The sequence below is a fragment of the Azospirillum mesophilum genome, assembly GCF_053470405.2.
Genome location: NZ_JBPXMQ020000009.1, coordinates 55,834 through 113,504, shown reverse-complemented (window position 1 = coordinate 113,504; position 57,671 = coordinate 55,834). Strand labels below are relative to the sequence as shown.

Below are 57,671 nucleotides of genomic sequence, written 5' to 3'. Positions count from 1 at the left end.
GCAGCGTCTTTTCCCAGGCTGCGATGTCCGCGTCACTGATGTTCAGCGCGAAGCGGGTGCCCTCCGGAATGCCGGCGGGGTTGTCCGGGTGCTCCAGCTTCGTGGCGGGCGCCACGTAGCGGTCGCCGTCGGTGTTGTCGATCGACATCGCCAGCGCGTGCTCGATCTTGCCGGCCTTGATTTCCTCCGGCCGCACCAGCATGGCGAGGTATTCGATGCCGATGCCGCGCGACGACGGGTTCCCACCCTCGTAGGTGAAGTAGTTGCCGGGCACCAGGCTGCCGTTGGTCGCGTGCACGGTGCTGCCGTCGAACGAGGTCTGCCACAGATCCCATTCATGCCCGGTATCGGGATCGAGGACGATGACCTTCCGGTCGGAGCCTTCCCCCGGAATCTGCCAGGCGGGGTTCCACGGAATCTTGGTGTTGTCGATGTTGGTGTTCCAAGTGGTGTCCACCGTGTACCAGCCGGAAGCCTCCTTGGACGAATAGACGGCGTAGGTCTCGCCGAAGTTCAGGTTGAAGTTGCCGGGCCGGTCCGAGGCGTGGTTCCACAGCATGTCGGACAAGTTGGCGCTGTTCGGGTCGTGCGCGATGCCGTCGATCTTCACGTTCCACGGCGCGTTCGGCCCGAACGGCCGGACGTAGCCCGTGTCCGTGGTCGGCGTCGGAGTGGGCGTGGGGGCCGGGGGCGGAGCCGTCGCCGTGATGGTCGGCGCGATGACGTTGATGCCCAGCTTGAGGTTGCTGGTCCCGATGTTCTCGACCGTCATCACGGTCTGGCCGGCGCCCGATCCGCTGGCACCGTCAACGTCGACGACGATGTTGCTGCCCGTGCCGTTGGCGACGAACTTGACGTAGTCGGAGGCCAGCTTCACGCCCGAGGCCTGGAGGGCCTGAACCATGGGCGTCAGGTCGATCTTGTCGTTGCTGACCGAGAAGTCGGTCAGGCGGTCGACCCCGGCGCCGGGCTTGTTCACCACGATGACGTCGGCGCCGGAGCCGGTGGTCAGCACGTCGTTGCCGTCGCCGCCGATCAGCGTGTCGGCACCCGCGCCACCGATTAGCGTGTCCGCCCCGGCGCCGCCGTCGAGCAGGTTGTTGCCGGCACCGCCGTTCAGCTTGTTGGCCCCGGCGTTGCCGTAGAGCTGGTCGTTGTAGGCCGAGCCCTGGATGTTCTCGATGTTGAGAAGCGTGTCCACATGGGTGCTGCTGTACTGCGCCTTGCCGGCGGCGAGGTCAGCCTTCACACCGGCGGTCGCCGTCGAAAGGTCGAGCGTGTCGATGCCGCCCAGACCGTCGATGGTGTCATTGCCGGCCGTGCCCTTCAGCAGGTCGTTGCCGGTGGTGCCGGTGATCAGGCTGCCGCCGGTGGCCAGGCTGCCGCCGGACTTCGGGAAATAGGTCGACGCGAGGTCGAAGTTCAGCGCGCCGTTCCAGTACATGCCCTCCTGGCCGGAGACCACGTCCTTGCCGTCGAGCGCTCCCTTGTCATAGGTGACGTTGGAAGCCGTCGAGGCGACGGTGGTGCCGTTGATCACCAGCGACTTGACGAACAGGTTCCGGTCCTGGCCGTTGGACCAGCCGTCGTTGTCATAGACGATCTGGACCTTGTGGGCCTGGTCGGCGGCCAGCTTGGCCGTGAAGTTGTAACCCGTCGAGCTGGTGTTGGTGGCGTAGGCCTGTCCGACGTCGACACCGTCCACGCGCAGGGTGAACCGCGGCCAGACATTGCCGGCCGCTTGTCCCCAAGCGTTGACGGTGAATTGGACGTCGGTGAGGCTGGAACTGGTGGTTGCCATTGTCTCGCACCTGTTGCGTATGGATCGCCGACAGAAATGCCGCGCTATCGGTTAAAACTTCTTAAGGGAAGGCCCGGCCTTGCGAGGACCAAAACGAGACAAAAAAGAAGCATAAATGCGCTCTATCCAATGAATCCTTTGGATTTCCTGTGCAGGAGGAAAGGAAGGTGGGGAACGGGTGCTGTAGACCGTTGAGATGGTTTGCGGTCTTTGTGGGCTTTACTGCCTTGGCTCTTGGGTGCGCGGAATTGCTTCTGGCCGAAACTGGTGCGCACGCCGGTGCCCGATGGAAACGGCGCCTTGGAAGGGTGGGCGTCCGGGGCGCGGGATCGTGGTGTCGGGCGGGGGTTGCGCCACCCCTTTCGGCGAGCGAACCAATGAATTATGGCGAGGCCGCGCCGGACGTTCGCATTCGACGTACTCCCAAAATCAATGGAAATTACGGAAGCCCACTCTTTTTAAGACGATTTTCTGGAGGAAGAAGCGGCTGAAATTTGGTGTGACTGCTTACGCCCTTTGAACGCTTGCTTCGGCTCGTATGCTGGGACCTAGTATCAGTGGACGATCCAATGAAATTCAGGGGAGCGCCATACTGGTGGTAGGAAAACCAAACGGCGTCCACACCCAAGATAACTAATTCGAGACGGGCGAATGATATTGGTACGGTTCAGCACAAGCCTTCTCTTGGACTGATGCGAAGGCCGTAGCAAAAAAGGACCTTCCGTTCCTCGGCGGCCGAATGCCGGGGTACCGCAATCCCATTGCTGGTGAGCGCACGGCGCGGACGACGAATCTGGGGCGATGACCCCGGCGCGTCGTGCTGCGAGACCGTGGCAACACCACCGCGACAGCACTCCGCGACGGCGGTCCGCCGTCCGGTCAGCCGACCATCAGGAGAATGACGGGCGGCCCGACGCGTCGGGCGCGCCACGAGCACGAATTCGTCACGAAGGCGGCGCACGCAGGATGTCTCACGAGGGGGAGATGTCTCACGAAAAAGGCGTGTCGCGGCCGGCTCGATCGTGGGAGGGCGATCATGAACCATGACCTGTCTTACACGGGCGCTGTGACCTCTTATACGAGTGTCTCGTCCGTTTCCGGTTCCTTAGCCGAGACGCCGGCTCCGCAGAGTTGGTTCGCCGTGCTGATGCATGGCGGCGACGCGGAGAACGAGCGGACGCTGCGCGCGCTGCGGATCAAGAAACGGGCCTTCGATCTCGTCTGTCTGCTGCTGACCGCACCGTTCTGGCTGCCGCTTCTGCTTGTCCTGGCCTGTCTGGTCAAGCTGGAGCATCCGAGCGTCCCGGCCCTGTTCCGGCAGAAGCGCACCGGGTACCTCGGGCAAAGCTTCACCATGTACAAATTCCGCACGATGGTGCCGAACGCCGAGGCGATGAAGGCCTCGCTCATGGCCCAGAACGAGCTGAAGTGGCCCGACTTCAAGATCAAGGACGATCCGCGCATCACGCCGCTCGGATCCTTCCTGCGCAAGGTGTCGCTGGATGAGCTTCCGCAGTTGCTGAACGTGCTGAAGGGCGACATGTCGCTGGTGGGGCCGCGCCCGACCTCCTTTCAGGCCTCGACGTACGAGAGCTGGCAGAAGGAACGGCTCGTGGTGCATCCGGGCATCACCGGTCTGGCGCAGGTCATCGACCGGGACGGCATGGAGTTCGGGGACCGGGTCCGCTACGACCTCACCTACATCCGCAACCGGTGCATGGTGCTCGACCTCATCATCCTCTACCGGACCTTCGCGGCGGCCGTTCGCGGGCACTGAAAAACAACAAAGAACAACAACAAAGAACAACAACAGCGGGCGATCGGGCATGGCGGAACAGGCGACACACTTCTCACAGACGCGATTTCCGTCGACGCGCCCCGGACCGTGGCCGGACGGACGCCATGGTGGCCTGGGAGGCCGCCGGGGGAACCGGTTCTTCGCCGGTCCCCTCGGCGCGTCGGTGTGGATCTGGGCGGCCCTGGCGGCGGTCGCGATGCTGGGGCTGACCCTGATCGCCACGCCCTTCGGCCCGGTGAAGGCGGCGGCCCTCGCGGTGGGTGCCGGCACCGCCGTCGCCGTCGCCATCCAGCCGCTGCTCGGCCTGCCGCTCCTCCTGTTCCTGGTGCAGGGCAACCTGCCGACCGTGGCCGAGGTGAACCACGGAATCCCGGACGTCGGCAAGCTGCTGCCGCTCTACGTGTTCGGAGTCCTGTTGCTGCGCTTCGCCGTGCTGGGGACATGGCCGCGCTTCCGGGTGGGCGTGCTGCTGCCGCCGCTGGTCTATGGCCTCGTCTGTTCCTTCTCGCTGTTCCACGCCGCCCGGCCGGAGATCGTCGGCAAGGAGCTGATAGACTTCGGCAAGGACTTCCTTCTGATGGCCCTGGTCGTGGTGCTGCTGACCGATCGCCGGCTGATCCGTCCGTCGGCCTGGGCCTGGATCGCGGCGGGCACCCTGTCGGGGACGCTGGTCGTCTTCCAATCCCTGACCGGGAATTTCGAACAGACCTTCGGCGGGCTGGCCAACAGCATGGTCCAGCACATCGCCGGCGAGTCCAACGCCCCGCGCCCGTCCGGCCCCTTGCCGGACCCGAACTATTTCGCGCAGATCATGCTGTTCGTCGTCCCGATCGCGTTCGACCGCTGTCTGAACGATCCGAACCGGCACGGGCGGCTGCTGGCGGGGTGGGCGACGCTGGTCAGCGTTCTGGCGATCATCTTCACCTATTCGCGCGGCGGTCTTCTCTGCCTCAGCGTCTTCCTGCTGGTGATCGCCTGGAGGCACCGGCGTTCGCGTCTGTTGTGGATCGGCACCGCCGTCGTCACGGTGATCCTCGCCTCGACGCTGTCGGCCGACTTCTTCGACCGCATCCTGCACCTCGCCAGTTCCCTCCAGGGCGGGGCGTCGGGCAGCTCTGAGGACGCCGCCGTAAGGGGCCGGTCCGGTGAGATGATGGCCGCCTGGGCGATGTTCCTCGACCACCCCTGGGTCGGCATCGGGGTCGGCCATTACGAATCCATGTACCAGAAATACTCGCTGGAGCTTGGAAACGTCATTCGCGGCGTGGACCGCAACGCCCACAGCCTTTATTTGCAGGTCGCGGCGGAGCAGGGCGTGCTCGGCCTCGCGGCGCTGGGTCTGGTGATCTGGGCGTCGCTGTCCACGCTGCTGCGGGCGCGCCGCGCCCTGATCCTGCAAAAGGACGCCGACACGGCGCGGATCGTCGGCGCCGTCGGGTTCGGTTTCGTCCTTTATCTCCTCGCCGCCACCTTCCTGCACGATGCGTTCGCGCGGTTCTTCTGGCTGTACGTCGCCTTTGCCCTCGCCTTGTCGCAAGTCGTGGCGCAGCCTTCGGGAACCTTTCCCCGACCGCGCTCGACCCCCGGAAGGATCAACCGGTAAAGCCAAAAGGAAAGCGTCATGGAGCACCACGCCTTTCCCCTGCGCGCTGCGTTCGCCGCGATCTGGCAGCGCAAATTCATGGTGATGGCAATCGGCCTGGTGTCGGTGTTGCTGTGCGCGTTCTTCACGTCCTTCTATCCGCGGCCGTACCAGGCCGAGACCAGCCTGCTGATGGTCTACCACGAGGAGTACGCCGACCGTTCGACCGACGGACGGCTGGATTCCCCGATCCGGGTCGGGCTGGCCGAGGCGCTGGGCACCGAGATGCAGATCCTGAACAGCCGCGCCCTGAAGATGGAGCTGGTCGAGCGGTTGGGACCCGCGCGCCTGTTCCCGGAGGCCGTGAAGCCGCCCAGCATGATCGCCACCCTGTTCGAACGGGCGTGGCTCTCCGTCACCGGGCAGCCCTTCGACCCGGCCGCCCTGCGCGCCCAGGCGGTAGCGACCGTTGACGACCTGCTGAAGCGGGCCGGCGTCAGCGCCTTCGCGCAGGACGCCGCGACGGACGGGGAGAGCCCGGAGGAGGGTCCGGCGAAGCCGGTCCTGACACCGGAGCAGGCGGCGCTGGAGCAGATCACCGCCAACATGAACATCCGCCGCATCGAAGGGTCGAACATCATCACGATCCAGTACACGCACGCGGATCCGGAGGTGGCGGCGCTGACCCTGAACAAGCTGGTCGAACTCTTCCGCGAGCGGCGGGAGCAGCTGTTCGCCGACGCCAAGGGCCGCGCGTTCGAGACCGAGGAGCAGGCCGCCGCCGAGCAACTGCGCAAGATCGAAGAAAAGCTGAACGGCTATGTGCGGTCGTCGCAGTCGGTCGGCATCAACGACCAGATCAGCTACCTGACCGAGGAGCGGGCCGGCTGGCTGCGCACGCTGGCCGATCCCGGCAAGCTGTTGACGCCCGAACGCCGCAGCGAAATCCGCGCGCGCATCGGGCAGATCGACGGCCAGCTCCAGGGGCTGATGCGCAACGCACAGGAAATCCAGCGCCTGCGCTTCGAATACGACATGGCCCAGAAGACCTACCAGACCTACCGTTCGACCCTGGAAGGCAGCCGGATCACCGATACGTTGCGTCAGGTCCGGCAGCCGACCATTCGGGTGATCGACCCGGCTGTCCCGCCGGCGCGGCCGATCGGGCTCAGCGCGAAGGTCATGATGGGGCTGGCGCTGCTCATCGGGCTGCTCGCCGCGTCGATCCTGGCCGCCATCCTGGGTCCGCGTCGCCGGGCGCTGCCGGGCATGCCGTCGGTCCGCGCCATCGAGAGCAAGCTGAAGATCCCGGTGCTCGCGACCTTCGACCACCGTCCGCTGCTCACCCATCGCCCAAGCGGTGCGGAGTGACCGCGCCATTCACGACACCACCATTCGTGCACGAGGTGCCTATGGCCAACGTCCACAATGCGTCCCGCAACGTGTCCTTCGTCGGAACGATCTTCGAGCCGTGGTTCCACGATGTCGCCCTTCCCCCGCCGTTCGAACGGGAGATGGCCACGCTGTGCCGCAAGCTCATCGCCGACCGCGAGGCGGACGAGTGCCGCACCTTCCAGTTCCTGGGCGTGCAGCCGGAGGACGGCGCCTCGTCGGTGTGCCTGGGGCTGGCGCATATGGCCGCCTTCCGCTTCGGCCTGCGCGTCCTGCTGGTCGAGGCGGACCCGCCGGGCCGCGACCGCGACCGGCTGATCGTCCGGCGCGCGCCGGCCGCCGACGGCGGGTTGCCGGGAGGCTTTCCGCCCGGCGGAATCCCGCCCGGTGGAATTTCGGATGAGCTGAGGCCGCGATCGGAGGACAGTCTGCTTGTGACCTCCCTCTGGAGCCGGGAAGGCCCGGAGGACTCGCCGATCAGCACCGGGCGGCTGCACCTGCTGCTGAGCCTGCAGAACCGGTTCGACCTGCTGCTGATCGACTCCAACAGCTCGGCCTTCTCGGCGGAGGGGCAGCTGATCGCCGGCCTGGTGCACGGGGTCGTCCTGGTGCTGAACGCGGCGGAGGGCTTCATGGGCATCGCCGACGCCGTCAACCGGCGGCTGAGCGCAAGCGGCGCGTCGGTGGCCGGGCTGGTGCTGAACCGCTTCGCGTGAGTCCGCGTCTTCAATCCTGAGTCCAATCCCGAAGCGCGAGGTGACGGTGGCTCTCCCATCCGTTCTGCTGGTCGATCTGTGCCGCCGCTTCGGCGGTGCGGACGTGCGGGTGCTCCAGACGGCGCAGGCGTTGCGGGACGCGGGGCGGCGCTACGCCGTCGCGGTGCTCGACGGGTCGGAGCTGCATCGGACCCTGCTGGAGCGGGGCCTGGAAGCCCGCCCCCTGAAGCACGCGCGCGGGGACCCGCGCATGCTTCGGGATCTCGGCCGGATCATCCGCGCGGAGAAGGTCGCCGTGGTCGACGCGCATAACCCTCAGTCGCAGTTGTGGGGCGCCCTGGCCGGGAGGCTGGCTGGCGAGCGGTCTGTCCTGTGCACGGTGCATTCCGTCTACCGGGCGGCACACGGCGGGGCCGGACGCGGGCGGCTGCACGAGACGGCGCTGCACCTGAACCGCGCCCTGGGCAGCCGGTTCGTCGCGGTGTCGGGGGTGGTGCGCGACTATCTGCTCTCGCTCGGCGTTCCCGGCGACCGGGTGGCGCTCAGCCCGAACGGCATCGACACCGCGCCGCAGCCCGCGACGCCCGCCGGCCTGCGCGCCGCGCTGGGGTGGGGCGGGGAGGCCTTCGTCATGGTGCTCGTCGGGCGGCTCGACCCCATCAAGGGCCACCGCGTGCTGTTCCAGGCCCTTCACAATCTGCGCGAGCGGCACCCGCGACTGCGCTGCCTCGTCGTCGGGGAGGGGCCGGAGCGGGCGGCGCTGGAGGCGGAGGTCGCCCGCCTGTCGCTTCAGGAGCGGGTGCATTTCACGGGCTTCCGCACCGACGTGCCGGCGATCCTCGCCGAGGCGGACCTGTTCTGCCTGCCCTCGCTGTCGGAGGGGCTGCCCTATGCCGCGCTGGAGGCGGCGCGGGTCGGCGTGCCGATGCTGCTGTCCAAGGTCGGCGGGCTGGCGGAGTCCTTCGCGGACGGGCGTGACGCCGTCATGGCCGCCCCCGGCCAGCCGGCCGCGCTGGCGGCGGCGCTGGACCGCTGCGTCTCGCGTCCCGAGCAACTCGCCCCCCTGGCGGAGGCGGCGCGGCGGACGGTGCGGGACCGCTTCGGCCTTGCCCGGATGACGGCGGATACGCTCGCCCGCTACGACGCCCTGGCCCCCCGACGCCCGATGCCGGCGGTGCTCGGCGCCGACGCCACTTTGTGATGCCCCCTGTATTGCAAGGACGCGCCATGGCCGACCTGCTGATCGTCGTTACGCTGCTCTGCCTCGCGTTGCAGGCCTACCATTACGTGGGCTATCCGGTCCTGCTGCGGCTCCTCCGCGCGGTGGCCGCCCGGCTGGTGCGCAAGGGGGCGGAGCAGCCAGCGGTGTCTCTGATCGTCTCCGCCTACAAGGAGGCGGCGATCATCGAGGCGAAGCTGGAGAACGCACTCGCCCTCGACTATCCGGATCTGGAGATCATCGTGGTGGCCGACGGTCCCGACGACGGGACGCGGGCCATCGTGGAGCGCTACGCCGGGCGCGGCGTGGTCGGCCTGTTCGATCCGGTGCGCCAGGGCAAATCGGCGGCGATGACCCGCGCGGCGGCGCGGGCGCGCGGCAGCATCCTGGTCTTTTCCGACGCGAACGCCTTCTACGAGCCGGACGCGGTGTCGCGGCTGGTGGAGAATTTCGCCGATCCGGAGGTCGGCTGCGTCAGCGGGCGCAAGATGGTGCGCGCGGTGGACGCGGCGGGAAATCCCTCCGCGCTTGGGCAGTCGGACGGCTTCTACTGGCGCTACGAGTCGATGATCCGGCGCTGGGAAAGCGACATCGGCTCCACCGTGTCGGTGGTGGGGGAGATGCTGGCCATCCGCGCCGACCTGTTTCCCGCCATTCCCGCGGCCATCATCAACGACGACGCCTTCCTCGGCCTGCACGCGCTGCGCACCGGCCAGCGGGTGATCTACGAGCCGGCCGCCGTCTGCGCGGAGCACCCCTCCAACAGCATGGGCGACGACCTTGTGCGCCGGCGCCGGATGACCGCCGGGCGCTACCAGCTGCTGATGGACCCCGCGAACTGGCCGTGGAGCCAGCCGTTCGCGGTGCTCTGCCTGTTCTCCCACAAGATGCTGCGGCTGCTTCTGCCCTTCCTGATGGCCGGCGCGCTGGCCGCCAACGCGGCGCAGGTGGCCCTCGGGCCGGCGCCGGCGGCCATGCAGGCTTTGCTGGCGCTCCAGCTCGCCTTCTACGGCATGGCCGTGGGCGGTTACGTCACAGAGCGGCTGGGGCGGCGGTCGCGGCTGCTGCACATCGCCTATTACCTGACGGCCACCAACATCGGCGCGCTCAGGGGCTTTTTCGCCTACGTGCTGAAGACGCAGACCGCGCTGTGGACACGGGTCGATCGCCTGGGTCCCACGGCGCGCACCTGAGAAACGCAAACCAAACGCGGGTGGGGCACATCATGGCGCACATCGTTCACATGATCGGCGGGCTCGGCATCGGCGGCGCGCAGAGCCTGCTGCTCACGCTGGCCGAAAGCATGAGAGGGCGGCCGCACCGGATTTCCGTGGTCAACCTGCACCGGACCGACTGGCTGGCCGACGACCTCCGCGCGCTGGGGGTGCCGGTGACCACCTTTCCCGGCAAGCTCTACGACATGCCGCGCATCGTCCGGATCTGCCGGCTGCTGCGCGAGACGGACGCCGCCGTCATCCACACCCATCTGGGCGACGCCCACCCCGTGGGGGCGCTGTGCGGCCGCCTGACCGGGCTGCCGACCGTCGCGACCATCCACACCCCGCAGGAGGACCCGCCGAACAATCTGCGGCAAAGTCTGCGCAACGGGGTTGAGCGCTGGGCGCTGCGCCACGCGCTCGACCGCATCGTCGCCGTCGGGCCGCGCGTCGGCGAGGTGTGCGCCGAACTCTACGGCGGGGCCAAGGTGACGGTCATCGAGAACGCCGTCCGCAGCCTTCCGTCCCTGTCCGCCGACGAGCGCGCGGCCGTCCGCGCGGAGATCATGGGCGATTCCGATGGTGGCAAATCCGATGGCGTGCTGTTCATCGCGGTCAGCCGGCTGTCGCCCGAGAAGGCCTTCCCGGATCTGCTGACCGCCTTCACCCGCCTGCTCGGAGACCGGCCGGAAGCGGTCCTCGCCATCGTCGGCGGGGGAGGGCTGATGACGGACCTTACCGAGCGGGCCGCCGCGCTGGGACTTGGCGAGCGGGTGCGCTTCCTGGGCGTGCGCAACGACGTCGCCCGTCTGCTCGGCGCCAGCGATGTCTATGTCCTGTCGTCGATCTGGGAAGGGTTGCCCGTCGCGATGCTGGAGGCGATGAGCGTCGGGATCCCCGTCGTCGTCACGTCCGTGGGCGACATTCCCACCGTCCTCACGCCGGGCAGCGGCGTGATGGTGGAGCCCGGAAATCCGGATGCCCTGGCCGGCGCCATGCGGCGGATGGCCGACGACCCGGCGTTGCGCGCGGCGATGGGGGCCGCGGGGCAGCGGCTTGTCCGCGAGCGCTTCGGGGAGCGTCGCTGGACCGACCAGCTCTGCGCCCTCTACGACGCCATGCTGGCGGAACGGCGGCCGTCCCGTCCCATCCTTCCGGCGAAGGCGCTGGAACGGCTGTTTCAACGGCACTCTTCCTGACGGAGATGGCGATGATGGGGGATCCGCAAAACTGGGCCACGCGTTCCGGAGGCCATGCGCAACGGCACATCCTGTTCTTCAAATACGGGTCGTTTTCGCACATCAACCATCAGGTGAAGACGCTGCTGGAGCGCGAATTCCCGCATCATCGGGTCGTGACTGTCGATCTGCTCGACGACGTGCGCCGGCCTCTCCGGATCGTGGCGCGCAACGGGCTCAGCGTCCTGCGCCATTTCCGGGGGCGCGTTCTGGGAGGCGAGCCGCCCTGGGCGTTCTATTATTACACCCCCTATGTCTTCAACAAGGTGCGGGAGACGGTCGCCCGCGTCGCCGGGGAGCTGAAGGGAAACATCGACTTCACCTTTCAGACGCAGTCCCTGTTCGATGCCGGGATTCCGGGAATTCCGCACTTCGTCTATACGGACCATGTGGCGCTGGCGAACCTCTACTACCCCACCTTCGACCGGCGGAAGCTGCCGCCGCGCCAATGGCTGGACCTGGAACCGACCGTCTACGACAACGCGTCCCGCGTTCTGGTGATGAGCCACCACGTCGAGCGCGCGCTGGTCGAGCAGTATCATGTGCCGCGTGAGCGCGTGCGCCTCGTCGGGGCGGGCTTCAACGCCCCGGTTCCCTCCAGCCCCGGCCGGGCGGAGCCGCAGACCATCCTGTTCGTCGGCCTGGAATGGGAACGCAAGGGCGGGCCGGAACTGCTGGAGGCGTTCCGCCGCCTTCAGCCGCGCTTCCCCCAAGCCAAACTGGTCATCGTCGGGTCCTCGCCCCCGGTCGATCTGCCCAACTGCGAGGTCGTCGGCCGCGTTCCCCTGGAGGAGGTCCAGCGCTATTACCAGCGCGCCGGCATCTTCTGCCTGCCGACCCGGATCGAGCCGTTCGGCGTCGTCTATCTGGAGGCGATGAGCCACGGGCTGCCGATCGTCGCGCCCGACATCGGTGCCCTGCCCGACATCGTGGAAGACGGTGTCACCGGCCTGCTGACGCCGCCCGGCGACGTCGATGCCCTGACGCGGACGCTTGCATGTCTTCTTGACGACGCCGCCCTCGCGCAGTCCTTCGGCGATGCGGGGCGCCAGCGGGTGTTGAGCGAATTCACCTGGGAGGCGGTCGGGCGACGCATCAAGTCGGCGGTGCTCGACGCGATGGCCTTGCCGGTTTCGTGAAGCACCTTCCGGATGTTGGGAGAAAATGGATCTCGTGGCTTAATCTGTTCGAGATTGGGTGTGTATAACAATACAACAAAAGATAAAGAATGGAATTCGGATGTTTTATGATTTAGAATTTTCACGATGTCGCCGTATGATGCCTTGTGAATATCCGGTAATATTTATCATCGTAGACGGCTCTGCGAATGCTGAAAAAGCTGCCGTGCAAGCGAAAGTCGCGTGCCGGAACATTGGCGCGATCTGGTCGCCTCACCAAGGCCACGGAGCTGAAAATGGAGGATGACGGATGACAGTTGAAGCACGCAAGCTATCCGCTACAGACGATCACGCAGCATCCGCCAAGACGCCGGAAAAATCAGAGTTTTTCGTGTGCCCTAGGGATAAGGAGGTTCTTGAGGTCCAAGACACCTGCCTGTTCTGTCCGAGATGTGCGACTGCCTATCCAATCGTGGAGGGCGTTCCCATATTGATCGATGAAGACGCTTCGGTGTTTTCAATATCGGATTATGTCGATAAAAAACATCATCATGAATTGCCGCGTCGGGAGAATTCTGACGCTGCGTACGGGATTCGGAGTTTTTATCGGAGATTCATAAGCCTTTTGGATTCTGGCGTACAGATCGCCAGCATGAATTCCAAACAAGCGGTGGAGCGTATGCGCGCCGCCATTCCGGACGCGCGCATTCTCGTTATCGGCGCCGGCGATACGGATTTCGGGGGGAGCAATGTATTCTATACGGATGTAAGTCTTCGCCGCAATAGGTTGTGTGTTTGCGACGCGCATTCGCTTCCGTTCAGCAGTGATTATTTTGATGGTATCGTCATAGACGCCGTTCTGGAGCATGTGGTCGACCCTTACCGCTGTGTTGAAGAAGCTTGGCGCGTCCTGAAGCCGGGGGGGATGATTTTTGCCGCCACGCCCTTTCTTCAGCCGGTCCATATGGGAGCGTATGACTTCACGCGGTTCACGCTTCTCGGACATCGCCGGTTGTTCCGATGGTTCGAGGATTTGGAAAGCGGCCCTGTTTTCGGCCCGGCGGCCTCGGCCGCGTTGGCTTTGCAGCACGTCTTCCTTAGCGGTTCCGATTCCCTCTGGTACCGCCGTGCGGCTTTGCCAATCGCCCTCATGGTCACGCTGCCGCTCAGGCAGGTCGACCGATTGCTTCGGCGACGCCTCGGTTCCTGCGATGCTGCCGCCGGTGTGTTCTTTTTTGGACGAAAGCAACAATTCCCGCTGTCCGATCGGGAGCTTATTTCCCTGTACAAGGGCGCCCAGGGGACGTGACATGCTTGCGTCAAGGTCGACATTCCCCGCTCGCTCGGAGCCCTTGACAGAGTCCTTGGACGTGGCCGTGTCCAGTACGGCTTTAGGCGGCTGGGACCGGCTGGCTGAGGAGTGGCGCGATTTGGAGGCGCGGGCCGGCGGATCCTTCTTCCTGTCGTCGGCTTGGATCGGCTGCTGGCTGGCGGGGCTGCCGGACGGCAGCGAGGCGCGGCTGCTGCGCGCGGTGCGCCATGGGCGGACGGTGGCGCTTGGCGTCCTCGTTCGGCGCCGACGTTCCGCCGGTCTGTCGCTGCGGCGCCTGTGGCTCCATGAAACCGGGGACCGGTCGTACGACCGACTGACGATCGAGTACAATGGCCTGTTGGTTGACCGCGATGGTGCGGACCAGCTGCTGCGCCGATGCTTCGACCACCTGCTCGCCGGCATGGAAGCGACGACCGAGCTGCGCCTGTCGGGGATCACGGAAACGGCGCTTCGTGCGCTGCGGGAGGCCGCAGCCGCCCAAGGGCGGGGATTGCTGGTGTCGGCGCCGGACCCGACCTACGGGGTGGACCTTGACGCGGTGCGCCGTTCCGGCGGCGATTACCTTGCCTCGCTTCGCACGAACACCCGCAGCGCGGTGCGCCGCGCCATCCGTCTGTACGAGGCGCAGGGGCCGCTGCGCATCCACCATGCGGCGACGGAGGAGGAGGGCCACGCGTATTTTGATGCGCTGGCACGCCTGCACCAGACGCGCTGGCAGGCGCGCGGCGAGCCCGGAGCCTTCGCCGACCCGCGCATCGTCGCCTTTCACCGGCGGCTCATCGGACCGGGCGTCCGTGACGGCGCCTTGCGGCTGTCCCGGATCACGGCGGGCGAGGAGGAGGTCGGATACCTGTACAATTTCGTCTGGCGGGGGCGGGTGCTCTATTACCAGGGGGGCTTCCATTACGTCGCCGACAACCGGAAAAAGCCCGGTCTGGTCAGCCATTGCCTTGCGATTTCGGACGCGCTCGCGCGCGGGGACGGGCTGTACGACTTCATGGCCGGGCACGCCCCCTACAAACTCCAGCTGGGCGTCGAGCGCGAGCCGATCCACACCGTGCGGGTGTTGCCGAGCGCGGCCATGGCCTGGGTGCTGGAGCGGCTGCGCACCGTCCGGACCCTGCTGCGCCGCCGGTCCAGCCCGGTCGCGACCGCTGATTGATGCGCCCGGTCAGTTCCGCCCGGTCAGCAGCCCGCGCGCGATCACCTGGGCCTGGATCTCGGCAGCCCCTTCGAAGATCGACAGGATGCGCGCGTCGCACAGCACGCGGCTGATCGGGTATTCCAGCGCGTAGCCGTTGCCGCCGTGGATCTGCAAGGCGCAGTCGGCGTTGCTCCAGGCCACGCGGGCGGCCAGCAGCTTCGCCATGCCCGCCTCCACGTCGCAGCGCCGGCCGGAATCCTTCTCGCGCGCCGCGAAGTAGGCGAGCTGGCGGGCCATCATCGTCTCCGCCGCCATCGCGGCGATCTTCGCGTGGACGCGCGGGAAGGCGAGGATCGGCTTGCCGAACTGCATCCGCTGGTGCGCGTAGGCGGTGCCAAGCTCCAGCGCGTTCTGCGCCACACCCAGCGCGCGGGCGGCGGTCTGGATGCGGGCGCTTTCGAAGGTTTCCATCAGCTGCTTGAAGCCCTGGCCCTCCACGCCGCCGAGCAGGGCTTCGGCTGGAACCTCGAACCCGTCGAAGGCGATCTCGTACTCCTTCATGCCGCGGTAGCCGAGCACGGGGATTTCCGTGCCGCTCATGCCCGGCGCCGGGAAGGGATCGTCCTCCGTCCCGCGCGGCTTTTCGGCCAGCAGCATGGACAGGCCGGCGTAGCCGTCGGTCGCCGGGTCGGTGCGCACCAGCAGCGTCATCAGGTCCGACCGCGCGCCGTGGGTGATCCAGGTCTTGGCCCCGAACACGCGGTAGCGGTTGCCCTCGCGCACCGCGCGGGTCCGCAAGGATCCGAGGTCGGAGCCGGTGTTGGGCTCGGTGAAGACGGCGGTCGGCAGGATGTCGCCGGACGCGATGCGCGGCAGCCAGCGCTCCTTCTGCGCCGCGGTGCCGCCCAGCCGGATCAGCTCCGCCGCGATCTCCGCCCGCGTGCCGAGCGAGCCGACGCCGAGGTAGGCGCGGCTCAGCACCTCCGACACCAGGCACATGGCGATCTTGCCGAGGCCGAGCCCGCCATGCTCCTCCGGCACCGTCAGGCCGAAGACGCCGAGGTCGGCCATTTTGCGGATCAACTCCAGCGGGATCAGGACGTCGCGCCGGTGGATGTCCTGGGCGAGCGGCGCCACCTCCGCCTCGGCGAAGCGGGTAAACTGGTCGTGCATCAGTTCCAGCGTCTCGTCGCCGAGCGCCAGCGCGCCGTAACGGCCCTGCTCCGCCGCTTGGCCGAGCAGCCGGCGCGCGTCCTCCAGCGCCGTGGGATCGGCCAGCGCCGCCATGCCGGAGTCCGCGACGAAGCGCGCGACGGCGTCGGGCGGGATGCCCAGGTCGGCGGGGCGGACGAACTCCGTCTGGCTCATCGGGATGCCGCCGGCGAGCTGGCCCAGATACTCGGCGAAGCCCAGCCGCAGGATGGCAGATTCCACGTCGCCGAGCCCGCCGGTGGCCGCCAGCCCCTCCGCCCAGGCGAGGGTCTGGCGCAGCGCCGCGACGTAGGTCGCCTGCCACGCGAGGCCGTGCGCGGCGAATTGGTGCGTTTCGAGCTTTTGGGAGTCCGGGCGCCCGCCGGTGGTCACCAGGGCGGCGACGGCGCGGCGGCCCTCGGCGGTCAGGGTTTCGGCGGCGGCCAGGGCGGCGCGGCAGGAGGGGAGAAGCTGCATGGGTCAGCCCTCCACCGGGCCGGCGACGATGCCGCCGTCGTGCAGGCGGCCGATCTCGGCCGAGGACAGACCCAGCAGGTCCGCCAGCACCGCGTCGGTGTGCTCGCCCAGCGTCGGGGCCGGGCGCACGTCGCCGCGCGGCACCGCGCCGAAGGCGAGCGGCGAGCCGGGCATCAGGTGCCGCCCGACGCCGGGCTGCTGCACCTCCTGGAACAGCGGGTTGGCGGTGGAGCAGCGCGGGTCCTCCGCCACCAGCTGGCCGAAGTCCTGATAGGGTCCCCACAGCACGCCGGTGCCCTCGAACGTCGCGCGGATCCGGTCGAGGCTGTGGGCGGCGAACCAGGGGGCGAGCACGGCGGCGATGGCGTCGCGCGCCTGGAAGCGCCCGCCCTCGTCGTCCATGTCCACGCCCATCAACGGCCCGACCATGGCGAGCCGGTCGGCCAACCCGGTCGCCTTGCCCAGCGCCCGCCATTGCCGGTTGGAGATGGCGACCACCATGACGCGCCGCCCGTCGGCGGTGGGGAAGTCGCGCCCGAAGGCGCCGTAGAGATCGTTGCCGAGCGGTTGCCGGACATTGCCGTTCACCTGCACCTCCGCGAGGTAGCCGAGGCTGCCGACCGTCGCCAGCATCACGTCGGCCAGCGACAGCGTCACCTCCTGCCCCCGCCCGGTCAGGCGCCGCTGCCGCTCCGCCGCCAGCAGGCCGGTGGCGAGGTAGAGGCCGGCGGCCACGTCCCAGGCCGGCAGGACGTGGTTCACCGGTTCCTCGCCCCGGCCCGTCACCATGGGAAAGCCGCTGGCGCAGTTGACCGTGTAGTCCACGGCGGAGGAGCCGTCCGGGTTGCCGGTCAGCCGCAGCATGATGAGGTCCGGGCGCGCCTCGGACAGAGCCCCGTAGCTCATCCAGCCGCTGGCCGGCAGGTTGGTCAGCAGGATGCCGGCGTTCTCACCCGACGCGGTGATGATCGCCCGCGCGATCTCCTTCCCCTCCGGCCTGTCGAGCGCCAGCGCGACCGAGCGCTTGGCCTTGTTCAGCCCCGTCCAATAGAGGCTGGCGCCCTGCTTGCTGAGCGGCCAGCGGCGGTAGTCGATGTTGCCGCCGATGGGGTCGATGCGGATCACGTCAGCGCCAAGCTGCGCCAGCGTCATCCCGCCGAGCGGGGCGGCGATGAAGGCGGTGACCTCGACAACGCGCAGACCGGAGAGTAGAGGAGTCATGGGCGGGGTCTTTGTTTTTGGCTTCATTGGGGAGGGCGCTCAATCCCCCTCTCCCCTCCGGGGAGAGGGTCGGGGTGAGGGGGATGTGCGTCGAGGAAGGTCCGGCAAAAGCGCAACCCCCTCACCCTAACCCTCTCCCCGGAGGGGAGAGGGGATTAAGGGCGGGAGAGGGGACGCGCGTCACTGCCCGGCGACGTTGGTCGCCTTGTAGATCGCCTGGATCAGGTCCTTGCCGACACGGGATTCCATCTCCTTGTGGACGGGCAGGAGGGCCGTGCGCATGGCCTTCTTTTCGTCCGGGGTCAGGGTGATGATCTCCGTCTTGCCGCTGGCCTTGATGGCGGCGAGCGCGTCGTCGTTTTCCTTCTGCGCGATGTCGTTGGCGAGCTGGGTCGCCTCCTTCATCGCGCGCTCAAGCTGCGGGCGGATGTCGGCGGGCAGGCCGTCCCAGAACTTCTTGTTGGTGATGACCGCGTAGCCGATGTAGCCGTGATTGGTCACGGTCAGGTACTTCTGCACCTCGTGCATTTTCTGGGTGTAGACGTTGGAGGGCGTGTTTTCGTTGCCGTCCACGACGCCGGTCTGCATGGCCTGATAGACCTCCGAGAAGGCCATGACCTGGGGCAGGGCGCCCAGCGCGCGCATCTGCGAATCCAGCACCTTCGACGACTGGATGCGCAGCTTCACGCCCTTGTAGTCGTCGGGCTTGCGCAGCGGCTTGTTGGCGGTCATCACCTTGAAGCCGTTGTCCCAGTAGGCCAAGCCCTTGATGCCCTTTGTTTCCAGCTTCTCGAAAAGCTGATGGCCGACCGGGCCGTCCTCGACGCGCTGAAGGGCGGCCTGGTCGGGGAAGATGTAGGGCAGGTCGAAGACCTCGAACTCCTTCACGCCCAGCGGCCCGAACTTGGCCAGCGACGGGGCGAGCATCTGGACGGCGCCGAGTTGAAGCGCCTCCAGCTCCTCCTTGTCCTTGTAGAGCTGGCTGTTGGGGTAGACCTCCACCTTCACCTTGCCGTCGGTGTATTTCTCGGCGAGTTCCTTGAACTTGTCGGCGCCCTTGCCCTTGGGTGTGTCGGGCGTCACCACATGGCTGAACTTGATGACGATCGGGTCGGCGGCGAAGGCCGTGGTGGCCGCGAAGGCCAGGGCGGCGCCCAGACCGAAAGCGAACAGCGTCCGCATCGTTTCCTCCTCCTTGTTTTATTTATTGGGATCATGCCGCCGTTGTCCCCGCTTCTTCGTGGTCGGTTGGAGCGATGGCGGATTTGGAGACGGTCCAGCGCAGCGTCGCCGCCTGGGCCTGGATGAAGGCGAGCACCTCGCGCTCCAGCGCTTCGGACGCCGGGGTCGGGATGCGGTCCGGCGGGCGGGCCAGCACCAGCGAGCGGCGGATGGTGGGGAAGACCGACGCCGCGCTCAGCCGCCCGTCGCCGACCAGCGCTTGCACGCAGGAGAAGGGCAGCAGCGTGCAGCCTTCCCCCATGCGCACCAGCTCGATCAGGGCGGGCAGGGCGTCCACCTCCAAGATTGGTTCGCAGGTCAGGTCACGCTCCGCGAAGACCTGATCGACCAGCAGGCGCAGCCGGTGCGGCCGGGCGGGCAGCAGCAGGTCCAGCGCCGCGACCTCCGTCAGGTCCAGTTCGGCCCCCGGCGCGAAGCGCCCGGCGGGGCCGAGCAGCACCATGGATTCCTCCAGCAGCGGCGTGGTCGCGAGGCTGCCCATGGTCTTGGTCTCGTACAGCACGGCCAGATCCAGCCGGCCCGACAGGACCCATTCGTGGATGGAGCCGCTGAACCCCTCCACCAGATGCAGCCGCACCTTGGGCGCCTGCCGGCGGAAGCGCGCCGCCAGCCCCGGCAGCATGACGGAGCCGAGCGAGGTCGGCGTGCCGAAGGTGACGCTGCCCGACGGTTCCGCCTGATAGGCCTGCACGGCGTCGCGGGCGGCCCCGACCTCCTTCAGCACGCGGCGGGCGTGCTCCATCAGCACACGGCCGGCGGGTGTGGGCGTGACGCCCCAGCCGTGCCGTTGCAGGAGCTGGACGCCCAACTCCTCCTCCAGCGATTTGATCTGGCGGGACAGGGCGGGCTGGGCCACCCGCAGGACGGACGCGGCGCGCGACAGGCTCTGCATCTCCGCCACATGCAGGAAGTTGCCGAGCTGCCGAAAATCCATGCCGCGAACCTTCCGCCGATGCTCATGTCATACGGGAATAACCATTATATGATTTATTCCGTTGACGCATAGCTTAGCCGATCCCTACCATCCTGAAAAGGCCGGAATCGGCGCAGCCCTTGGGAGGAGACAATGACCACGGTGGTTGCGGGCGACGAGACGTTCCCGGACATCCGCGAGGCGGTGCGCAAGCTGTGCGCGCGCTTTCCGGGCGAATACTGGCGCGCGCTGGACGCGGAGCGTGCCTACCCCACGGAGTTCGTGCGGGCGCTGACCGAGAGCGGATTCCTGTCCGTGCTGATTCCGGAGGAATACGGCGGCTCCGGCCTTGGGCTGGGGGCCGCGACGGCGATCCTGGAGGAGATCCACCGGTCCGGCTGCAACGGCGGCGCCTGCCACGCGCAGATGTACACGATGGGAACCATCCTGCGGCACGGCAGCCCCGAACAGAAGCAGGCCACTCTGCCGGGCATCGCGGAGGGCAGCTTGCGCCTCCAGGCCTTCGGCGTGACGGAGCCGACCAGCGGCACCGACACCACGCGCATCCGCACCTTCGCCCGGCGCGAGGGCGACACGTACATCGTGAACGGGCAGAAGGTCTGGATCTCGCGCGCCGAGCATTCCGACCTGATGGTCCTGCTGTGCCGCACCACCCCGCGCGAGCAGGCCGCCAAGCCGACGGAGGGGATGAGCGTTCTGCTGGTGGACCTGCGGCAGGCGGTGGGCAACGGCCTGACCATCCGGCCGATCCGCACCATGATCAATCACGCCACGACCGAGCTGTTCTTCGACAATCTGGAGGTCCCGGCGGCAAACCTGATCGGGGAGGAGGGCAAGGGCTTTCGCTACATCCTGGACGGTATGAACGCGGAGCGCATCCTGATCGCGTCGGAATGCATCGGCGACGCGCGATTCTTCATCGACCGCGCCTCGGCCTACGCGCGGGAGCGGGAGGTGTTCGGCCGCCCCATCGGCGTCAACCAGGGCATCCAGTTCCCCATCGCCCGCAATTACGTGGAGACGGAGGCTGCCAATCTGATGGTGCGCAAGGCGGCGGCGATGTTCGACGCCGGCCAACCCTGCGGGACGGAGGCCAACATGGCGAAGCTGCTGGCGTCGGAGGCGTCGTGGCACGCGGCCGACACCTGCCTGCAGACGCACGGCGGTTTCGGCTTCGCCGAGGAATACGACATCGAGCGCAAGTTCCGCGAAACGCGCCTTTATCAGGTGGCGCCCATCTCGACGAACCTGATCCTTTCCCACGTGGGCACGCATGTGCTCCAGATGCCGAAGTCCTTCTGAGCCATGAGCAATTTTCCCCTGGATGGTATTCTCGTCGTTGCGCTGGAGCAGGCGGTGGCGGCCCCCTATTGCTCCTCCCGGCTGGCCGACGCCGGGGCGCGGGTCATCAAGATCGAGCGGCCGGAGGGCGACTTCGCCCGCAACTACGACCACGTCGCCCACGGCGAGAGCGCCTATTTCGTGTGGCTCAACCGGGGCAAGGAATCGGTCGTCCTCGACATCAAGGAGGCCGGGGACGCGGCGCTGCTGCACCGGATGCTGGCGAAGGCGGACGTGTTCATCCAGAACCTCGCCCCCGGTGCGGCGGAGCGCGCGGGATTCGGATCGGCGGCGCTGCGGGAGCGCTACCCGCGCCTGATCACCGTGGACATCAGCGGCTATGGGGAGGACGGCCCCTACCGCGACATGAAGGCTTACGACCTGCTGGTGCAGAGCGAGACGGGGCTGGCCTCCATCACCGGCGCGCCGGAGGCGCCGGGGCGCGTCGGCGTGTCGGTCGCCGACATCGCCTGCGGCATGTACGCCCACACCGCCGTGCTCCAGGCGCTGTTCGAGCGGGAACGGACGGGCAGGGGACGCGGCGTGTCGGTGTCGCTGTTCGATTCCATCGCCGACTGGATGACCGTGCCGCTGCTGCATCAGGATTACGGAGGCAAGGCGCCGGACCGGGTCGGGCTGAACCACCCGTCCATCGCGCCCTATGGGGCCTTCGCCCTGTCGGACGGGCACAGGGTGGTCATCTCCATCCAGAACGAGCGGGAGTGGAAGACCTTCTGCGCGGAGGTGCTGGAGCAGCCGGAGCTTGCCACCGACCCGCGCTTCGACAGCAACACGCGGCGCGTCGCCAACCGGCCGGAACTGGATGCGACGGTTGGCGCCTTCTTCGCGACGCTGGATCGGGAGCAGGCGACGGAACGGCTGCGCCGGGCGCGCATCGCCTTCGGGTCGCTGAACAGCGTGGCCGACCTGTCGGTGCACAGCCAGCTTCGCCGCATCGATGTCGACACCCCCACCGGGCCGGTCCGCGCCGTCGCCCCGCCGCCGCGCTGGAGCGGCGAAACGTTCCAACCCCGCCCGGTGCCGGCCATCGGCCAGCACAGCGAGGCCCTGCGCAGGGAGTTCGCCATATGAGCTTTGAAAATCTCAAAGAGTGGATCGGGCGCGAGGAGGAGCATTTGGACGTGGCGACCGCGGCGCCTCTGGTGGGGCTCGCCGCGACTCTCGACCACATCGCTCCGCCCTGGCGCGCGGGGGAACTGCCGCCGCTCGGCCACTGGCTCTATTTCCTGCCCAAGGCGCCGCAGCGGGAGATCGCGGAGGACGGCCACCCGCAACGCGGCGGCTTCCTGCCGCCGGTGCCCCTGCCGCGCCGCATGTGGGCCGGCGGGCAACTGGAGTTCACGGCCCCCATCCGCACGGGCGAGGCTCTGCGCCGCCGCTCCCGGATCGAGGACGTGCAGCACAAGAGCGGCCGGTCCGGGGAGATGGTCTTCGTCAAGGTGGTGCATGAGGTGATGACCGAGGCCGGCCTCGCCGTGCGCGAGGTGCACGACATCGTCTACCGCGAGGCGCCCAAGCCGGGGGAGGCGCCGCCGCCCTCCGAACCGGCCCCCGCCGCTGTGTGGCAGCGCCCGATGGTGCCGGACCCGGTGCTGCTGTTCCGCTTCTCCGCCCTGACCTTCAACGGCCACCGCATCCACTACGACCGCAAGTATTGCGAGGAGGTGGAGGGCTATCCGGGCCTGATTGTGCACGGGCCGCTGACCGCGACCCTGCTGGTGGACCTGTTTCTGCGCGAGAATCCGGTGGCGCGGGTGACCGGCTTCCGCTTCCGCGCGCGGCGGCCCCTGTTCGACGTGCACCCCTTCACGCTGTGCGGCGCGCCGCGGGCGGGCGGGGCGTCGCTCTGGGCACTCGACCACACGGGCCAAGTCGCGATGACCGCCGAGATGGAGGCCGCCTGATGCGCCGCATGACCCTGAAGGAAGCCCTGGCCGAGGTGCTGGAGCCGAAAGGCCGGACGGTGGTGGACGTCGGCTGCGGCGACGGTTCGCTGGTCCGCCACTTCGCCGCGGAGGGCGCGCGGGCGGTGGGGATCGAGATCGACGAGGGGCAGCTCGCCCGCGCCCGCAAGGCCGAACCGGTGGGTGAGGAAAGCTACCGCGTCGGCCGGGGGGAGGCTCTGCCCTTCGAGGACGGGTCTGTGGATGCGGTGGTCTATTCCAACAGCTTTCACCACCTTCCGGTCGCCGTCATGTCCGACGCGCTGGCCGAGGCGGCGCGGGTGCTGTCGCCCGGTGGGCGGCTCGTCGTCGTGGAGCCCATCGCCGAGGGTCCCTACTTCGAGGCGGTGCGCCCTATCGAGGACGAGACGGAGGTCCGCGCCGCCGCCTTCGAGGCGCTGCGTCACCCGCCGCTGCCGCTGGAGCCGGTGGGCGAGACGGTCTATGTGACGGTCGTGCGCCAGCGCGATGCCGACCATTTCCTTTCCCATGTGGTGGCGGTGGACCCTGCCCGGCGGGAGCGTCTGCCGGCCGTGGAGGCGGAGATGCGCCGCCGCTTCACCGCCGGCGGACGGGTGGAGGGGGACGGCATGACCGCCTTCGACCAGCCCATGCGCCGCACCCTGTTCCGGAGGTTGCCATGACGACACCCACCCGCCGCCGAAGCTGGCTGTTCACCCCGGCCACCAAGTCTGAGCGCTTCGACCGCGCCGCCGACGCCGGGGCCGATGCGCTGATCGTCGATCTGGAGGACGCGGTTGCCCCCGCCGACAAGGCGTCGGCGCGGCAGACGGCGCTCGACTGGATGGCGAGGCCGGGGAATGGGAAAATCGTCCGGGTGCTGCGCGTCAACGCGCCCGGCACGCTGTTCGGGATCGAGGATTTGGCGGCGCTGCTGCGCTCCCCGGCGCAGCCGGATGCGATCCTGCTGCCGAAGACGGATTCCGCCGACACGCTGCGGCTGATCGACGGGCTGCTGACGCAGGCCGGCAAGAGCGCCCGCCTCGTCGCGCTGATCGAAAGCGCGCGTGGCGTCGCCAACGCGGAGGCCATCGCCCAGGCCACGCCCCGCCTGGAGGCGCTGTTCTTCGGCGCCGCCGATCTTGCCGCCGACCTCGGCGCGGTGGTGGCGTGGGAACCGCTGCTGGCCGCGCGGTCGCGGGTGGTGAACGCGGCGGCGCTGGCCGGCATCGCCGCCATCGACTCGCCCTTCTTCGCCCTCGACGACGAGGCGGGGCTGCGCGCCGAAGTGGCGGCGGCGGTGCGTCTGGGCTTCACCGCCAAGGCGGCCATCCACCCCCGCCAGATCGCCGCGATCAACGAGGCCCTGACGCCGACGCCCGAACAGGTGGCCGAGGCGCGCCTGATCCTGGAGGAAAACGCCAAGGGTGTCGGCGTGGTCGGCGGCCGCATGATCGACGAAGCCATGGCCCGCAAAGCCCGCCGCATCCTCGCTGCCTCGTCCCCTCTCCCATCCCCGATGGGAGAGGGTTGATTTCCCTACACCGCCTCTTCCAGTTGGGCCGGTTCCGGCGCCCGGTCGCCTTTGCGGCGGCCGGCGGGGTGGCCGGGTTGGGGGAAGAAGCGGCGGCGCTCCACGCGGGCGTGTTCGACCGACTCCTTCGCCTCGATCACATAGTCCAGCAGGCTGCGGCCGAAGTCGGAAGCCACCTGGATGTCGTCGCGGCGCACCGTCACGCCGTTGAGGTATTGCAGGCGCAGGGTGTCGCTGCCGTCCACTTCGAACAGCAGGCCGGCGAAGAAGAAGCCGAAGCTCTCGAAACCCTTGCACAGCACCGCCGTCATCGGGTCGGACAGGGGAAGCTCCAGATAGACGCAGGCATAGCCGCGCCGGCACAGCTCCCGCAGTTCCTCCAGTACCTGCTTCAGCACGTCGGCGCCGTAGGCGCGCACCGTCAGAAAGGCGCGGCCGACGTCCGGGCGGGCGGCCACGTCCATCTCCGTCGTCCGGCCCTGGAGGGAGCGCAGCGACAGGTCGGGCGAGGGCGCCTCCAGCCGGCGGTTCATCTCGCCGCGCCGGATGATGGCCTGCATCATGTCCCGGTGCCGTTCCGGGGCGTGGATGACGCGCGCCGGCTCGTCGTTGGTGCGCAGGTAGAACAGAACGGCGGAACGCCGGTCGGCCGCCTGCCCGTCGTTGATCTTGCGGAAGACCTGGGTTGCCGGGGTGAAGCCCAGCAGGAAGCCGGTCTCGAAGCCGCCCAGCGCCAGATTGCCCTTCTGCGTGAAGGTGTGGACGGCCACCGCCTCGCTGTAGAGGCCGAACAGGCCGCGCTCCCGCGCCAGCTCGCCCATGCCTTCCTTCATGCGCTCGAACAGGTGCCGCCCCCGGTATCGCGGGTCGACGGCGGCCATGGCGGTTTCGCCGGTGGTCGAGTCCGGCCCGTGCCGCAGCATCGCCAGATGCCCGACCACCTCCGCCGATTCGTTCACGGCGACGGTGGAGACGAGGCGCCCGCTGGCGAGCATCTCGACGATGCGTTCCGGGTAATAGACGAATTCCGACCCGTAGGTGTAGCCGTAGGACCGGTACATCAGCCGCGACAGGGCCGGCGCGTCGGCCGGTTCCAGCAGGCGCAGCACGACCTCGTCCTCCGCGCGCGGCGGCTCGCCGTCTCCGTCGGGTTCGGTGGTGTCCTCCATGGGCGGGGCGCTGAGGTTGCGCGCCACCTCCAGCCTTTTGCCGCCGCGCCCCAGGTTGCGGAACTCCACCGAATGGGCCAGCGCCGTGGGCAGGAAGGTGCTGACGCCGCCGGACGGCAGGCCCTTGTCCTCGATGGCGACGACGAGTTGGCCGCCGCGCTTCAGCAGCTCGGCGGTGTATTCGCCCTCCTCGCCGGGGTCGAAGGCGGTGCGGACGACGTGCAGCGCCACCTCCTCCACCAGCGCGCCGAGCGGCGGCAGCTCGTCGGGGGAGTCCACGCAGGGGCGCGCGGCGTCCATCATGAAATGCTGGAGGGCCGGCACGAACTCCGCGTTCGCCGGAACGGTGACGCGGGCGAGCAGGCGGCCCTGGAGTACAAGGTCTTGTGCGGCGTCTTGTGCGGTGTCGGCGGTCACGGCGTGCGCTCCCGAAAGGGTGACCGTCAGGCCGCCCGGATGTTGGCGATGAAGCGGACGACCTCGCTGCGGAGCTGGTCGGCCTGACCGAGCAGCCTCGTGGCCGTGTCCAGCGCCGTCTTGGCGATGCTGCCCGTCTCGGTGGCCGCCTGCGACACGTCGCCGATGGTCTGCGACACCGACTGGGTGCCCTCCGCCGCCTCCTGCGCGTGGCGGGCGATGTCCTGGGTCGCGGCGTGCTGCTGCTGCACCGCCGCCGCGATGGTGGAGGTGATCTCGCTCATCCGGCCGATGGTGCCGGCGATGCCCCGGATGGAGGCGACGGCGCGGTCCGTCACCGCCTGCATCTGGTTCACCTGCGACTGGATGTCCTCCGTCGCCTTGGCCGTCTGGTTGGCCAGCGCCTTGACCTCGTTCGCGACGACGGCGAAGCCTTTGCCGGCCTCGCCCGCGCGCGCCGCCTCGATGGTGGCGTTGAGCGCCAGCAGGTTGGTCTGGCTGGCGATGGAGTTGATCAGCTCCACCACCTGATCGATCCGGCTGGCCGCGTCGGTCAGGCCGGAGATGGCGTCGTTGGTGGCGTCGGCCTCCTCCACCGCCGTCCCGGCGATGTGCGACGACTCGGCGATGTTGCGGCTGATCTCCTCGATGGAGGCGGTCATCTCGTCGGCGGCGGAGGCGACGGAGGACACGCGGTCCGACGCGGAGGTGGAGGCCCCGGCGACGCTGACGGTCTGGCGCTGCGTCTGTTCGGCGTTGGCCGACAGGGTCTGCGCGTCCTGCCGCATGCGGCCGGCGGCGCTGAGCACCGATTCGATCACCGAATTGACGGTGGATTCCAGCTGGTTGGCGAGGTCGCGCTGCGCCTGCCGCTTGCTGTCCTCCGCCCGGCGGTTCGCGGCCTCCTGCTCCAGCTTCAGCCGTTCGACCTCCTGCGCGTTGGCGCGGAACACCTCCAGCGTGCGGGCCATGGCGCCGATCTCGTCGCCGCGGTTCAGCGCCGGGATCTGAAGCTGAAGTTTGCCGGCCGCCAGCTCCTCCATCGCGCCGCGCAGCCGGTCCAGCAGGCGGATGTTGCGGTTCACCAGGAACAGGCCGGAGACGATGCCCAGCGCCATGGCGATGGCAACCAGCGTGACGGTCAGGGTCAGGCCGGCGGAAATGCCGGCGTCCACCTGGGCGGCGGCGTTGGCGGCGTTCTGCTCGTTGGCGGCGGCCAGCGCGCCGGCCTGCCGGCCCAGCTTGTCGACCAGCGCGAACAGCGCCTGCTGCGCCTGTCCGGCGGCGGCGCGGGCGTCGATCTCGGCGGAGCGCAGGGCGAAGATGCCCTCGGGGCCGCGCCCGAAGGCGACGATGCTTTGGGCGGTCTTGCGCGGGGTCTCGTCCGACAGGATGTTGGACAGGAAGTCGGCGGAGAATTCGACCCGCTTGGCGGCGGCGGCGAACTGCTTCTCCTGCTCCGCCACCTGGGCGGCGGAGGTCGCGGCGTCGGCCTTGCCCAGCAGCGTCACGGCAAGGTTCACGTCGCTGATGATGTCCGACAAGGCCTGACGCACCGGCAGGTCCTTGGACACCAGCGTCAGGACCAGCATCGACAGCCCGTTGGCGTCGGTCGGCAGGTCCATGGTGACGCTCTGGATGCCCAGCGTCAGGTTGCGCACCATGGGCTGGAACTTGTTCAGGAAGGCGGTGTGGGCGGTGCCCAGCTCCTCCATGCGCTTGGACCGGCGGGCTGCGGTGTCCAGGCGGCGGCGCACCTCCGCGTCCAGCCTGGCGACCGCGCCGTCGGCGTCCTTCAGCGCGGCGGCCATGGTGGCGTCGGCCCCGCCGCCCAGCGCGTTCAGCTTCTCCAGCATGCCCTTCAGCGTCGCGCTGCGCCGGGCGAACAGGTCGACCGCCGCCGCGCGGGCCTTGTCGTCCGTCGCCGCCGCCAGGGAGCGGGCGACGTCGTCCAGCCCACCGCTCTCGTCGGCCAGCTTGAGGGCGCCGACGGCCAGCGGGAAGTCCCGCTGGTGGACCTGCGCGAAGAGTTCGGCGATCCGCAGCTGCGTCAGGCCGGCGCCGGCGCCGATGGCCGCCGCCGCGAGGAACATGGCGGTGAAGGCGCCGAACAGCTTGACCTTCAGGCTCAGCCCAGATGGCAGGCTCAGCCCCGATGGGGAGTGACGAACGGTGTCCATGGCGCGTGGTCCCCTAGAATGCGGCGGGCGGGATGCGTCGGAAGGCCCGTCGGCCGAGGCCGTCACGGTTTCTCATAGGTCACGACGGCCTTGCGCGCCGCCTCCAGCAGGCCCTTTCCGTCGAGGCCCTGTTCGGCCATGCCGGCGACCCAGTCGGCGTAGACCTCCTCCAGTTCCTCCCGGATGTCGCTCATCTGGGCGCCGTTGAAGCGGATCACCGCGTGCAGGCCGTCGGCGCCGAGCTTGCGCTTCGTCTCCTCCTCCACCTGATCGCGCTCCTCGGCGATGGCGATGGAGACCGCCTTGCCCAGATGCTTGTCGATGGCGGCCCGCACCGGCTCCGGCAGGGCGTCGAAGGTCGCGCGCTTCATCGCCAGCATGACCAGCGGGCCGGAGAAGTTGATATCCAGCAGGTTCTTCAGCTGGCTCATCAGCGGCTGCCCGTCGGAGCCGTTGGTGGTGGTGGACGAGTACCAGCCGTAGGAAATGCCGTCGATCAGCCCGTCCTTCATCCCGCTGCCCATGCCGTTGAGCGGCAGGGCGACCGGCACCATGCCCAGCTTCGCCATGGCGCGGCCGACGGTCTTGCTGGGGTTGCGCACGCGCAGGCCGCGCAGGTCGCGGGGGCCGTTCAGCGGGCGGGACGCCGTGAAGATGCCGTAGGCCGGCAGCGCCCACAGCCCGACCACCTTCAGCCCGGCGTAATCACGGTCGAGCTTCCCGGACTCGTACAGGTCCCAGGCCGCCCTGGTGCCGCCCACCGCGGTGCGGCGGATCAGCGGCAGCTCCATCACCGAACTGGCGGAAAAGCGCGCCGGGCTGTAGCCCTGGACGGTGTAGGCGATCTCGACGTCGCCGCTGTCCACCAGCTTCAGCAGTTCGGTGGGCTTGCCGAACTCGCCGGCGGTGCGGATGTCGATGGACACGGCGCCGTCCGTTTCGGCCTCGATCCGCCGGCAGGCGTCGACCAGCATCAGGTAGGTCGAGGTGGTCGGCGAAAAGACTGTGCCGAAGCGGAGCGTGGTCTGCGCCCCGGCGGACGGCGTGAATGAGAACAAAACGATGGCGGCGCATACCATAGCACTCAGGGCGCATACCGCAGTATTCGAAATCCGCCGCCAGGATCTCATCATGCCCTCCACTGGACGTTCTGTTCCGATGTATGGCACAGGATGAGGGCTATGCGCTACTGACAAGACTGTTACGCGTTTGTCGCTCGCCTCCTTCTGCGGCGATTCGCGTCTCGCTAAGTTTTGTTGTTGGGAGACTTTCCGTTCTTCAGAAGGCGCGCAGCGTGGTGAAGGACAGGGCGTGCCAGTTCGGGTCGGCCGCCGCCAGCAGGGCGCGGATGTGGCCAATGTGGACCTGCCCGTACAGGATCAGGATGTTGCGGCCGGGCTCCGCCAGGATGGCCTTGGCCACCTTGTCCTCGCGCAGCGTCGTCAGCGCCTCCGGCAGCATGTCGCGGGCGACGTTGCCGGAGGCGGTCGCCGCCAGCATGATTCGGACCACCGCCTGCACGCGCCGCTGCGCCCAGGCGGGCAGGGCGGCGAACTGCCGGCGGGCCTCCGCGAGGTCCACGGTCTCCCGCTCGGGCGCCCCGGCGGACAACTCCTCCGGCGGCAGGGCGGCCAGCAACTGCGAGAGGGTCACGTCGACGTTGCGGACCTCCGGCCCCGGCGGACCGAGCAGGGCGCGGTTGTCCTGCAGGACGAGTCCCTCCCCGATGACCCCGGCCATCATCTCGTAGGGGTGCTGCTTGCTCTCGGGGTTCCAGTCGGCGCCCAGCCGCCGCAGCACGTCGGCAACCCCGTTGGGGGAGGAACCGCTGTCCGGCCGCACCTCTTCATAGAAGACCAGCCAGCCCTCGCGGCGGCGTTCCGCCACATGGGCGGCGATCTCCTGGTAGAAGGCGGGCCGGGCGACGTGCACCATGCCCTGCATCTCCACCTGACGCTGCCCGTCGGTCACGACGATGCGCGACAGTTGCAGGGGCAGGTGGTCGGCGATCACCGGCAACGCGGCGACGAGACCGGCAACGGCGACGGCGAGGCCGCCGAGAGCCAGCATAAGAAATCGGAAAACGCGTTTCATGGCGCCGACGCTGGCACGAAACGCCTGCTCCGGGCAACCGGCGGATACCAGGACGATCGCATATTGAGAAGACCCTCATTTATGAGACACCCGTCATCCCCGCGAAGGCGGGGATCCAGAAAACTTCGCGTCTAAGCAGTTGATCGGTCTGGATCCCCGCCTTCGCGGGGATGACGAAAACCTTAAGAATGGGACAGCAACTCGAAATGCGATTGTCCTGAGGGCGGATCCCTCAGATCCCCACCTCCACGGCGGCGTTCACGATGTAGATCATCTCGTTCCTGTCGGCCTTGTCGGCCAGGAAGATGCCGCTGGGGGCGAGCATGCCGCCGGGCATGACCTCGATGGTGACCTGCCCGTAGGGGAAGACGGCGCGGACGGCCTCCTGGTCCAGCCGGTCGGCATCGGCCGGCACGGCGAGCCGGACATGCACCCGCATCTTGCTGGTGTCCCCGTTCACCAGCGTGCGCATTCCGGGCATGGAGTTGCGCTCGATGGCGTTGCGCACGGCGCGGATCGCCGCCTTGGTGACGTCCTGCCCGTGCAGGTCGGCACCCATCCCCAACTCGACGAACATGACCTGTTTCATAGCTTGCCCATCCAAAAACCGAAGCTCTGTCCCCTTCATGTAGGAAGCGGGGCGCCCGCGCATCCGGGACGCCACGCTTTTTCCGAAGTGCGGAAAGGCCGGCGGTCAGCCGAGCCGGAAGGCGAGATAGGTGTTGGTCCCGACCTGGCCGGGGGAGATCGCCAGGGCGCCGACGGACTTTCCGGTGAAGGTCACGCTCATGTCGATCGACCCGTTGCCGTCCAGGTCGATGTGGGCGGTGGCGCCTTCCCATCCCTTGGCGCCGGCCATCTCGGCCCAGGTGAGCTTGGATGTGCCCTCCCGCCAGCCCCAGGCGATCGTCCATTCGTTCCGTTCCAGGTCGGTGATCGTGGACCAGGTGATCTCCATGCCGCGCCCGTCGACGTAGAAGGTGTCGTTGCCGGACCCGCCGGTCAGGAAGTTGGACCCGGTGCCGCCGTCCAGCACGTCGTCGCCGTCCTGCCCGTCGGCGGCGTCGTCGCCGCCGAGCAGGTTCATGAAGTCGGCCCGGAAGCTGCCCTTGACCGCTTCGCCGTTCCTGCTCCCGAGAAACTGGTTCTGCAGCCAGGACACCGGGCCGGAGTAGGCGTCCATCCGCACCTCGTAGCTGCGCGTGCCGTCATGGACGAGCGCCCGCCGGCTGGCGTCCGTGGTGCTCAGGGCCGTCGTTGCCGCGGAGCGGGAGACGGTCCGGTCCAGGAAGACCAGCGTTTCGATGTTCTGCAGGCGGTCGACGCCATCCGGGCCGATGACGAGCAGGCTGGACGAGCCCTCCTCCTGGACCGACGCGCGCGTGGAATCGTAATTGAAGATGGCCCGGTCGTCGCCGGCGCCGCCGTCCAGCGTGTCGTCCCCGGCGTCGCCGACCAGATCGTCGTCGCCGTTCCCGCCCAGAAGCGTGTCGTTCCCGCCGCCGCCCATCAGCGTGTCGCCGCCGTCGCCGCCGTCGAGGCGGTTGGCCAGGGGCGATCCGGCCAGGACATCCGCGCCGCTACCGCCGGACGCGTTCTCGATCTGCGTTCCGTAGCCGATGAAGAACTGGTTCGTGGACAGGACGGAAGACTGCGGGGCGCCGATCCACCCCCAGCCGCCCTCGCGCAGGTCGATGTTGACCGGGGTGCTGCCCGTGGCCAGGATGGTGTCGGTTCCGCCGCCGTCCCAGATGTACTGGCTGGCCCCGCCCGGCGTCAGGAGGTAGACGTCGTCGCTGGATCGCGCATTCGGGTTCGGCCCGTAGAGATACTGGATCGCCGCGAGATCGTAGGTGCCGAGCGCTCCGGGCCATGTTCCGTGGTAGGACATGACCGTGTTGGTGCGGTTGTCCTCGGACGTGGGCAGGTAGGGCGGCGTGCCGGACCCGGAGATCACGTCGTAGTTTCCGGGATGCTTCAGGCCGAGCGCGTGGCCGATCTCATGCACGAACACCGAAAGGCTGGTGTAGTCCGGATCGATGTAGATGGTGGAGCCGCTGGTGAGCGGATAATTGGACTTGCCCGCCGTGCCGCTGGGATAGAGCTGGCACATCAGAAACTGCAGATTGGCGTTGTCGGGATTCGCCGATTCGACGAAGGAGATGTTGCTGACCGAACTCCACGCGGTCATCGCCTGCCGGGCGAGGTCCTTCTCCGCGTTGTTGAGCGGGCGGAAGCCGGGCGCGTAGCGGCTGCCCGGATTCTGGACCCAGCCGTAGGTCAGCGTGTAGCGGGTACCGTTCGACGGCGCCGCACCCCACCGGCTTCCGCTGTCGAGCGCGCGGATGAACAGCGGAAGCGCGGCGTCCGCCGCGAAGGTGGATGAGCCGTCAGCGGTCGACCAGTCCGACGCGCTTGACCCCGTGGAAAGCGCGTCGGATTGAAGCTCGTCAAAGCATGCCCAATCAAAACCCGATTGCTCGGCCATAACGCAGGATCCCGCCGATCGTCCATTGTTCCGAAAGTTCTTAGGTTTCTAAGATTTCCCGGTGGTTTATCGGGCGTCATCATCGTTGATGAAGGCGGATTCCTTCAAGGGGCAAGGATGCGATGGTGTGTCGCGGTCGTCCCCTGGCCATTTGTTTGCTTCCGTATGTTTTCCCTCTGTTGTAACCTTTGTTGGATGCTGTCCCGGATGTGGGGCGGAAGTCAGCCGAGCCGGAAGGCGAGGTAAGGATCGCTCCCGACCTGGCCCGGCGAGGTCGCCAGCGCGCCGACCGGCTTCCCGGTGAAGGTTATGCTCATGTCGGTGGATCCATTGCCGTCCAGGTCGATTCGCGCGGTGGCGCCCTCCGATCCCTTGGCGCCCGCCATCTCGTCCCAGGTGAGCTTGGACGTTCCTTCGTTCCAGCCCCAGGCGATCGCCCATTCGTTGGGCTGAAGGTCGGTGATGGTGGACCATGTGACCGCGCCGCCGCGGCCATCCACGTCGAAGATGTCGGTGCCGTCCCCTCCGGTCAGGAAGTTGGAGCCGGTGCCGCCGTCCAGCACGTCGTTGCCGCCCTGGCCGTCGGCGGCGTCGTTGCCACCCAGCAGGTTCATGAAGTCGGCGAGACCGGTGCCCACCACCGCCTCGGACCCCGCGGTCCCCAGGAACTGGTTCTCCAGCCCGGCGACCGGCCCGGCGTAGGGCGTCATCCGCGCGTCGAAGCTCGTCGTGCCGGCGGAGACGTGGGCCGTACGGTCGGCGGCGGCCGGCCGCAGCTCCGCCAGTGCCGCTGCTCGCGACAGGGTGCGGTCGGAGAAGACCAGCGTGTCGATACTGCGCAGGCGGTCCGTGCCCCCGGCACCGGTGACCAGCAGGTCGGTCCCGCCGGGCAGCGTGTCGGCGCTGACGACGGCGTAGGAGGATGGGAAGGCGAACACGGCCCGATTGGTCCCGGCGCCGCCGTCCAGAAAATCGTCGCCCCGGTCGCCGGCCAGATCGTCGTTCCCGTCGCCCCCGATCAGGGTGTCGTTCCCGGTCCCGCCCTGCAGCGTGTCGTTCCCGGCGCCGCCTTCCAGGCGGTCGGCGCCCGTGGAGCCGATCAGATGGTCGGCGCCGCTTCCCCCGATGGCGTTCTCGATCCGCGTGCCGTAGCCGATGAAGAACTGGTTGTCGGCCAGGATCGAGTTCTGCCGGGCGCCGAACCATCCCCAGCCGCCGTCGCGCAGGTCGATGGTGACCGGAGTGCCGGCCCCGGCGGCCGAGATGGTGTCGTTCCCGCCGCCGTCCCAGATGTAGCGTCCCTTCGCCCCCGCCGCGAGCAGGTAGAGGTCGTCCCCGGAGCGTACGGTGCTGTTCGGTCCGTAGAGATACTGGATGGCCGCGATGTCGTAGGTGCCGAGCGTCCCCGGCCATGTGCCCCGGTAGGACATGACCGTGTTGGTGCGGTTGTCCTCGGCGGTCGGCAGGAAAGGCGGCGTGCCGCTTCCGGACTGGCCGTTGTAGTTGCCCGGATGCTTCAGGCCCAGCGCGTGCCCGACCTCGTGCGTGAAGGTCGTGGGGCCGGCGGACTCCGGGTCGAGATAGAGGCTGGAGCCGCCGGGATAGGGGTAGTTCGACATGCCCGACGCGCCGAACGCGTCCAGCTGGCTGGACAGGAATTGCAGGTTCGCGCTGCCGGGATCCGCCGCTTCGGTGAAGGTGACGTTGGAGACGGCGCTCCACAGGCCCATCGCCTTCAGGGCCAAGGCCTTCTGGGCGTCGCTGAAGGGCCGGAAGCCGGGGGCGTACTGCGTGCCGGCGTCCTGAATCCAGCCGTAGGTCAGGGTGTAGTGCGTTCCTCCGCTGGGAAAGTCGCCCCATCGGTAACCGCTGTAGAGCGCAGCGATGAAGAGAGGCGGAGCCACCGTATCCGCCACCGTGTCCAGACCGCTTTGTTCGACACCCGCAATGTCGGTCATGGTGCGGCACCTCCCCCTGTTTGCGCCGATGTTTTTAAAAAGCCTATCGAATTGGGCCTTTCCACGGTCCTGCTCCGGGATCCATTGTCTCTGCTCCCTATAAGATTGCTCGACGCCGAAGTGTTCCTTCGGTGCGTCCAATGCGTGAGCGATGCCTCCGGCGACAGCGCCGTCATCGGCCCGGCGCCGCGCGGCGACACGGCTTGGTCTGGCAGCGACCACGGCGGTAAACGAGCTTTATAGAAAAACCGTCATTTTCTTCAGTAAACGGCTCGTGAATCTCGGAAATGGTAAAGTAAGACAAGGCATGCTCTATTAAGTCGCATTCCTGTCACAGGTGAAAACGCAATTCACTGGTTGACACACTGTGAAAAATCCGCAAACGTTGCCGCAGAACAACAACGGAGGAGAAAAAGAGTGCGCTGTGGATGCGTTGCGCTCGCATTTTGTGCCGTTACTGTTGGTGCGTGTTCTTCGAATGCAGAGATCGCGTCGGTTCGTTCTTTAGAGCCGACATTTCCAGAACTAACTGTTTCGAAAGTCGAACCGGTTTTTGTCCACGAAGGAAAGGCTTCCTTCTACTCCGACTCTTTCAGTGGCCGGCGCACGGCGTCGGGAGAACGCTTCAGCCAGAACAAGCTGACCGGGGCATCCCGCAAATTCCCGTTGGGGAGCCGGGTCGTCGTCACCAACGCGGACAACGGCAAGAGCGTCGAAATCGTCATCAACGACCGCGGTCCCTACATCAAGGGGCGCGTGATCGACCTGTCCCGGAAGGCGGCGCAGGAACTCGGCATGATCGAGGACGGCGTGGTCGACGTCCGCATCGAAGCCAAGCCCTCGACCCAGCCGAACCGCCACCTGCGCACCCGGCTGACCGAGATGGTTGCCGAACTCTCCCCGCCGGCCGACACCCCGTCGCCCATCCTGCCCATCGCCTTCGACGCCATGGGCGCGGGCGCTCAGGACCGCCGGGTCGCGGCTGCCGAATAGGGCCGCCGAAAAAAGGCCCACCGAATGGGCTCACCGAACAGGGGCAAGCCCCGCATTTCGGACGAACAGGAAACAAACCATGCTGAAACTCGTGATTCACGACGCGGACCATGCTGCCGGCCTGTATCTGGCGCGGGTCGGTGCCGTGCGCCAACTCATCGCCGAGCTGAAGGCCCTCAAGGACACGCCGTCGGCGTCGCTCTTCATGGAGGCGCTGGCCGAGCGCTGCCTCGAACGCGGCTGGAGCTTCACCCCCGCCGACCCGCTGGTGCGCGGCTGCGCCTCGCGGCTCCACATCGTGGAGGTCCACCTGGATCCGACCCGCCCCGGCACGCCCTTCGTGGCGTTGTACGAGCCCGGCGACGACGGCCACCCGCGCCGCCGCCTGCACGACACGCTGGAAGGCCTCGCCGGCCGCCTCCGCCTGCCGCAAGGCTTCGCAACCCCGGTTCGGCCGGCGGTGGAGGCTGGTACTCTTACGGCCTGAACGCTGTTGTGCGTTGAGATGCCTTAAAGCCCCAGGGACTCGTCGATGGCGCCGGTGTTGGCTGGATTGAAGGGGTTGAGAAACCGCACGCCCTCCAGGTCCCGTCCATCCTGGAAATCCTCGCTCAGCAGAAGGCGAGCGCCCGCGCGCCGGGCCACGGACCACATCATGGCATCCCAGAAGGCGATGCCATGCGTCCGCTGGACGCGGATCGCGTCGACGGCATCGGCGAACATGGCCTCCTTGACCGGGAACACATCGGCCCAGATGTCGACGTAGACGGCGGCCCGTTCGGGCTGAACGCGCTCTTTGCGGATGGCGACGGCGTAGAACTCCGTCAATGCCTGAAGCGGGAGCTTTCCCCGACCGGCCGCGCTGATGCGGTCGAGAAGCTCAACGGCTCTCGCGTGCTTCCGCTGGTCGCCGGCGTTGTCGGCCGCGTACAGCAGAATGTTGGTGTCGATGCCCGCCAGCATCACCGGGCGTGCAGCCCGTCGCGGTCCACGCCGCCGGAAAAGCCCAGGGGCAAACCTTCCTGCAAAAGCGCCAGCATGCGCTGGCGCGCCTTTTCCCGGCTGTCCGGGGCGGGAGCTTCGGCGGGGGAAAGAACGGCGACCGGCTTGCCATCCTTGGTGATGGTGACGCGTTCACCCCCTTCGACATCGCGCAGAACCTTCGAAAAATTGCGGTCCGCTTCTGTCGCGCTGATGCTTCCGTCGGGCATGCGAGTCCCCGTGGCCGGTGGTGAGGTCCGTCTGGATGTACGGTGCCCATCGGTTCCGGGCAAGCGCGCTCAGTAGGGCAGGCGCTGGCCGTTCCAGGCGAACAGGCCTCCGCTGTCGGCCGGCGTCAGGCCGTTGAGTACGGACAGCAGGTGCGCGGCGGCGGCCTCGGGCGCGAACAGTTTGCCCTCCGCCACGCCGGCCTGGAAGGGCTTCGACAGGCCGGTGTCCACGGTGCCCGGATGCAGGGCGACGCACAGCGCGTCCGGCCGCGAGCGGGCCAGTTCGATGGAGGCGGTGCGGATGATCTGGTTCAGCGCCGCCTTGGCCGCGCGATAGCCGTACCAGCCGCCCAGCCGGTTGTCCCCGATGCTGCCGACCTTGGCGGAGATCGCCGCGAAGACCGCCCGGCCCCGGCGGGGCAGCAGCGGCAGGAAATGCTTGGCGACCAGCGCCGGGCCGATGGTGTTCACCTGAAACAGCGTGGCCAGGGCCTGCGGGTCGAGCGACCGCCAGCTCTTCTCGGGCTGGACGCCGTCTCCGTGCAGCAGGCCGGTGGCGACGAACACCAGATCGACCGCACCGGCCGCCTCCGCCGCCCCGGCGATGGAACCCTCGTCGGTCAGGTCGATGGGACCCGGCCGCAGCCTCGGCGCGGGGGCGGGCGGACGGCGGGCGAAGGCCAGGACCTCCGCCACGCCGGGGTCGTCGAGCAGCAGCCCGGTCACGGCGGAGCCGATGCCCCCGCCGGCCCCGATCACGACCGCACGGATCGGGTGGTCGAATCCCCTCACCCCGCCGAAGCCATCGCCCATCGGCCCTCCTACCGGATGATCACCACCACCAGCCGCTTCGGTCCGTGCACGCCATAGGCCAGCGTCTGTTCGATGTCCGCCGTCTTCGACGGGCCGGAGATCAGCAGCGCGTTGGTCGGCATGCCGTCGGCCCAGCGGTTCTCGGTCATCGCCTGCCAGAAGGTGTCGTAGAGCCGGTCCGCCCGCAGCAACGCCAAGTGCATGTGCGGCACCAGCGACATCAGCCGCGGCTCATCGACGTTCGGCCAGACGATCAGGCTGCCGGTGTCGGCGATGGCGCCCAGCGTCGTCGTGATGCCGGCGTCGATGCCGTCGAACAGGCGCTCCTTGAAGGTCTCGACGTCGCGGTCATAGGGGACCAGTTCCGGCCCGCCCTCCGCCCACTCGGCGGAGAGCCGCGCGCCGGCCTCGGTCGCCGGGCCGAAGAGGAGGGTGCGCGTGCCCTGCGCCTTCAGGAACGCCTGAACGGCGGTGGGCCAGTCCTGCTCGGTCGTTTCCAGGAATTCCGTGTGGACGGCCTCCATCATGCGCTTGATGCGCTCCAGCCGTTCGGCGGGGTCCCAGCGCTTCTCGCGCAGGACGGTGAAGTCGGACGCGGGCGGGGTGACGGGGTGCGCGTCGCGGCCGGCGCGCAGCTTGCCCAGAATGGCGCCTCTGGAATCGTTGGGGCGGGCGTCAGACATCGGGGATCCCCTTCTCGCGGGCGAGGTCGTGGAGCGTGCGGGAGGCGAAGCGCGGCTTGTTGCGCACGCTCGTCCATTCCTTCAGCAGCGGCAGCGCGTTGGGCGCGACGTTGCCCAGCGTCTTCGCGACCCCCGTCGCCATGCGGTAGGCGAGCGGCGAGGCGAAGGTCGCCGACCAGCCCTTCCACACCATGGCCTCCGCCTTGCTGGCCTTGGCCCCGGCGTCCTTCACGGCGGTGCCCGGATGGACGGCTTCCGAACGCAGTCGGCCCAGGATTTCCACGATGGGGATGCGCACCGGGCAGATCTCGACGCAGGCGTTGCACATGGTGCAGGCGTGCGGCAGCTCCCCGCGGCGGTCAAGCCCTTCGATCTGCGGGACGACGATCTGGCCGATGGGGCCGGGGTAGGGCGCCTGATAGGCGTGGCCGCCGACGCGCGTGTAGACCGGGCAGTGGTTCATGCAGGCGCCGCAGCGGATGCAGCGCAACGTGTTGCGCAGCTCGTCATCGGCGTAGATGGCGGACCGGCCGTTGTCGAGGATCACCAGATGGATCTCGCGCGGGCCGTCCTTCTCCCCGTCCTTGCGGGGCGTGGTGATCATGTTGACGTAGGTCGTGATCGGTTGCGCGGTGGCCGAGCGGGTCAGCAGGCTGATGACCGGCGGCACGTCCTCCAGCTTCTCCACCACCTTTTCCAGGCCCATGACGGCGATGTGCACCGGCGGGACGGTGGTGCTCATGCGGCCGTTGCCTTCGTTCTCAACGAGGCAGATGGTCCCGGTCTCCGCCACCGCCATGTTGACGCCGGAGATGCCGACGTCGGCGGTCGCGAACTTCTTGCGCAGCACCCGGCGGGCGAGGTCGGTCAGCTGCGCTACATCCTCCGTATACTCCGCCTCCTTGATCTTCTGCTTGAAGAGGTGGGCGATCTGCTTGGTGTTCATGTGGATCGCGGGCATGATGATGTGCGAGGGCATCGCCTCATCAAGCTGCACGATGTATTCGCCGAGGTCGCTTTCCAGGCTTTCGATGCCGTGCTTTTCCAGGAAGGCGTTGAGGTGCATCTCCTCCGACACCATCGACTTGCCCTTGACCACCAGCTTCGCGTTCACGCGCTGCATGATGGAGAGCACGATGGCGTTGGCCTCGTCGGTGGTGGAGGCCCAATGCACCCGGATGCCGTTCTTCGTGCAGTTGGCTTCCAGCTTTTCCAGCAGTTCCGGCAGCTTCGACAGGGCGCGCAGCCGCACCGAGGCGCCCAGCGCGCGCATGGCGTGCCATTCGTGGCTGTCGGCGAACTGCACCGCGCGCTTGGACATCAGCCCGTCCATGGCGCGGCGGAAATTGGCGCGAAGCTGAGGGTCCTTCAGGGCGGCGCTGGACGCCTTGGAAAAGTTGATTTCCATGTCACCCATTGGTCCGCTCCTTCAGGAACTGGGCGATGTGGACGCCGCGGACAGGCTTCTTGCCGGCCTCCAGCGCGCCGGTGATGTTCATCAGGCAGCCGCAGTCGCCGGACACCACGGCCTTGGCCCCGGTGTTCTCGATGTCCGCGACCTTGTCGCCGACCATGGCGGCGGAGATCTCCGGGTGCCGCACGGCGAAGGTGCCGCCGAAGCCGCAGCATTCGCGTTCCCGCTGCAACTCCACCAGCTCCACGTTGGCGAGCTGGCGGAGCAGCGCCTTCGGCTCCTCCACCACGCCCATCTCGCGCTGCGCGTGGCAGGAGGCGTGCCACGTGACGCGCACCGGCTCGCCCTTGTCCTCCAATTTGACGTTCAGCACCTGCACGAGGAACTGCGTCAGCTCCCACACGCGGCTTGCGACCTGCTTCGCCTGGGCCTCGTCGGGCTGGCCCTTGAACAGGTCCGGCCAGTGCTTCTTCATCATGCCGGCGCAGGAGCCCGACGGCACGACGATGGGCTGGTCGCCGGGGAACAGGCCGATCTGCGCCCGCGCAACCTTCAGCGCCTCCTCCCGATAACCGGAGTTGTAGGCGGGCTGGCCACAGCAGCTCTGCCCCTGCGGGAAGACGACGCGGACGCCTTGCGCCTTCAGCAGGTCGATGCCAGCCATGCCGGCCTCGGGGTAGAACATGTCGACCAGACAGGTGCCGAAGTAATAGACGCTGTCCGGGCGGCCTATGGAGCCGTTGGTGCTCATCTTCCCTCCCAATCCCCAAAAGCGAACTTAGTTCGCTTTTGCTTTTAAATGGCCTCACTTGCCGGCCGGGCTGCGGACGCATGGGCGTCCGGGACTGCGGTCGCAGTCCCGCGCGGATTGAAATCCGCTTAGAATGCGGGTTCCGATGCGCGCTTGGATGCCGGGGCGGCGGCCTTCGGCGTCGAGCATGCATCCACCAGATATAGGATCGAACGGTACGGCATGCCGGAATGGTGCGACAGGCCGATCTCGCAGGTCCGGCTGGTCGAATAGCCGGCGGACGTCCCTTCCGGGATGTCCTTGTTCAGGTGGCGGAGCGCGTGGGCGTTCAGCTCCGGCCGGGTGAAGCCCTTGTCGCCGGCGAAGCCGCAGCAGCCGACGTCCTCCGGCACCACGACCCGCTCCGCGCAGGCGGCGGCGATGGCCTTCAGCTTGGCGTCCAGCCCCATGCGGCGCGTGCTGCAGGTCAGGTGCAGGACGGCCGGCTCCGCCTGCTTGCGGAAGCTCAGCCGGTCGAGGAGGTGGTCGTGGATGAACTCCACCAGATCCAGCACCGGCAAGCCGTCATCCTTGAGGTGCTTCTTCAGGCGCAGGGCGCAAGGGCTGGTGTCGATCACCACGGGCAGGCGGCCGCCGCAGCTCGCCGCACGGATGGCCGCGGCCATCTCGTCGGCCTTGGCGTCGGCCTGCCGGGCAAGGCCCTTGCTCTCCAGCGGCATGCCGCAGCACAGCGACGACAGGCCGTCCGGATAGACCACGCGGAAGCCGGCCTTGCGGAACAGCGCCTCCGTCTTCACGGGCAGCGGTGTGCTTTCCGGATCGTCGGCGGCGGGACCCATGCTGCGGCTGGTGCAGCTCGGCACATAGACGACGGCCGGCGCCTCCACCGGGCCGACGATGGGAGCCTCCGGGTGGAAGTTCATCGCCGTGGGCAGCGCGCGGGGCAGTTGGGGGAGCCGCTCGCCGAGCGCCCGCTTGGCGAGGTTGCCGAGCGTCAGCCCGGCGCGGGCGGCGCCCAGCACCCCGGCGGTGTGGTTGGCGACGAAGCTGCCGACCGCCTGCGCCACGGCGCCCTGCCGCTCGCCACGGATCGCCTTGATGAGCAGCCCCGTCTCGATCCCCACCGGGCAGGCGGTGGAGCACAGGCCGCAGGCGGCACAGGTGTCGATGCCCTGGTAATCATAGGCGGCGTGCAGCGCGCCCAGCCGTTCGGCGTCGGTGCCCTCGGCCTCCAGCCGCGCGATCTCGCGCCAGCCAACGATGCGCTGGCGGGGCGACAGGGTCATCTTGTGGGACGGGCAGGTCGGCTCGCAGAAGCCGCACTCGATGCAGGTGTCCACCAGACGGTGCGCGGCGGGCAGGGCCTTCAGGTTCTTCAGGTGCGCGTCCGGGTCGTCGTTCAGGATGACGCCGGGATTCAGCAGCCCTTCCGGATCCAGCAGCGCCTTGATGTCCTTCATCAGGCCATAGGCCTGGGCGCCCCACTCCATCTCCACGAAGGGGGCCATGTTGCGGCCGGTGCCGTGCTCCGCCTTCAGGGAACCGTCGTATTTCTTCACCACCATCTCGCAGACCGCGTCCATGAAGCGGCGGTAGCGGTCGACCTCCTCGTCCGTGTCGAAGGCCTGGGTGAAGACGAAGTGCAGGTTCCCTTCCAGCGCGTGGCCGAAGATGATCGCCTCGCTGTAGCCGTAGGCGGCGCACAGAGCCTGAAGCTCCACCGTCGCCTCGGCCAGCCGGTCCAGCGGGAAGGCCACGTCCTCGATGATGACGGTGGTGCCGGTCTTGCGCATGGCGCCGACCGCCGGGAACAGGCCCTTGCGGATCTTCCAGAAGCCCTCGCAGGCCTTGGCGTCGGTGGTGAAGGCGACGTCGAACAGCGTGCGCGTCTGCGCCAGCACGGCGGTGATGGCGGCGAGGTTGCGGTCCAGGTCGGCGGCGTCGGCCCCGCGCGTCTCCACCAGCAGGGCGGCGGCGTTCCCGTCCAGCCCGGCGATGAAGTCCGGCATGCCCGGCTTGCCCTCCACCGAGCGCAGGGCGGGGCGGTCCATCAGCTCCACCGCCGCGACGGGCGTCGGCTTCAGCAGGGCGGTGGCGCGGCAGGCCTCGGCGATGTCGGGGAAGACCAGCAGGGCGCTGGCCTTGTGGGCGTGCTCCGGCACCGTGCGGAAGGTGATCTCGGAGATGAAGCCCAGCGTCCCCTCCGACCCGATCATCAGGTGCTGGAGGATGTCGATGGGATCCTTGTGATCGACCAGCGCGTTCAGGCTGTAGCCGGTGGTGTTCTTGATGCGGAACTTGGCCCGGATGCGTTCGGCCAGCGTCTCGTCGGCGCGCGTGCGCGCGGCCAGTTGAGCGAGGCCGGAGAGCAGGGGCGCGTGGCTCTTGCCGAAGGCGTCGCGGCTGTGCGCGTCGGCGGTGTCCAGCAGCGTGCCGTCGGCCAGCACCAGCCGCATGGAGGACAGCGTGCGGTAGCTGTTCTGCGCGGTGCCGCAGCACATGCCGCTGGCGTTGTTGGCGGCGATGCCACCGATCTTCGCCGTGTTGATGGAAGCCGGGTCCGGCCCGATCTTCCGCCCGAAGGGGGCGAGCTTGCGGTTGGCTTCCGCCCCGATCACGCCGGGCTGGAGGGTGACCGTCTCCGCCCCCGGCGGGATGGTGCAGCCGCGCCAGCCGTCGCCCAGCAGGACAAGGACGGAGTCGCTGACCGCCTGGCCCGACAGGCTGGTGCCGGCGGCGCGGAAGGTGACCGGCGCCTTGACCGACCGGCAGGCGTGCAGCAGGCGGACCACCTCGCCCTCCGTCTCCACGACGGCGACGATCTTGGGGATCAGGCGGTAGAAGCTGGCGTCCGTGCCATAGGCCAGCGTGCGCAGCGGATCGGTGATCAGGCGCTCGGCCGGCATGAACTCCCGAAAGGCCGCGTGCAGACGGTCATAGGGGGCGGGCAGCATCGGTCGACAGCTCCTTCTGAAAGCCGCAGCGCGGTACGCGGGTAATCTAGCGGCCCGGCGCGCGTGTTGGCAAAAACTTTTGACCAGGATGGTTTCGGCGAAGGCGGCGGTGCGCGCCCGCACCGCGAAAAGGAAGCGGCGCCGCCCGGCCGGTGGGCGGGGTGGCGCCGCGCGTTTTCAGGTCAACGGAACGACCCGTCGGCTCACGGGATCATCCAGGACAGGACGTAGGCCTGGATGGCGGTGATGATGCCGATGATCGCCACGAAGAACAGGCTGTGCTTCACGGTGAAGCGGAACAGCTCCGACTCCCGGCCGATCAGGCCGACCGCGGCGCAGGCCACGGCGATGGACTGCGGGGAGATCATCTTGCCGGTGACGCCGCCGGTCGTGTTGGCGGCGACCAGAAGCACGTCCGAAACGCCGACCTGCTGCGCCGTGGTGGCCTGGAGGCCGCAGAACAGCGCGTTGCTCGACGTGTCGGAGCCGGTCAGGAACACGCCCAGCCAGCCGAGGATCGGCGAGAAGAACGGGAAGGCCGCACCCGTGCCGGCCAGCAGCAGCGCCAGCGTGGAGGACAGGCCCGAATAGTTGGCGATGAAGGCGAAGGCCAGCACCATGCCGATGGAGTAGATCGGGCGCTTCAGCTCGTTCACCGTCTCGGCGAAGGTCTTCAGCCCCTCGGCCGGGCGCATCTTCAGCATGATCATGGAGATCAGCGCGGAGATGAGGATGGCCGTGCCGGTGGCCGACAGCAGGTCCAGCTTGTAGACCGCCTCGATCGGCTTCGGGGTGGCGACGATGGGGGCCGCCTTCAGCACCAGCTTGTCCAGGCCGGTAATGGGGAAGTACAGCACCGTGTCGGCGAGCGCGCCGCCCTTGGCGAACAGCGCCTTGAAGGGCTTCAGGCTCCAGATCGTGACGATGACGGTCAGGATGACGAAGGGCGACCAGGCCTTGATGATCTCGCCGGCGGTGTAGGTCCGCTTGGCGTCGCCGAACTGGCCCACCGCCATGGCGCCGGCCGACTGCGGCACCGGCGTGGCGAGCGGGGAGTGCGAGAAGCGGAAGATCGCCTTCGGCTTCCAGACCTTCAGGAACACGGTGATGCAGATCAGGCTGACCAGGGCGGAGGTGATGTCCGGCAACTCCGGCCCGATGAAGTTGGCGGTGAAGTACTGCGTGACGGCGAAGGTGCCGCCGGCCACCAGGATGGCGGGCCAGGTCTCGCGGATGCCCTTCCAGCCGTCCATGATCATGATGATCCAGAAGGGGACGAACACCGACAGCAGCGGCAGCTGGCGGCCGGCCATGGCGCCGATGCGGAACGGGTCCAGCCCGGTCACCTGCCCGGCGACGATGATCGGAATGCCCATGGCGCCGAAGGCCACCGGGGCGGTGTTGGCGATCAGGCAGAGGCCGGCGGCGTAGAGCGGGTTGAAGCCCAGCCCGACCAGCAGCGCCGCGGTGATGGCCACCGGCGCGCCGAAGCCCGCCGCACCTTCCAGGAAGGCGCCGAAGGAGAAGCCGACCATCAGCATCTGAAGGCGCTGGTCCTCGGTGATCGAGACCACCGACGAGCGGATGATCTCGAACTGTCCCGTCTTCACCGTGATCTTGTAGAGGAACACGGCGGCGACGATGATCCAGGCGATGGGCCACAGGCCGTAGAGGAAGCCGTAGACGGCCGAGCCCAGGGCCATGCCGACCGGCATCTTGTAGAACAGGATGGCGACCGCCAGCGAGATCGCCACGGTGATGGTGCCGGCGACATGGCCCTTCATGCGCAGAATCGTCAGCGCCACGAAGAAGAAAATGATGGGCAGAGCGGCCACAAGTGCCGATAGCCACAGGTTCCCCGCCGGGTCGTAGACTTGTGTCCAGGTCTGCATGCTGAGTTCCTATACCCTTTTCTCGTGCGAATCCTGAAAGCGTGGCCTTGCTGCGGACCTGGGTCTTTGCGCCTTTTCGCCCCGGGCATCGTCCGACCGGGACGGTGCGATCCGTGGGAAAGGCTGTTATTGTGGTCCTGGCGTGGTCAAAACAAATGACCAAAGGCCAAGGGACGGATACAATGTGTTGCCAACGATTGCAATCCGGAAATTAAGATCGCCAGACGGCCCGCTCCACGCCGCATTGTTGCGGGGGTGGACGCGCGGAACGTGCGGCGATATCAAGCAGCGCGCGCAAGGAGAGGGATGCGGTCGATGCAGGGGATGATAAAGCCGGCCAAACTGGCGGACGCCATCGCGGAGCACCTGGAGACGTTGATTCGCGAGGGCGTGCTGCGGCCGGGCGAAAAGCTTCTGCCGGAACGGGAACTGGCCCTGAAGCTGGACGTGTCCCGGCCGTCGCTGCGCGACGCGCTGGTGAAGCTGGAGGAGCGCGGGCTTCTGGTCACGGCGCGGAACGGCACCCACATCGCGCAGTTCCTGGCGCCCATCGCCACGCCGCTGGCCACGCTGCTGCAATCCGACCCGGACTCCACCTTCCATTACCTGGAGTTCCGCTGCTCCATCGAGGCCGCCGCCGCCGGTCTCGCCGCGCAACGGGCGACCGACCTGGACCGCGACGCCATACGCGGGCTGGTGACGCGCATGAAGGCCGCCCACGGCAAGGACGATCCGACGGAGGAGTCGGACGTGGACGCGCAGCTCCACCTCGCCATCTACGAGGCGGCGCACAACACCGTGATGCTGCACATCATGGGGGCGCTGTCGGAGATGCTGCGCAACGACGTGTTCTACAACCGCGAGCGCCTCTACACCCGGCCGGGCGTGCGCGACCTGCTGCTGGACCAGCATCTGGCGATCGCCGAGGCGGTCATGGCCGGCAATCCCGACGCCGCCCGCGCCGCGGCGGAGGCGCACGTCACCTTCACCATGCTTACTCTGCGTGAAATCCGGAACGACGATGCCCGGCTGGAGGCGTCGCTCCGCCGCATCGGCCGAAGCGACCTGATCGACAGCGAAGCCTGAGCCGTCGCGGCGCTTATCAGGGATCGCTCATTTACTGCGGGATTCAACTCAGGCGAGTTCCTGCTGCGCCGCAGCATCGCCTTTGTCTTTTGTTTCGAAAACCTAGGACGTTTGGTCGCACTTCCTTGCAATTGTCGATTGCTTCCTCTAGACCCTTTGAGCCAGAAGGATTACTACGTACGACGGGGAAGTTATGGCTAATCTGGTTGGGTCGGCTGGTGACGATACGCTGACGGGCGGCAGGGGCAACGATACCTTCATCGGTGGAACCGGCAACGATTCGCTCGATTTCGGCGGTGGCGGCAATGACGTCCTGAACTATTCCGGGCTGAGCGGGCCGATCGACTTCAACCTGCCGAATCTCACCGTGTCGAAAGGCGCGGACGGGACCGACCAGCTTTCCAACATCGGCCAGGATCCGATTTTCGACGACCTCACCGTCATCGGGACCGCCGGCAACGACTCCTTCACCTACGACAACAAGGCGGGCTTCACCAGCATCCGTCCGGGTGCCGGCAACGACACCATCACCGCCGTCAACGGCCAGGACGGCCGCGTCCTCTACGACAACGCGCCGACGGGCATCAGCGCCAACCTCGCGACCGGCACGGTGTCCGACGGCTTCGGCGGCACCGACACGCTGGTCGGGGTCAACCGGATCCGCGGTTCCAAGTACAACGACACCGTGACCGGCAGCGCCGGCGACGACACGTTCGAGGACGCCGGCGGCAACGACCGGTTCGACGGCGGCGCCGGCACCGACATCGTGCGCTACCAGAACGCGCCCAAGGGCATCGTCGCCAACCTCGCCACCGGCATCATCCAGGACGGCTACGGCGGCCAGGACACGGTCACCAGCGTCGAGCGCGTGCGCGGCTCCAACTTCGGCGACTACATGATCGGTTCGGACGGCAACGACCGTCTGGACGGTGACGGGAACGTCAGCACCGACACGATCGACGGCAACGATACGCTGTTCGGCGGCGGCGGCAACGACCTGCTGAACGGCGACGCGGGCGACGACTATCTCGACGGCGGCATCGGCAACGACACCATCGAGGCCGGCCCCGGCAACGACACCATCGAGGGCGGCCTGGGCGACGACATCGCCACCTACTGGCTGAAGGGCGTGACCGGTCCGCTGACCCTGCAGCCCGGCCAGAACAACGAGATGCTGGTGCTCGCCAACGGCGTGCAGGTGGTGAGCATCGCGCGGACGGGCGCCAACGCCCTGACCGTGACCGATCTGCGCACCGATTCGCCGCTCGGAACCGACAAGCTGACCAACGTCGAGCATGTCTATGTGGCGATCACCGGCGCCAGCGGGCAGGGCAGCTCCGTGTACCTGACCCCCCTGATGGTGTCCGGGACGAACGGCAGCGACACGCTGTACGGCACGATGGGCAACGACACCTTCGGCGGTGGGGCGGGCAACGACACGCTCAACTTCGGGGGCGGCGGCCTGGATGTGCTCGACTACTCCAAGCTGAACGGGCCGATCAACTTCGACCTTTCGGCGAAGACGGTCTCCAAGGGCGCGAACGGCACCGACCAGCTCACCAATCTCGGCCAGGTCAACGCCAGCGACGACATCACCGTCATCGGCACGACGGGCAACGACACCTTCTATTACGACCGCTCGGCGCCGTTCGTCACGATCCAGCCGGGGGCTGGCAACGACACCATCACCACGGTCTATGGCCAGGACGGCCGCGTCCTGTACGGCGACGCGCCGGCGGGCGTGAACATCAATCTTGCAACCGGCACGGTGTCCGACGGCTACGGCGGCACCGACACGCTGAACGGCATCAACCGGGTCCGCGGGTCCAAGTTCAACGACACCATGACCGGCGGCACCGGCGACGACACCTTTGAGGACGTCGGCGGCAACGACGTGATCGACGGCGGCGCGGGCTTCGACGCCGTGCGCTATCACAACGCGCCCAGGGGCATCGTCGCCAATCTCGTCACCGGCATCATCCAGGACGGCTACGGCGGCCAGGACACCGTCACCAGCATCGAGCGCGTGCGCGGTTCCGACTACGGCGACTACATGCTCGGCTCCGACGCGAACGAGCGGCTGGACGGTGACGGAAACATCACCAACGACGTTAATGTCGACGGCAACGACACGCTCTACGGCGGCGGCGGCAACGACACGCTGAACGGCGACGCGGGCGACGACTATCTGGACGGCGGTTCGGGCGACGACTCGATCGAGGCCGGGCCGGGCAACGACACCATCGACGGTGGTGCTGGCAACGACGTGCTGGCCTATTGGCTGAAGGACGTGACCGGTCCGCTGACCACCCAGGCCGGCCAGAACGGCGACATGCTGGTGCTCGCCAACGGCGTGCAGGTGCTGAGCATCGCCCAGGCGAACGGCGCCTTCGCCGTGACCGACCTGCGCAACGGCTCGCCGCTCGGCACCGACCGGGTGACCAACATCGAGCACATCCAGGTCGGCATCAGCGGCGCCAGCGGGCCGGGCAACTGGCTCTACCTGGACATCGCCCCCTCCGTCTACGACAACCCGCAGGGCGGCGGCAGCATCAACGGTACGGCGCTGAGCGATCTGCTGGACGCCACCGTGCTGTTTCCGAACGCCCCCGCGAGCGCCAGCATCAGCATCCAGGGCAACGCCGGCAACGACACGATCATCGGCCACGCCGGCAGTGACTACATCAACGGCGGCACCGGCGACGACAGCATCAGCGCGGGTGGGGGCAACGACTACGGCCTCCAGGGCGGCGCCGGCAACGACACCATCGACGGCGGCGCGGGATGGGATTCGGCGCAGTATATGCTGTCCGGCGTGACCGGTCCGCTGACCACGCAGGCCGGCCAGCCGGGCGAGATCTTCATCCTCGCCCACGGTGTGCAGGTGCTGAGAGTCGTCCGGGCCAACGGCACGGTGACCGTGACCGACCTGCGTGACGGCTCGCCGCTCGGCACCGACACGCTGACCAACGTCGAGCAGTTGCAGTTGAACGTCGAGGGTGGCACGACCCAGAGCGACAACCTGTACCTGGACCTTCTGCCGAACGTCTACAGCAACACGACGAACGCCGGCGGCTACATCATGGGCACCACGTTCGGCGAGGTGCTGAACGTCGGGACGCTCCTGCCCAACGCCGGGGCGCAGGACTTCGTCAATGTCAGCGCCGGGGAGGGCAACGACACCGTCACCGGCCATGCCGGCGGCGACTTCCTCGACGGTGGCCTCGGCAACGACAGCCTCAGCGGCGGGGCCGGCAACGACAACCTCAGCGGCGGGGCGGGCAACGACATTCTCGACGGCGGCGCCGACACGGATTCGGCGCAGTACAGCCTCGCCGATGTCACCGGCCCGCTGACGACGCAGCCCGGACAGGCCGGCGAGGTGTTCGTGCTCGCGAACGGCGTGCAGGTGCTGAAGATCGTCCGTGCGAACGGCACGGTGACGGTGACCGACCTGCGCGACGGTTCGCCGCTCGGCACCGACACGCTGACCAACGTCGAAACCGTCTCGGTCAACATCCAGGGCACCTACACCCAGGGCAACTCTCTGTCCGTGCCGATCCTCCCGAACACCTATTCGGACTCGATGGGCGGCGGCTACGTCGGCGGCACCGGATGGGGCGAACTGCTCAACGCCGGCGTGATGATCCCGAAGGCCTCCGCGACGCGGTCCATCGGCATGGACGCGGGTGACGGCGACGACACCCTGATCGGCCACGACGGCTACAACTACATCACCGGCGGCGCCGGCAACGACAGCATCGACGCCCGCGGTGGCGACGACTTCATCCGCGAGGGTGCCGGCAACGACACCATCGACGGCGGCGCCGGCTCGGACTCGGTGTCCTATGAGCTGACCGGCGCGACCGGCACCAGCCTCACGGTGGTGGAGAACAACGGCACGCTGGAGGTGCAGCTCGACGGCCAGACGGTGGCGACCATCGTCCCGAACGGCAAGGGGACCTACACCATCACCGGCGTCGGCGCCGGCGCCATCAACGGCACCGACGTCCTGCGCAACGTGGAACGGGTCGAGTTCCGCGTGCCCAGCACCCAGCCCATGCTGCCCGGCCAGCCGCTTCCGCCGATCCAGTTCACCCAGGCCTACATCTCCATTCCGCTCGGGATCAGCGTCTATTCCGACTCCCTGGGCCATGGCGGTTCCGTCAACGGCAGCATGTTCGGCGACCTGCTGGACGCGGCGACGCTGTTCCCGAACGCCACCGCGCAGGACAACGTCAGCTTCAACGGCGGTGACGGCAACGACACGATCATCGGCAACGCCGGCAACAACTACATCGACGGCGGCACCGGCAACGACAGCATCAGCGGGGGTGACGGCTACGACTTCATCGTGGGCGGCGCCGGCAACGACACCATCGACGGCGGCGCGACCTCCGACACGGTGGAGTATCGCCTGGCCGGGGTGACCGGTCCGCTGACCACGCAGTCCGGCCCGAACGGCGCGACCGATGTGCTCGCCAACGGCACGGCGGTGCTGCGCATCGTGACGGCCAACGGCACCACCACGGTGACCGACCTGCGCGCCAACAGCCCACTGGGCACCGACACCCTGATCAACGTCGAGCGTGTGCAGGTCGACATCGAGGGTTCGACCACGCCGGGTTCCAGCCTGAACCTCCAGCTGACGGCCGAAGTGTTCGTCGACCAGCAGGGCAAGGGCGGCTTCGTCAACGGCACGGGCCAGAACGACCTACTGGACGTGGCGGCGCTGTTCCCGAAGGCCACGGCTCAGCAGAGCATCGGCTTCGACGGCGGTGCGGGCAACGACACCATCGTCGGCCACGACGGCGACAACTTCGTCGACGCCGGCATCGGCAACGACAGCGTCGACACCCGCGGCGGCAACGACTTCATCCGCGAGGAAGGCGGCGACGACACCATCGACGGCGGCGCCGGCTCCGACACGCTGTCCTACGAGCTGGCGGGCGTCACCGGGTCGGTCTTCACGATGGTTCCGAGCAACGGCACCATGCTGGTGCAACTCGACGGCCAGACGGTGGCGACCATCGTCGCGGCCGGGCAGGGCGCCTACACCATCACCGGCGTGGGCGCCGGGGCGGGCGTCATCGGCACCGACACCGTGCGCAACGTCGAACGGATCGAGTTCCGCCTGCCCAACGCCCAGCCCAACGACAACGGCCAGGGTTACCTGGACGTGTCGCTCGGCCTCAGCCTGTACACCGACTCCCAGGGCCGCGGCGGCTATGTCAACGGCAGCATGTTCGGCGACGTGCTGGACGCGGCGGCGCTGTTCCCGAACGCCACGGCGCAGGACAACGTCGGCCTGGACGGCAACGAGGGCAACGACACGATCACCGGCAACGCCGGCAACAACTTCATCGACGGCGGTGCGGGCGACGACAGCATCAGCGGGGGTGACGGCTACGACTACGTCCTGGGCGGTGCCGGCAACGACACCATCGACGGCGGCGCCGGCGCCGACACGGCGGAGTACCGCCTGAACGGGGTGACGGGACCGCTGACCACCCAGACCGGCCCGAACGGCGAGACCACCGTGCTGGCCAACGGCACGCAGGTGCTGAGCATCGTGACGGCCAACGGCACCACCACGGTGACCGACCTGCGCAACGGCTCGCCGCTGGGCACCGACACCCTGACCAACGTCGAGCAGGTTCAGGTCTCCATCGAGGGGGCCACGGGCTCGAACGGCTTCGTGAGCGTCGACCTGGCGCTTCGCGTGTACAAGGACCCGAACGGCGGCGGCTTCGTCAACGGCACCGGCCAGGGCGAGCGGCTGGACGCGGCGGCCCTCTTCCCGAACCTGACCACGAAGCAGGGCGTCGGCTTCGACGGCGGTGCGGGCGACGACACCATCGTCGGCCACGACGGCAACAACTTCATCGACGGCGGTGCTGGCAACGACAGCATCGACGCGCGCGGCGGCGACGACTACATCCACGGCAGTGTCGGCAACGACACCATCGACGGCGGCGCCGGCACCGACACGCTGTCCTACGAGCTGACCGGGGTCACCGGCACCAACCTCACGCTGGTGGAGAGCAACGGCACGCTGCTGGTGAAGCTTGACGGCAACACCGTGGCGACCATCGCGCCGGCCGGGCAGGGTGCCTACACCGTCACCGGTTCGGGCGCCGGGGCGGCCATCGGCACCGACACCGTGCGCAACGTGGAGCGGATCGAGTTCCACCTGCCCAACGCCCAGCCCGGCCAGGGCTACCTGGAGGTGCCGCTGGGGCTGAGCGTCTTCGCGGACTCGCTGAACCATGGCGGCTTCGTGGGCGGCAGCGTGGTCGGCGACCTGCTGGACGCGGCGGTGATCTTCCCGAACGCCACGGCGCAGGACAACGTCGCCCTCAACGGCAACGGCGGCAACGACACGATCATCGGCAACGCCGGCAACAACTACATCGAAGGCGGCGACGGCGACGACAGCATCAGCGGGGGCGACGGCTACGACTACGTCCTGGGCGGCGCGGGCAACGACACCATCGACGGCGGCGCCAAGGCCGACACGGTGGGCTACCGCCTGACCGGCGTGACCGGTCCGCTGACCACGCAGGCCGGCCCGAACGGCGAGACCATCGTGCTGGCCAACGGCACGCAGGTGCTGAGCATCGTGACGGCCAACGGCACCACCACGGTGACCGACCTGCGCAACGGCTCGCCGCTGGGCACCGACACCCTGACCAACGTCGAGCAGGTTCAGGTCTCCATCGACGGGGCCTCCGGGGCGAACACGTTCCTGAGCCTGGACCTCGCAGTTCGCCTGTACAGCGACCCGAACGGCGGCGGCTTCGTCAACGGCACCGGCCAGGGCGAGCGGCTGGACGCGGCGGCCCTCTTCCCGAACCTGACCAACAAGCAGGGTGTGGGCTTCGACGGCGGTGCCGGCAACGACACCATCATCGGCCACGACGGCAACAACTTCATCGACGGTGGGGCCGGCGACGACAGCGTCAGCGCGGGCGACGGCTTCGACTTCATCCGCGGCGGTGCCGGCAACGACACCATCGACGGCGGCGCCAGCGTCGACACGGCGGAGTACCGCCTGGCCGGCGTGACCGGGCCGCTGACCACGCAGGCCGGCGCCAACGGCGAGACCTACGTGCTGGCCAACGGCGCTCAGGTGCTGTGCATCGCGACGGCCAACGGCACCACCACGGTGACCGACCTGCGCAACGGCTCGCCGCTGGGCACCGACACCCTGACCAACGTCGAGCAGGTTCAGGTCGCCATCGAAGGAGCCTCCGGTCCGAACTCGTTCCTGAGCCTGGACCTCGCCGTGAAGGTGTTCAACGACCCGACCGGCGGCGGCTTCGTCAGCGGCACCGGCCAGGGCGAGCGGCTGGACGCGGCGGCGATCTTCCCGACGCTGACCAACAAGCAGGGCGTCGGCTTCGACGGCGGTGCCGGCAACGACACGATCGTCGGCCACGACGGCAACAACTACATCAACGGCGGCGACGGCGACGACCTCATCCAGGCGAAGGGCGGGGACGACTACATCGTCTTCACCAACGGCAACGACACCATCGACGGCGGGGACGGCTTCGACGTCCTGAGCATCGACGCCGAGGACTACCAGGGCGCCCTGGCGCTGAAGGCCGATGGGCAGGGCAACCTGATCGTCACGCTGGGCGGCGTGGATGCCCTGCTCGTCAAGCCGGGCGCCACCAACGGCAGCTACACGCTGGAGACGCTGGTGGGCGGCAGCATGACGGCCGACATCAGCAACATCGAGCGCATCGCGATGACGGCCGGCACGGGCGCCAGCCAGACGAGCCTGAACATCGACCTGGGCCTCGGCGTCTTCAAGGACCCGCAGGGCGGTGGCTTCGTGCAGGGCACGGTGTTCGGCGACTCCCTCGACGCCGCCACGCTCTTCCCGGGCCTCACGGCGAAGCAGGGCGTCGGCTTCGACGGCGGCATGGGCAACGATACGATCACCGGTCATGACGGCAGCAACTACGTCGACGGCGGCGCGGGCGATGACCTGATCGACACCCGTGGCGGGGACGACTACATCGCCGCCAGCAGCGGTCATGACACCATCGACGGCGGCACCGGAAACGACATGTTCGCCATCGAGATGGTCGACCAGCCCGGCACGCTGGCGCTGAAGACCGATGCCCAGGGCAATCTGGTCATCACGCTGAACGGCAAGGACGCCTTCTCCATCGTGCGTGGCGCGACGGAAGGCAGCTTCACCGTGACCGAGCTGGACGGCACGCCGAACAAGGCCGAAATCACGAACATCGAGACCGTCTTCGTGTCGGCCGGCGTGGGGGGCAACCGGTCCACCCTGAGCGTCGAGCTTGGCGTCGGCGTCTTCAAGGACGCGCAGGGCGGCGGCTTCATCGCCGGCACGGTGTTCGGCGACCGGCTGGACGCGGCGGCCTACTTCCCGAACGCCACGGCGGAGCAGGGCATCGGCCTGGGCGGCGGCGAGGGCAACGACACGCTCCTCGGCACCGCCGGCAACAACTACCTGGAGGGTGGCGCCGGCAACGACGTCCTCTTCGCCGGGAGCGGGGACGACTACATCGGCGAGGGTGCCGGCAACGACACCATCGACGGTGGCGACGGCTTCGACATCGTGGCTTACACCGTCGACGGCAAGCCGGTCGATCCGAACGGCTTCACGGTCCAGTACAACAGCGACGGCTCGGTCTCGGTCATCAACAAGGCGACCAGCGAGACCGACCTGCTGACCAACATCGAAGCGCTCGACTTCGGCGGGCCGAGCGGCTGGATCGTGCTCGACAAGCCGGCGGCTGGCGGGATCGTGGTCACGTCCACGCTGCCGTAAGGCGGCGCACGCCCGAAGGGAACCGGGCAGAAAAACAGGGGTGCCGGGGGGCGAAGGTCCTTCGGCACCCCTTTTTCGTGCGCCATGGGACGGTTGCGCCCGGCGGCGGGCCGCGTTTAGTGTGAAGGGCGTCCGATGCCCTCACCGGCCCGGCCCTTTTCTCCCTTGGAGACCATCATGGGTAGCTTCAGCGTCATGCATTGGGTTGTCGTTCTGCTGATCGTCCTGCTGCTGTTCGGGGCGGGCAAGCTGCCGACGGTCATGGGCGACCTCGCCAAGGGCGTCAAAGCCTTCAAGGCCGGCATGAAGGACGACGAGAACAACGAACCGCCGAAGTCCGAGCCGAAGTCTCTGTCGTAAGGACGTTCCTAAGAAAAAAGCCCTCTTCGGAGGTGCTACAGCATGTCCGGACGTTGCGACGCGGTAAGTGGCTGATGCGGCATATAAATGCCCCTCTCCCTTGAGGGGAGAGGGGTTGGGGTGAGGGTGGTTACGGGCGGTAGCCCGGAAAAGTGCCCCCACGCCCGCGTTTGTAGCCCCTGGCGGGGCTCCCCCTCATCCCAACCCTTCTCCCCCGGAGGGGAGAAGGGCTATTTGCGCCGCTTCGTCAGAGACTTACCGTTCAAAGCGGGTTTTCGATCCCGCCCAAGGCAAGGCGCTCAGTGCACCGCGGCGCTCTGCCCGGCGCTGCGCTTGCCGGTCACGGCGAAGCCCAGCGGCGGGCGTTCCGGGGCCTTGAAGCCGGTTGCGCGGTCCTCCTCGACCGGGAGGCCGTCCAGGGTCAGGCGGCCGTCCTCCACCGACAGGTGCAGGGTGGAGCGTTCCCCGACCTCGCCGTCCAGCAGGCGTTCGGCGATCGGATCCTCGACGAGGTTCTGCACCGCCCGCTTCAGCGGACGGGCGCCGAAGGCCGGATCCCATCCCAGCTCCGCAAGGCGGGCGCGGGCCGCGTCGTCGGCGGTCAGCGACAGGCCGCGTTCGGCCAGACGGTCGTTCACGCGGGCCAGCTGGATGTCCACGATGCTGGCCATCTGCTCGCGTCCCAGCCGGCGGAAGATCAGCACGTCGTCCAGCCGGTTCAGGAACTCCGGCCGGAAGGCGCGGCGCACCGCGTCCATCACCTCCACCCGCGCACCCTCCAGGCCGTCGTCCTCGCCCAGCGCGGACAGGGCGTCCGCCCCCAGGTTGGACGTCATGATCAGGATGGCGTGGCGGAAGTCCGCCGTCCGTCCCTGCCCGTCGGTCAGCCGCCCGTCGTCGAGCGCCTGGAGCAGGACGTTCAGCACGTCCGGATGCGCCTTCTCGACCTCGTCCAGCAGCACGACCTGATAGGGCCGGCGCCGGATCTTCTCGGCCAGCGTGCCGCCGTCGTCATAGCCGACATAGCCCGGCGGGGAGCCGATCATGCGGGCGACCGCGTGCTTCTCCATGAACTCCGACATGTCGACGCGGGTGACCGCGTTCTCGTCGTCGAACAGGAAGGAGGCCAGCGCCTTCGCCAGCTCCGTCTTGCCGACGCCGGTCGGGCCGAGGAACAGGAAGGAGCCGGTCGGCCGGTTCGGGTCCTTCAGGCCGGCGCGCGCCCGGCGCACCGCCTTGGACACGGCGCGCACCGCCTCCGCCTGACCGACCACGCGTTCGGCCAGCTTGTCCTCCATGCCCTTCAGCCGCTGCCGCTCGCCTTCCAGCATGCGGTCCACGGGGATGCCGGTCCAGCGGGTGACCACGGCGGCGATGTCCTTGGCGGTGACCTCATCCCGCTCCGTGCTGGCGCGGGATTCCGCCTCGGCCAGACGTTTTTCCAGGTCGGGGACGACGCCGTAGGCCAACTCGCCGGCCTTGGTCCAGTCGCCGTCGCGCTGGGCGCGCTCCAGCCTGGTGCGGGCTTGGTCCAGTTCCTCCTTCAGGCGGCGGCCTTCGGTGCGGCGGGACTGGCTGGCGCGCCATTCGTCTTCCATGGCGGTCAGCTTGGCCTCGTCCACGGCCAGTTCCGATTCCAGCTTGACCAGCCGTTCCTGCGAGGCGGCGTCGGGTTCCGCCTTCAGGGCCTCGCGCTCGATCTTCAGTTGCGCGACGCGGCGTCCGACGGCGTCCAGCGCCTCCGGCTTGCTGTCGATGGCCATGCGCAGGCGGCTGGCCGCCTCGTCCACGAGGTCGATGGCCTTGTCGGGCAGGCGGCGGTCGGCGATGTAGCGCGCCGACAGCTGCACCGCCGCGACCACCGCCGCGTCGGCGATGCGCACGCCGTGATGCACCTCGTACTTGCCCTTGATACCGCGCAGGATCGACACGGCGTCCTCATTGGAGGGCTCGTCCACGTTCACCGGCTG

41 protein-coding genes (2 of these 41 only partly in view) are annotated in these 57,671 nt (G+C 68.1%); 20 read left to right on the top strand and 21 right to left on the bottom strand.

Going from position 1 to position 57,671, the window contains the following annotated elements; translation table 11 throughout:
• Nucleotides 1-1,801 carry the 5' portion of a carbohydrate-binding domain-containing protein gene (locus ACSVC7_RS11710; protein ID WP_448204593.1) on the bottom strand. 245 nt of this gene lie to the left of the window's left edge, so 1,801 of the gene's 2,046 nt are visible here — the first part of the coding sequence; its start codon is at nucleotides 1,799-1,801; its stop codon lies off the left edge, out of view.
• A gap of 1,147 nt (nucleotides 1,802-2,948) precedes the next feature.
• Between ACSVC7_RS11710 and ACSVC7_RS11705 the strand changes: the two genes are divergently transcribed.
• The 10 genes from ACSVC7_RS11705 to ACSVC7_RS11660 all read left to right on the top strand — a co-directional run bounded on the left by ACSVC7_RS11705 (nucleotide 2,949) and on the right by ACSVC7_RS11660 (nucleotide 14,576).
• Nucleotides 2,949-3,578, top strand: a complete 630-nt coding sequence (locus ACSVC7_RS11705) for a sugar transferase (protein WP_448204683.1) — start codon at nucleotides 2,949-2,951, stop codon at nucleotides 3,576-3,578.
• A gap of 184 nt (nucleotides 3,579-3,762) precedes the next feature.
• Entirely contained in the window at nucleotides 3,763-5,202 is a 1,440-nt protein-coding gene (locus ACSVC7_RS11700; RefSeq protein ID WP_483508297.1) for an O-antigen ligase family protein, read from the top strand.
• A gap of 18 nt (nucleotides 5,203-5,220) precedes the next feature.
• Nucleotides 5,221-6,552, top strand: a complete 1,332-nt coding sequence (locus ACSVC7_RS11695; protein ID WP_448204595.1) for a GumC domain-containing protein — start codon at nucleotides 5,221-5,223, stop codon at nucleotides 6,550-6,552.
• Nucleotides 6,553-6,593: 41 nt separating this feature from the next.
• On the top strand, nucleotides 6,594-7,289 hold the full coding sequence (locus ACSVC7_RS11690; RefSeq protein ID WP_448204596.1) for a P-loop NTPase family protein: 696 nt from the start codon (nucleotides 6,594-6,596) through the stop codon (nucleotides 7,287-7,289).
• A 46-nt stretch (nucleotides 7,290-7,335) separates the two neighbouring features.
• Entirely contained in the window at nucleotides 7,336-8,490 is a 1,155-nt protein-coding gene (locus ACSVC7_RS11685; RefSeq protein ID WP_448204597.1) for a glycosyltransferase, read from the top strand.
• A gap of 26 nt (nucleotides 8,491-8,516) precedes the next feature.
• Nucleotides 8,517-9,701, top strand: coding sequence for a glycosyltransferase family 2 protein (locus ACSVC7_RS11680; protein WP_448204598.1), 1,185 nt, complete (start codon nucleotides 8,517-8,519; stop codon nucleotides 9,699-9,701).
• A gap of 32 nt (nucleotides 9,702-9,733) precedes the next feature.
• Nucleotides 9,734-10,924, top strand: a complete 1,191-nt coding sequence (locus tag ACSVC7_RS11675) for a glycosyltransferase (RefSeq protein ID WP_448204599.1) — start codon at nucleotides 9,734-9,736, stop codon at nucleotides 10,922-10,924.
• An 11-nt stretch (nucleotides 10,925-10,935) separates the two neighbouring features.
• On the top strand, nucleotides 10,936-12,102 hold the full coding sequence (locus ACSVC7_RS11670; RefSeq protein WP_448204600.1) for a glycosyltransferase family 4 protein: 1,167 nt from the start codon (nucleotides 10,936-10,938) through the stop codon (nucleotides 12,100-12,102).
• A gap of 289 nt (nucleotides 12,103-12,391) precedes the next feature.
• Entirely contained in the window at nucleotides 12,392-13,390 is a 999-nt protein-coding gene (locus ACSVC7_RS11665; protein WP_448204601.1) for a methyltransferase domain-containing protein, read from the top strand.
• A gap of 61 nt (nucleotides 13,391-13,451) precedes the next feature.
• Nucleotides 13,452-14,576 carry a GNAT family N-acetyltransferase gene (locus ACSVC7_RS11660; protein WP_448204602.1) on the top strand — a complete coding sequence of 375 codons (1,125 nt, stop codon included), beginning with the start codon at nucleotides 13,452-13,454 and terminating at the stop codon, nucleotides 14,574-14,576.
• A 9-nt stretch (nucleotides 14,577-14,585) separates the two neighbouring features.
• Here ACSVC7_RS11660 and ACSVC7_RS11655 read toward each other — a convergent pair whose 3' ends face one another.
• The 4 genes from ACSVC7_RS11655 to ACSVC7_RS11640 form a co-directional block, all read right to left on the bottom strand.
• A complete protein-coding gene (locus tag ACSVC7_RS11655) occupies nucleotides 14,586-16,226 on the bottom strand; it encodes an acyl-CoA dehydrogenase family protein (protein WP_448204603.1) in 1,641 nt (546 codons plus the stop codon).
• Nucleotides 16,227-16,229: 3 nt separating this feature from the next.
• Nucleotides 16,230-17,447 carry a CoA transferase gene (locus tag ACSVC7_RS11650; RefSeq protein ID WP_448204604.1) on the bottom strand — a complete coding sequence of 406 codons (1,218 nt, stop codon included), beginning with the start codon at nucleotides 17,445-17,447 and terminating at the stop codon, nucleotides 16,230-16,232.
• 180 nt (nucleotides 17,448-17,627) lie between these two features.
• Nucleotides 17,628-18,629: a TRAP transporter substrate-binding protein gene (locus tag ACSVC7_RS11645; RefSeq protein WP_448204605.1), complete on the bottom strand. Its 1,002-nt coding sequence runs from the start codon at nucleotides 18,627-18,629 to the stop codon at nucleotides 17,628-17,630.
• Between the two features lie 31 nt (nucleotides 18,630-18,660).
• Nucleotides 18,661-19,623 carry a LysR family transcriptional regulator gene (locus ACSVC7_RS11640; RefSeq protein WP_448204606.1) on the bottom strand — a complete coding sequence of 321 codons (963 nt, stop codon included), beginning with the start codon at nucleotides 19,621-19,623 and terminating at the stop codon, nucleotides 18,661-18,663.
• Nucleotides 19,624-19,755: 132 nt separating this feature from the next.
• On the opposite strand from ACSVC7_RS11640, the gene ACSVC7_RS11635 reads away from it, so the two are divergent.
• The 5 genes from ACSVC7_RS11635 to ripC are packed head-to-tail and all read left to right on the top strand — an operon-like array spanning nucleotide 19,756 to nucleotide 24,423.
• Nucleotides 19,756-20,925 carry an acyl-CoA dehydrogenase family protein gene (locus tag ACSVC7_RS11635; RefSeq protein ID WP_448204607.1) on the top strand — a complete coding sequence of 390 codons (1,170 nt, stop codon included), beginning with the start codon at nucleotides 19,756-19,758 and terminating at the stop codon, nucleotides 20,923-20,925.
• Nucleotides 20,926-20,928: 3 nt separating this feature from the next.
• On the top strand, nucleotides 20,929-22,056 hold the full coding sequence (locus tag ACSVC7_RS11630; protein WP_448204608.1) for a CaiB/BaiF CoA transferase family protein: 1,128 nt from the start codon (nucleotides 20,929-20,931) through the stop codon (nucleotides 22,054-22,056).
• Nucleotides 22,053-22,889, top strand: a complete 837-nt coding sequence (locus ACSVC7_RS11625) for an HTD2 family dehydratase (protein ID WP_448204609.1) — start codon at nucleotides 22,053-22,055, stop codon at nucleotides 22,887-22,889. Before ACSVC7_RS11630 ends, ACSVC7_RS11625 begins: the two co-directional genes overlap by 4 nt.
• Entirely contained in the window at nucleotides 22,889-23,572 is a 684-nt protein-coding gene (locus tag ACSVC7_RS11620; RefSeq protein ID WP_448204610.1) for a class I SAM-dependent methyltransferase, read from the top strand. The genes ACSVC7_RS11625 and ACSVC7_RS11620 overlap by 1 nt, the downstream gene beginning before the upstream one ends.
• Nucleotides 23,569-24,423 carry an itaconate degradation C-C-lyase RipC gene (gene ripC / locus ACSVC7_RS11615; RefSeq protein ID WP_448204611.1) on the top strand — a complete coding sequence of 285 codons (855 nt, stop codon included), beginning with the start codon at nucleotides 23,569-23,571 and terminating at the stop codon, nucleotides 24,421-24,423. Before ACSVC7_RS11620 ends, ripC begins: the two co-directional genes overlap by 4 nt.
• A gap of 5 nt (nucleotides 24,424-24,428) precedes the next feature.
• Here the strand turns inward: ripC and ACSVC7_RS11610 are convergent, their stop codons facing one another.
• The 7 genes from ACSVC7_RS11610 to ACSVC7_RS11580 all read right to left on the bottom strand — a co-directional run bounded on the left by ACSVC7_RS11610 (nucleotide 24,429) and on the right by ACSVC7_RS11580 (nucleotide 34,729).
• Entirely contained in the window at nucleotides 24,429-26,009 is a 1,581-nt protein-coding gene (locus ACSVC7_RS11610; RefSeq protein ID WP_448204612.1) for a GNAT family N-acetyltransferase, read from the bottom strand.
• 26 nt (nucleotides 26,010-26,035) lie between these two features.
• A complete protein-coding gene (locus ACSVC7_RS11605) occupies nucleotides 26,036-28,189 on the bottom strand; it encodes a methyl-accepting chemotaxis protein (RefSeq protein WP_448204613.1) in 2,154 nt (717 codons plus the stop codon).
• A 62-nt stretch (nucleotides 28,190-28,251) separates the two neighbouring features.
• Nucleotides 28,252-29,247 (bottom strand): TRAP transporter substrate-binding protein DctP, encoded by a 996-nt coding sequence (gene dctP / locus ACSVC7_RS11600; RefSeq protein WP_448204614.1) that lies wholly within the window; start codon nucleotides 29,245-29,247, stop codon nucleotides 28,252-28,254.
• Nucleotides 29,248-29,467: 220 nt separating this feature from the next.
• Nucleotides 29,468-30,259 carry a hypothetical protein gene (locus tag ACSVC7_RS11595; RefSeq protein WP_448204615.1) on the bottom strand — a complete coding sequence of 264 codons (792 nt, stop codon included), beginning with the start codon at nucleotides 30,257-30,259 and terminating at the stop codon, nucleotides 29,468-29,470.
• A gap of 256 nt (nucleotides 30,260-30,515) precedes the next feature.
• Entirely contained in the window at nucleotides 30,516-30,872 is a 357-nt protein-coding gene (locus tag ACSVC7_RS11590) for a Lin0512 family protein (protein ID WP_448204616.1), read from the bottom strand.
• A 105-nt stretch (nucleotides 30,873-30,977) separates the two neighbouring features.
• A complete protein-coding gene (locus tag ACSVC7_RS11585; RefSeq protein ID WP_448204617.1) occupies nucleotides 30,978-32,771 on the bottom strand; it encodes a M12 family metallopeptidase in 1,794 nt (597 codons plus the stop codon).
• 221 nt (nucleotides 32,772-32,992) lie between these two features.
• Complete coding sequence (locus ACSVC7_RS11580) at nucleotides 32,993-34,729, bottom strand: M10 family metallopeptidase C-terminal domain-containing protein (RefSeq protein ID WP_448204618.1); 1,737 nt, start codon at nucleotides 34,727-34,729, stop codon at nucleotides 32,993-32,995.
• A gap of 417 nt (nucleotides 34,730-35,146) precedes the next feature.
• Between ACSVC7_RS11580 and ACSVC7_RS11575 the strand changes: the two genes are divergently transcribed.
• The gene (locus ACSVC7_RS11575) at nucleotides 35,147-35,722 is read left to right on the top strand and encodes a septal ring lytic transglycosylase RlpA family protein (RefSeq protein WP_448204619.1); all 576 of its coding nucleotides are present in this window, start codon (nucleotides 35,147-35,149) and stop codon (nucleotides 35,720-35,722) included.
• A gap of 79 nt (nucleotides 35,723-35,801) precedes the next feature.
• Entirely contained in the window at nucleotides 35,802-36,209 is a 408-nt protein-coding gene (locus ACSVC7_RS11570; RefSeq protein WP_448204620.1) for a hypothetical protein, read from the top strand.
• A 23-nt stretch (nucleotides 36,210-36,232) separates the two neighbouring features.
• On the opposite strand, the gene ACSVC7_RS11565 is transcribed toward ACSVC7_RS11570, so the two are convergent.
• From ACSVC7_RS11565 to lldP, 8 genes are all read right to left on the bottom strand, one after another.
• Nucleotides 36,233-36,685: a PIN domain-containing protein gene (locus tag ACSVC7_RS11565; RefSeq protein ID WP_448204621.1), complete on the bottom strand. Its 453-nt coding sequence runs from the start codon at nucleotides 36,683-36,685 to the stop codon at nucleotides 36,233-36,235.
• Nucleotides 36,685-36,933, bottom strand: coding sequence for a type II toxin-antitoxin system Phd/YefM family antitoxin (locus ACSVC7_RS11560; protein ID WP_448204622.1), 249 nt, complete (start codon nucleotides 36,931-36,933; stop codon nucleotides 36,685-36,687). Before ACSVC7_RS11560 ends, ACSVC7_RS11565 begins: the two co-directional genes overlap by 1 nt.
• 69 nt (nucleotides 36,934-37,002) lie before the next feature.
• Nucleotides 37,003-37,746: an SDR family NAD(P)-dependent oxidoreductase gene (locus tag ACSVC7_RS11555; protein ID WP_448204623.1), complete on the bottom strand. Its 744-nt coding sequence runs from the start codon at nucleotides 37,744-37,746 to the stop codon at nucleotides 37,003-37,005.
• Nucleotides 37,747-37,754: 8 nt separating this feature from the next.
• Nucleotides 37,755-38,429, bottom strand: a complete 675-nt coding sequence (locus ACSVC7_RS11550) for a LutC/YkgG family protein (RefSeq protein WP_448204624.1) — start codon at nucleotides 38,427-38,429, stop codon at nucleotides 37,755-37,757.
• The gene (locus ACSVC7_RS11545) at nucleotides 38,422-39,846 is read right to left on the bottom strand and encodes a LutB/LldF family L-lactate oxidation iron-sulfur protein (protein ID WP_448204625.1); all 1,425 of its coding nucleotides are present in this window, start codon (nucleotides 39,844-39,846) and stop codon (nucleotides 38,422-38,424) included. The genes ACSVC7_RS11550 and ACSVC7_RS11545 overlap by 8 nt, the downstream gene beginning before the upstream one ends.
• Nucleotides 39,839-40,594 (bottom strand): (Fe-S)-binding protein, encoded by a 756-nt coding sequence (locus ACSVC7_RS11540; RefSeq protein WP_448204626.1) that lies wholly within the window; start codon nucleotides 40,592-40,594, stop codon nucleotides 39,839-39,841. Before ACSVC7_RS11540 ends, ACSVC7_RS11545 begins: the two co-directional genes overlap by 8 nt.
• Nucleotides 40,595-40,722: 128 nt before the next feature.
• Nucleotides 40,723-43,548: an FAD-binding and (Fe-S)-binding domain-containing protein gene (locus ACSVC7_RS11535; RefSeq protein ID WP_448204627.1), complete on the bottom strand. Its 2,826-nt coding sequence runs from the start codon at nucleotides 43,546-43,548 to the stop codon at nucleotides 40,723-40,725.
• Nucleotides 43,549-43,751: 203 nt separating this feature from the next.
• Nucleotides 43,752-45,440, bottom strand: coding sequence for an L-lactate permease (lldP, locus tag ACSVC7_RS11530; protein ID WP_448204628.1), 1,689 nt, complete (start codon nucleotides 45,438-45,440; stop codon nucleotides 43,752-43,754).
• Nucleotides 45,441-45,755: 315 nt separating this feature from the next.
• On the opposite strand from lldP, the gene ACSVC7_RS11525 reads away from it, so the two are divergent.
• The 3 genes from ACSVC7_RS11525 (at nucleotide 45,756) to ACSVC7_RS11515 (ending at nucleotide 55,701) form a co-directional block, all read left to right on the top strand.
• Nucleotides 45,756-46,526, top strand: a complete 771-nt coding sequence (locus ACSVC7_RS11525) for an FCD domain-containing protein (protein WP_448204629.1) — start codon at nucleotides 45,756-45,758, stop codon at nucleotides 46,524-46,526.
• Between the two features lie 193 nt (nucleotides 46,527-46,719).
• Nucleotides 46,720-55,341, top strand: coding sequence for a hypothetical protein (locus ACSVC7_RS11520; RefSeq protein WP_448204630.1), 8,622 nt, complete (start codon nucleotides 46,720-46,722; stop codon nucleotides 55,339-55,341).
• Nucleotides 55,342-55,518: 177 nt separating this feature from the next.
• Entirely contained in the window at nucleotides 55,519-55,701 is a 183-nt protein-coding gene (locus ACSVC7_RS11515) for a twin-arginine translocase TatA/TatE family subunit (RefSeq protein WP_448204631.1), read from the top strand.
• 299 nt (nucleotides 55,702-56,000) lie between these two features.
• On the opposite strand, the gene clpB is transcribed toward ACSVC7_RS11515, so the two are convergent.
• Nucleotides 56,001-57,671, bottom strand: the 3' portion of a protein-coding gene (clpB, locus tag ACSVC7_RS11510; protein WP_448204632.1) for an ATP-dependent chaperone ClpB. Its footprint extends 1,002 nt past the window's final position; 1,671 of the gene's 2,673 nt are visible here — the last part of the coding sequence; its start codon lies beyond the right edge, outside the window; it ends in the stop codon at nucleotides 56,001-56,003.

Coding starts and splice junctions, on each gene's coding strand:
- ACSVC7_RS11705 (WP_448204683.1), top strand. CDS start 2,949: ATGCATGGCGGCGACGCGGAGAACGAGCGGACGCTGCGCGCGCTGCGG.
- ACSVC7_RS11695 (WP_448204595.1), top strand. CDS start 5,221: ATGGAGCACCACGCCTTTCCCCTGCGCGCTGCGTTCGCCGCGATCTGG.
- ACSVC7_RS11690 (WP_448204596.1), top strand. CDS start 6,594: ATGGCCAACGTCCACAATGCGTCCCGCAACGTGTCCTTCGTCGGAACG.
- ACSVC7_RS11680 (WP_448204598.1), top strand. CDS start 8,517: ATGGCCGACCTGCTGATCGTCGTTACGCTGCTCTGCCTCGCGTTGCAG.
- ACSVC7_RS11675 (WP_448204599.1), top strand. CDS start 9,734: ATGGCGCACATCGTTCACATGATCGGCGGGCTCGGCATCGGCGGCGCG.
- ACSVC7_RS11670 (WP_448204600.1), top strand. CDS start 10,936: ATGATGGGGGATCCGCAAAACTGGGCCACGCGTTCCGGAGGCCATGCG.
- ACSVC7_RS11665 (WP_448204601.1), top strand. CDS start 12,392: ATGACAGTTGAAGCACGCAAGCTATCCGCTACAGACGATCACGCAGCA.
- ACSVC7_RS11655 (WP_448204603.1), bottom strand. CDS start 16,226: ATGCAGCTTCTCCCCTCCTGCCGCGCCGCCCTGGCCGCCGCCGAAACC.
- ACSVC7_RS11650 (WP_448204604.1), bottom strand. CDS start 17,447: ATGACTCCTCTACTCTCCGGTCTGCGCGTTGTCGAGGTCACCGCCTTC.
- ACSVC7_RS11645 (WP_448204605.1), bottom strand. CDS start 18,629: ATGCGGACGCTGTTCGCTTTCGGTCTGGGCGCCGCCCTGGCCTTCGCG.
- ACSVC7_RS11640 (WP_448204606.1), bottom strand. CDS start 19,623: ATGGATTTTCGGCAGCTCGGCAACTTCCTGCATGTGGCGGAGATGCAG.
- ACSVC7_RS11635 (WP_448204607.1), top strand. CDS start 19,756: ATGACCACGGTGGTTGCGGGCGACGAGACGTTCCCGGACATCCGCGAG.
- ACSVC7_RS11630 (WP_448204608.1), top strand. CDS start 20,929: ATGAGCAATTTTCCCCTGGATGGTATTCTCGTCGTTGCGCTGGAGCAG.
- ACSVC7_RS11625 (WP_448204609.1), top strand. CDS start 22,053: ATGAGCTTTGAAAATCTCAAAGAGTGGATCGGGCGCGAGGAGGAGCAT.
- ACSVC7_RS11620 (WP_448204610.1), top strand. CDS start 22,889: ATGCGCCGCATGACCCTGAAGGAAGCCCTGGCCGAGGTGCTGGAGCCG.
- ripC (WP_448204611.1), top strand. CDS start 23,569: ATGACGACACCCACCCGCCGCCGAAGCTGGCTGTTCACCCCGGCCACC.
- ACSVC7_RS11605 (WP_448204613.1), bottom strand. CDS start 28,189: ATGGACACCGTTCGTCACTCCCCATCGGGGCTGAGCCTGCCATCTGGG.
- ACSVC7_RS11595 (WP_448204615.1), bottom strand. CDS start 30,259: ATGCTGGCTCTCGGCGGCCTCGCCGTCGCCGTTGCCGGTCTCGTCGCC.
- ACSVC7_RS11590 (WP_448204616.1), bottom strand. CDS start 30,872: ATGAAACAGGTCATGTTCGTCGAGTTGGGGATGGGTGCCGACCTGCAC.
- ACSVC7_RS11585 (WP_448204617.1), bottom strand. CDS start 32,771: ATGGCCGAGCAATCGGGTTTTGATTGGGCATGCTTTGACGAGCTTCAA.
- ACSVC7_RS11580 (WP_448204618.1), bottom strand. CDS start 34,729: ATGACCGACATTGCGGGTGTCGAACAAAGCGGTCTGGACACGGTGGCG.
- ACSVC7_RS11570 (WP_448204620.1), top strand. CDS start 35,802: ATGCTGAAACTCGTGATTCACGACGCGGACCATGCTGCCGGCCTGTAT.
- ACSVC7_RS11565 (WP_448204621.1), bottom strand. CDS start 36,685: ATGCTGGCGGGCATCGACACCAACATTCTGCTGTACGCGGCCGACAAC.
- ACSVC7_RS11560 (WP_448204622.1), bottom strand. CDS start 36,933: ATGCCCGACGGAAGCATCAGCGCGACAGAAGCGGACCGCAATTTTTCG.
- ACSVC7_RS11555 (WP_448204623.1), bottom strand. CDS start 37,746: ATGGGCGATGGCTTCGGCGGGGTGAGGGGATTCGACCACCCGATCCGT.
- ACSVC7_RS11550 (WP_448204624.1), bottom strand. CDS start 38,429: ATGTCTGACGCCCGCCCCAACGATTCCAGAGGCGCCATTCTGGGCAAG.
- ACSVC7_RS11545 (WP_448204625.1), bottom strand. CDS start 39,846: ATGGGTGACATGGAAATCAACTTTTCCAAGGCGTCCAGCGCCGCCCTG.
- ACSVC7_RS11540 (WP_448204626.1), bottom strand. CDS start 40,594: ATGAGCACCAACGGCTCCATAGGCCGCCCGGACAGCGTCTATTACTTC.
- ACSVC7_RS11535 (WP_448204627.1), bottom strand. CDS start 43,548: ATGCTGCCCGCCCCCTATGACCGTCTGCACGCGGCCTTTCGGGAGTTC.
- lldP (WP_448204628.1), bottom strand. CDS start 45,440: ATGCAGACCTGGACACAAGTCTACGACCCGGCGGGGAACCTGTGGCTA.
- ACSVC7_RS11525 (WP_448204629.1), top strand. CDS start 45,756: ATGCAGGGGATGATAAAGCCGGCCAAACTGGCGGACGCCATCGCGGAG.
- ACSVC7_RS11520 (WP_448204630.1), top strand. CDS start 46,720: ATGGCTAATCTGGTTGGGTCGGCTGGTGACGATACGCTGACGGGCGGC.
- ACSVC7_RS11515 (WP_448204631.1), top strand. CDS start 55,519: ATGGGTAGCTTCAGCGTCATGCATTGGGTTGTCGTTCTGCTGATCGTC.